At 72.9% G+C, this 57,538-nt stretch carries 47 protein-coding genes, 1 tRNA gene, 1 other RNA gene and 1 pseudogene (2 of these 50 running past the window's edge); 23 read left to right on the forward strand and 27 right to left on the reverse strand.

The window, feature by feature from the left end; translation table 11 throughout:
• From CP973_RS38405 to CP973_RS38415, 3 genes are all read right to left on the reverse strand, one after another.
• Positions 1–1,032, reverse strand: the 5' portion of a protein-coding gene (locus tag CP973_RS38405; RefSeq protein WP_150249376.1) for a thiamine pyrophosphate-binding protein. 687 nt of this gene lie to the left of the window's left edge; only the first 1,032 of its 1,719 coding nucleotides appear in the window; it begins with the start codon at positions 1,030–1,032; its stop codon lies beyond the left edge, outside the window.
• Positions 1,029–2,270, reverse strand: a complete 1,242-nt coding sequence (locus tag CP973_RS38410; protein WP_150249379.1) for an aldehyde dehydrogenase family protein — start codon at positions 2,268–2,270, stop codon at positions 1,029–1,031. Before CP973_RS38410 ends, CP973_RS38405 begins: the two co-directional genes overlap by 4 nt.
• Before the next feature lie 120 nt (positions 2,271–2,390).
• On the reverse strand, positions 2,391–3,617 hold the full coding sequence (locus CP973_RS38415; RefSeq protein ID WP_167538597.1) for an MFS transporter: 1,227 nt from the start codon (positions 3,615–3,617) through the stop codon (positions 2,391–2,393).
• Between the two features lie 245 nt (positions 3,618–3,862).
• Between CP973_RS38415 and CP973_RS38420 the strand changes: the two genes are divergently transcribed.
• The gene (locus CP973_RS38420; protein WP_150249387.1) at positions 3,863–5,134 is read left to right on the forward strand and encodes a helix-turn-helix domain-containing protein; all 1,272 of its coding nucleotides are present in this window, start codon (positions 3,863–3,865) and stop codon (positions 5,132–5,134) included.
• Positions 5,135–5,205: 71 nt separating this feature from the next.
• Here the strand turns inward: CP973_RS38420 and CP973_RS38425 are convergent, their stop codons facing one another.
• Complete coding sequence (locus CP973_RS38425; RefSeq protein WP_150249390.1) at positions 5,206–5,703, reverse strand: hypothetical protein; 498 nt, start codon at positions 5,701–5,703, stop codon at positions 5,206–5,208.
• A gap of 964 nt (positions 5,704–6,667) precedes the next feature.
• On the opposite strand from CP973_RS38425, the gene CP973_RS38430 reads away from it, so the two are divergent.
• Positions 6,668–7,093: an XRE family transcriptional regulator gene (locus tag CP973_RS38430; RefSeq protein ID WP_150249393.1), complete on the forward strand. Its 426-nt coding sequence runs from the start codon at positions 6,668–6,670 to the stop codon at positions 7,091–7,093.
• 24 nt (positions 7,094–7,117) lie between these two features.
• Here CP973_RS38430 and CP973_RS38435 read toward each other — a convergent pair whose 3' ends face one another.
• The 3 genes from CP973_RS38435 to CP973_RS38445 all read right to left on the reverse strand — a co-directional run bounded on the left by CP973_RS38435 (position 7,118) and on the right by CP973_RS38445 (position 10,581).
• Positions 7,118–7,498 carry a hypothetical protein gene (locus CP973_RS38435; protein ID WP_150249396.1) on the reverse strand — a complete coding sequence of 127 codons (381 nt, stop codon included), beginning with the start codon at positions 7,496–7,498 and terminating at the stop codon, positions 7,118–7,120.
• 47 nt (positions 7,499–7,545) lie between these two features.
• Positions 7,546–9,237 carry an aa3-type cytochrome oxidase subunit I gene (gene ctaD, locus CP973_RS38440; protein WP_425282084.1) on the reverse strand — a complete coding sequence of 564 codons (1,692 nt, stop codon included), beginning with the start codon at positions 9,235–9,237 and terminating at the stop codon, positions 7,546–7,548.
• A 603-nt stretch (positions 9,238–9,840) separates the two neighbouring features.
• On the reverse strand, positions 9,841–10,581 hold the full coding sequence (locus tag CP973_RS38445) for a response regulator (protein ID WP_150249403.1): 741 nt from the start codon (positions 10,579–10,581) through the stop codon (positions 9,841–9,843).
• A 315-nt stretch (positions 10,582–10,896) separates the two neighbouring features.
• On the opposite strand from CP973_RS38445, the gene CP973_RS38450 reads away from it, so the two are divergent.
• The 6 genes and pseudogenes from CP973_RS38450 (at position 10,897) to CP973_RS38480 (ending at position 18,171) form a co-directional block, all read left to right on the forward strand.
• Complete coding sequence (locus CP973_RS38450) at positions 10,897–12,354, forward strand: globin domain-containing protein (RefSeq protein ID WP_150249407.1); 1,458 nt, start codon at positions 10,897–10,899, stop codon at positions 12,352–12,354.
• Positions 12,351–13,988: a protoporphyrinogen/coproporphyrinogen oxidase gene (locus CP973_RS38455; RefSeq protein ID WP_150249410.1), complete on the forward strand. Its 1,638-nt coding sequence runs from the start codon at positions 12,351–12,353 to the stop codon at positions 13,986–13,988. The genes CP973_RS38450 and CP973_RS38455 overlap by 4 nt, the downstream gene beginning before the upstream one ends.
• Positions 13,989–14,396: 408 nt before the next feature.
• The gene (locus tag CP973_RS38460; protein WP_150249414.1) at positions 14,397–14,771 is read left to right on the forward strand and encodes a hypothetical protein; all 375 of its coding nucleotides are present in this window, start codon (positions 14,397–14,399) and stop codon (positions 14,769–14,771) included.
• A 162-nt stretch (positions 14,772–14,933) separates the two neighbouring features.
• A pseudogene (locus tag CP973_RS38465) lies at positions 14,934–15,284 on the forward strand (hypothetical protein); the annotation flags it as partial.
• A 243-nt stretch (positions 15,285–15,527) separates the two neighbouring features.
• Positions 15,528–16,934: a cryptochrome/photolyase family protein gene (locus CP973_RS38475; protein WP_150249417.1), complete on the forward strand. Its 1,407-nt coding sequence runs from the start codon at positions 15,528–15,530 to the stop codon at positions 16,932–16,934.
• 211 nt (positions 16,935–17,145) lie between these two features.
• Positions 17,146–18,171, forward strand: a complete 1,026-nt coding sequence (locus CP973_RS38480; protein ID WP_150249419.1) for a PLL family lectin — start codon at positions 17,146–17,148, stop codon at positions 18,169–18,171.
• A 142-nt stretch (positions 18,172–18,313) separates the two neighbouring features.
• Here CP973_RS38480 and CP973_RS38485 read toward each other — a convergent pair whose 3' ends face one another.
• The gene (locus CP973_RS38485) at positions 18,314–19,159 is read right to left on the reverse strand and encodes a class I SAM-dependent methyltransferase (RefSeq protein WP_150249422.1); all 846 of its coding nucleotides are present in this window, start codon (positions 19,157–19,159) and stop codon (positions 18,314–18,316) included.
• Positions 19,160–19,309: 150 nt separating this feature from the next.
• Here CP973_RS38485 and CP973_RS38490 point away from each other — a divergent pair, with 150 nt between their 5' ends.
• Both CP973_RS38490 and CP973_RS38495 read left to right on the forward strand, forming a co-directional pair.
• Positions 19,310–21,100 carry a S9 family peptidase gene (locus CP973_RS38490; RefSeq protein WP_208853444.1) on the forward strand — a complete coding sequence of 597 codons (1,791 nt, stop codon included), beginning with the start codon at positions 19,310–19,312 and terminating at the stop codon, positions 21,098–21,100.
• Between the two features lie 370 nt (positions 21,101–21,470).
• The gene (locus CP973_RS38495; protein ID WP_150249428.1) at positions 21,471–22,307 is read left to right on the forward strand and encodes a pentapeptide repeat-containing protein; all 837 of its coding nucleotides are present in this window, start codon (positions 21,471–21,473) and stop codon (positions 22,305–22,307) included.
• 18 nt (positions 22,308–22,325) lie between these two features.
• Here the strand turns inward: CP973_RS38495 and CP973_RS38500 are convergent, their stop codons facing one another.
• The 11 genes from CP973_RS38500 to ffs all read right to left on the reverse strand — a co-directional run bounded on the left by CP973_RS38500 (position 22,326) and on the right by ffs (position 34,980).
• A complete protein-coding gene (locus CP973_RS38500) occupies positions 22,326–23,258 on the reverse strand; it encodes an SURF1 family protein (RefSeq protein ID WP_150249431.1) in 933 nt (310 codons plus the stop codon).
• Between the two features lie 256 nt (positions 23,259–23,514).
• Positions 23,515–24,993, reverse strand: coding sequence for a DUF4232 domain-containing protein (locus CP973_RS38505; RefSeq protein ID WP_150249434.1), 1,479 nt, complete (start codon positions 24,991–24,993; stop codon positions 23,515–23,517).
• Entirely contained in the window at positions 24,990–25,661 is a 672-nt protein-coding gene (locus CP973_RS38510) for a SigE family RNA polymerase sigma factor (protein ID WP_425282065.1), read from the reverse strand. The genes CP973_RS38505 and CP973_RS38510 overlap by 4 nt, the downstream gene beginning before the upstream one ends.
• 416 nt (positions 25,662–26,077) lie before the next feature.
• Positions 26,078–27,295: an aspartate-semialdehyde dehydrogenase gene (locus CP973_RS38515; RefSeq protein ID WP_244410231.1), complete on the reverse strand. Its 1,218-nt coding sequence runs from the start codon at positions 27,293–27,295 to the stop codon at positions 26,078–26,080.
• Positions 27,292–28,563, reverse strand: coding sequence for an aspartate kinase (locus CP973_RS38525; RefSeq protein ID WP_003984653.1), 1,272 nt, complete (start codon positions 28,561–28,563; stop codon positions 27,292–27,294). Before CP973_RS38525 ends, CP973_RS38515 begins: the two co-directional genes overlap by 4 nt.
• Before the next feature lie 489 nt (positions 28,564–29,052).
• Complete coding sequence (locus CP973_RS38530) at positions 29,053–29,718, reverse strand: DUF5063 domain-containing protein (protein ID WP_150249436.1); 666 nt, start codon at positions 29,716–29,718, stop codon at positions 29,053–29,055.
• Complete coding sequence (recR, locus tag CP973_RS38535; protein WP_003984655.1) at positions 29,711–30,310, reverse strand: recombination mediator RecR; 600 nt, start codon at positions 30,308–30,310, stop codon at positions 29,711–29,713. The genes CP973_RS38530 and recR overlap by 8 nt, the downstream gene beginning before the upstream one ends.
• Before the next feature lie 194 nt (positions 30,311–30,504).
• Complete coding sequence (locus tag CP973_RS38540) at positions 30,505–30,861, reverse strand: YbaB/EbfC family nucleoid-associated protein (protein WP_150249440.1); 357 nt, start codon at positions 30,859–30,861, stop codon at positions 30,505–30,507.
• A gap of 216 nt (positions 30,862–31,077) precedes the next feature.
• Positions 31,078–31,920: an IS5 family transposase gene (locus tag CP973_RS38545; protein ID WP_150249444.1), complete on the reverse strand. Its 843-nt coding sequence runs from the start codon at positions 31,918–31,920 to the stop codon at positions 31,078–31,080.
• Between the two features lie 224 nt (positions 31,921–32,144).
• Positions 32,145–34,829, reverse strand: a complete 2,685-nt coding sequence (locus tag CP973_RS38550; RefSeq protein ID WP_150249447.1) for a DNA polymerase III subunit gamma and tau — start codon at positions 34,827–34,829, stop codon at positions 32,145–32,147.
• Positions 34,830–34,881: 52 nt separating this feature from the next.
• An RNA gene (ffs, locus tag CP973_RS38555) (signal recognition particle sRNA small type) lies at positions 34,882–34,980 on the reverse strand.
• 120 nt (positions 34,981–35,100) lie between these two features.
• Here ffs and CP973_RS38560 point away from each other — a divergent pair.
• From CP973_RS38560 to CP973_RS38575, 4 genes are all read left to right on the forward strand, one after another.
• Positions 35,101–35,188, forward strand: a tRNA-Ser gene (locus tag CP973_RS38560).
• Positions 35,189–35,396: 208 nt separating this feature from the next.
• Positions 35,397–36,161 carry a DUF4232 domain-containing protein gene (locus CP973_RS38565; RefSeq protein ID WP_150249450.1) on the forward strand — a complete coding sequence of 255 codons (765 nt, stop codon included), beginning with the start codon at positions 35,397–35,399 and terminating at the stop codon, positions 36,159–36,161.
• 488 nt (positions 36,162–36,649) lie between these two features.
• The gene (locus CP973_RS38570) at positions 36,650–37,528 is read left to right on the forward strand and encodes a DUF72 domain-containing protein (protein ID WP_150249453.1); all 879 of its coding nucleotides are present in this window, start codon (positions 36,650–36,652) and stop codon (positions 37,526–37,528) included.
• A 248-nt stretch (positions 37,529–37,776) separates the two neighbouring features.
• Positions 37,777–38,337: a glycoside hydrolase family 25 protein gene (locus CP973_RS38575; RefSeq protein WP_150249456.1), complete on the forward strand. Its 561-nt coding sequence runs from the start codon at positions 37,777–37,779 to the stop codon at positions 38,335–38,337.
• 54 nt (positions 38,338–38,391) lie between these two features.
• Here the strand turns inward: CP973_RS38575 and guaD are convergent, their stop codons facing one another.
• Positions 38,392–39,741, reverse strand: a complete 1,350-nt coding sequence (gene guaD / locus CP973_RS38580) for a guanine deaminase (protein WP_150249460.1) — start codon at positions 39,739–39,741, stop codon at positions 38,392–38,394.
• A gap of 473 nt (positions 39,742–40,214) precedes the next feature.
• Between guaD and CP973_RS38590 the strand changes: the two genes are divergently transcribed.
• Positions 40,215–40,814 carry a CAP domain-containing protein gene (locus CP973_RS38590; RefSeq protein ID WP_167538598.1) on the forward strand — a complete coding sequence of 200 codons (600 nt, stop codon included), beginning with the start codon at positions 40,215–40,217 and terminating at the stop codon, positions 40,812–40,814.
• A 128-nt stretch (positions 40,815–40,942) separates the two neighbouring features.
• Here CP973_RS38590 and CP973_RS38595 read toward each other — a convergent pair whose 3' ends face one another.
• Both CP973_RS38595 and CP973_RS38600 read right to left on the reverse strand, forming a co-directional pair.
• The gene (locus tag CP973_RS38595) at positions 40,943–41,704 is read right to left on the reverse strand and encodes a CbtA family protein (RefSeq protein WP_150249469.1); all 762 of its coding nucleotides are present in this window, start codon (positions 41,702–41,704) and stop codon (positions 40,943–40,945) included.
• 14 nt (positions 41,705–41,718) lie between these two features.
• Complete coding sequence (locus CP973_RS38600) at positions 41,719–41,937, reverse strand: CbtB domain-containing protein (protein WP_150249472.1); 219 nt, start codon at positions 41,935–41,937, stop codon at positions 41,719–41,721.
• 326 nt (positions 41,938–42,263) lie between these two features.
• Here CP973_RS38600 and CP973_RS38605 point away from each other — a divergent pair, with 326 nt between their 5' ends.
• The 3 genes from CP973_RS38605 to alaS all read left to right on the forward strand — a co-directional run bounded on the left by CP973_RS38605 (position 42,264) and on the right by alaS (position 46,824).
• Positions 42,264–42,860, forward strand: a complete 597-nt coding sequence (locus CP973_RS38605; protein WP_208853382.1) for a histidine phosphatase family protein — start codon at positions 42,264–42,266, stop codon at positions 42,858–42,860.
• Between the two features lie 203 nt (positions 42,861–43,063).
• Positions 43,064–44,116 (forward strand): tRNA (adenosine(37)-N6)-threonylcarbamoyltransferase complex transferase subunit TsaD, encoded by a 1,053-nt coding sequence (tsaD, locus tag CP973_RS38610; protein ID WP_208853445.1) that lies wholly within the window; start codon positions 43,064–43,066, stop codon positions 44,114–44,116.
• 50 nt (positions 44,117–44,166) lie between these two features.
• Positions 44,167–46,824, forward strand: a complete 2,658-nt coding sequence (gene alaS / locus CP973_RS38615; RefSeq protein ID WP_150249481.1) for an alanine--tRNA ligase — start codon at positions 44,167–44,169, stop codon at positions 46,822–46,824.
• A gap of 6 nt (positions 46,825–46,830) precedes the next feature.
• Here alaS and CP973_RS38620 read toward each other — a convergent pair whose 3' ends face one another.
• Positions 46,831–47,790 carry a carbon-nitrogen hydrolase gene (locus CP973_RS38620; RefSeq protein WP_150249483.1) on the reverse strand — a complete coding sequence of 320 codons (960 nt, stop codon included), beginning with the start codon at positions 47,788–47,790 and terminating at the stop codon, positions 46,831–46,833.
• A 269-nt stretch (positions 47,791–48,059) separates the two neighbouring features.
• Here CP973_RS38620 and CP973_RS38625 point away from each other — a divergent pair, with 269 nt between their 5' ends.
• The gene (locus CP973_RS38625) at positions 48,060–49,145 is read left to right on the forward strand and encodes a LacI family DNA-binding transcriptional regulator (RefSeq protein ID WP_244410232.1); all 1,086 of its coding nucleotides are present in this window, start codon (positions 48,060–48,062) and stop codon (positions 49,143–49,145) included.
• A 37-nt stretch (positions 49,146–49,182) separates the two neighbouring features.
• Here CP973_RS38625 and CP973_RS38630 read toward each other — a convergent pair whose 3' ends face one another.
• The gene (locus tag CP973_RS38630) at positions 49,183–49,770 is read right to left on the reverse strand and encodes a TetR/AcrR family transcriptional regulator (RefSeq protein ID WP_150249486.1); all 588 of its coding nucleotides are present in this window, start codon (positions 49,768–49,770) and stop codon (positions 49,183–49,185) included.
• A 188-nt stretch (positions 49,771–49,958) separates the two neighbouring features.
• Between CP973_RS38630 and CP973_RS38635 the strand changes: the two genes are divergently transcribed.
• The gene (locus tag CP973_RS38635; RefSeq protein ID WP_150249489.1) at positions 49,959–50,612 is read left to right on the forward strand and encodes a peroxiredoxin-like family protein; all 654 of its coding nucleotides are present in this window, start codon (positions 49,959–49,961) and stop codon (positions 50,610–50,612) included.
• Positions 50,613–50,694: 82 nt separating this feature from the next.
• Complete coding sequence (locus CP973_RS38640; RefSeq protein ID WP_150249492.1) at positions 50,695–51,459, forward strand: class I SAM-dependent methyltransferase; 765 nt, start codon at positions 50,695–50,697, stop codon at positions 51,457–51,459.
• A 38-nt stretch (positions 51,460–51,497) separates the two neighbouring features.
• Here the strand turns inward: CP973_RS38640 and CP973_RS38645 are convergent, their stop codons facing one another.
• The 3 genes from CP973_RS38645 to CP973_RS38655 all read right to left on the reverse strand — a co-directional run bounded on the left by CP973_RS38645 (position 51,498) and on the right by CP973_RS38655 (position 54,412).
• Positions 51,498–53,099, reverse strand: coding sequence for an ABC-F family ATP-binding cassette domain-containing protein (locus tag CP973_RS38645; RefSeq protein ID WP_208853383.1), 1,602 nt, complete (start codon positions 53,097–53,099; stop codon positions 51,498–51,500).
• 171 nt (positions 53,100–53,270) lie between these two features.
• Positions 53,271–53,924 carry a hypothetical protein gene (locus tag CP973_RS38650; protein ID WP_150249498.1) on the reverse strand — a complete coding sequence of 218 codons (654 nt, stop codon included), beginning with the start codon at positions 53,922–53,924 and terminating at the stop codon, positions 53,271–53,273.
• 176 nt (positions 53,925–54,100) lie between these two features.
• Positions 54,101–54,412: a hypothetical protein gene (locus CP973_RS38655; RefSeq protein WP_150249500.1), complete on the reverse strand. Its 312-nt coding sequence runs from the start codon at positions 54,410–54,412 to the stop codon at positions 54,101–54,103.
• A gap of 579 nt (positions 54,413–54,991) precedes the next feature.
• On the opposite strand from CP973_RS38655, the gene CP973_RS38660 reads away from it, so the two are divergent.
• Both CP973_RS38660 and CP973_RS38665 read left to right on the forward strand, forming a co-directional pair.
• Complete coding sequence (locus CP973_RS38660; RefSeq protein ID WP_150249502.1) at positions 54,992–56,245, forward strand: GNAT family N-acetyltransferase; 1,254 nt, start codon at positions 54,992–54,994, stop codon at positions 56,243–56,245.
• Positions 56,246–56,411: 166 nt separating this feature from the next.
• A protein-coding gene (locus tag CP973_RS38665) for a DegT/DnrJ/EryC1/StrS family aminotransferase (protein WP_150249505.1) crosses the window boundary here: on the forward strand, positions 56,412–57,538 show its 5' portion. Its footprint extends 109 nt past the window's final position; only the first 1,127 of its 1,236 coding nucleotides appear in the window; it begins with the start codon at positions 56,412–56,414; its stop codon lies beyond the right edge, outside the window.

A 57,538-nucleotide genomic window follows, 5' to 3' on the forward strand; every position in this document is an offset into this window, starting at 1 on the left:
TATCCGGGCGGTCCAGGCGGCGTCCGGGGTGTGCCCGGCCAGCAGACCGGTCCAGGCGTGCACGGTGCGCTGTACGTCGCCCAGGACGCCGGCGCCGGGCCGGGCGGTCACCAGGCCGTCCTCACCGGTGACGACCTGGATCACCGGCAGCCGGTCCGCGTCCGGCCAGCCGAAGGTGGCGGTCTCCTCCAGGCGGCTGCCGAGCGCGATCACCAGGTCCGCCTCCTGCCACAGCCGGTCGGCCGGCGCGACGGTGTAGAGGCCGGAGACGCCGCAGAACAGCGGGTGGTCCTCGGCGACCGTGCCGCGCCCGGAGGCGGTGGTGAACAGGCCCGCGCCGAGGAGTTCGGCGAACGCCTCCAGCGAGCGGTCCACGTTGCGGTGCCGGGCGCCGCCGCCGACGAGCAGGAGCGGGCGCCGGGCGGCGGCGATGCGGGCGGCGGCGTCGGTCAGGACGTCGGGGTCGGGGGTGAGGCGCTGGGCCGCGGCCGGGCGCCAGGGGGCGGTGCGGGTGACCGGCTCGCCCGCGAGGTCCTCGGGTATCTCGACGTAGACCGGTCCCGGGGTGCCGTTGACGGCGATGGCCACGGCCTGGTCGAGGGCCGCGGGGAGCCGGTCGGCGCGGTCCACCCGTACCGCCCACTTGACCAGCGGGCGGACGGCGGCCAGTTGGTCCAGCTCCTGGAACGCGCCGGTGCCCAGCCGGTCCAGCGGGGTGCCCCCGGCGATCAGGACGACCGGCGCGGCGGCGGACCGGGCCTCCAGCACGCCGGTGAGGGTGTTGGTCAGGGCCGGGCCCTTGCCCACCGCGCAGATGCCGGGGCGCCCGGCGGCCAGCGCGTAACCGGTCGCCATGAACACGGCGTTGCGCTGGTCGCGGCAGATGACGAAGCGGGTGTCGGTCTCCTCCAGCGCGCCCAGCAGGTCCATGTCGTCGCCGGGCAGGCCGAAGACGGCCGTGGTGCCCAGGTGCCGCAGGTGGTCGGCGACCGCGTGCCAGGCCGTCGGGTAGGTGTGTGCGCGTTCGTTCACCGGGGGGCCTTCGGGTAGTGCTCGGCGACGGCCTTGGAGATCAGGACGGGCTCCGCCCACAGCTCCTCGCCGTCGGTGATGTAGTTGGCCATCCGGCCGAAGCCGCCGAAGGGCGCGTTGCCGTCGTCGATGGACAGCAGGGTGGTGTCGAGGGTGACGGTGGTACGGCGGCGCAGCGCGGCGACCAGGTCCGGCGCTTCGCCGTACACGCTGGAGCCCAGGGCCCGTTCGGTGAACTGGCCGGTGGTCAGTGTGGCGGCGAGGGCCTGCTCGTCGCGGTAGCCGACGACGTTGAAGACCGGCGCGAAGAACTCCGGGACCTGGGTGCGCGGGGTCACCTCGTCGCCGACGACGACGGTGGGCTCCATCCGCCGGGTGCGGAAGTCGACATGGCCGCCGTAGGCGATCCGCTCGCGGTTGCGGGCCAGGAACTGGACCGCCTCCTCCAGCGCGCCGTCGTAGAAGACCGGCCCGAAGTCGGCGTCGGGGTCGGTGTACGGGCCGTAGCGCAGGCCCTTGAGTTCGCGGACGAGACCGTCGAGGAAGGCGTCGCGCAGGTCCTCGTGCACGCAGAACAGGTCCGGGCCCAGGCAGTCCTGGCCGGCGTTGTGGACGCGGATCTCCACGGCGTCGCGCACGGCGCGCTCCACGTCGGCGCCGGGGGCGACGACGAACGGGTTGACGCCGGAGCCGAGGAACAGGAAGAGCTGCCCCGGCCCGAGCTGGGCGCGGATCTGCTCGGCGTTGTGGTACGCCCCCGTGAACACCACCACGTCGGACGGCAGGACGTGGTCGCGGACGAACTCCCGCTGGCTGGCGACGGTCAGCTCGATGGGCAGCCGGTGGTGCTCGGCCAGCAGCCGGTGCAGGCGCGCCATCTGGTCCTTGACCTGGCTGGAGGGCCGGAAGACCAGGTGGTCGGCGTAGAGCGCGGGGACGAGCAGGTACAGCGCGTACGAGTAGAGGATCACGTTGGAGGGCATGAAGACGGCCAGCCGCGGGACCCGGCCCGGCCGGTAGGCGTCCACCTCGGCGAGCGCGCCGTCGAGCGTGGCGATGGTCGCCTCGATCTCGTATCCGGCGGCGCGGTGGGTGGATATCTCACACAGCAGGTCGTGCACGTCGCCGGGGTTGTCGGCCAGCAGGTCCCGCACCGCGCGCAGCGCCGCGAGACGCCGGGCGTCCGGGGTGCCCTCGGGCACGGTGGCCGTGGCGGGCAGGACGGGAGCGGAGGTCATGCGCGGACCTCGTTTCGCTCGCCGGACCCACGCTGCCTCGGCTCGCGCCGCATGGTGCTGCGCTCACTCATGTGTCCCTCCTCGGGGCGTCGACCATAGAGGGCCAGCGTCAGCCAGCTGTCATTGTTTGTCAAGTTCAGTCATGGCCGGTGATGGAGGGGCGTGGGCGCGGTCACCGGCGGCGTCCCGGTCGATCTCGCGCAGCGCCGGGGCGGCCCAGCAGCAGACCACCACCAGCAGGTACACCCCGGCGATCAGACCGATCGCCGGGCGCAGACCGAGGGCGCCGACGGCGGCGACGGTCAGCGAGGCGCCGAGCGGCACCGCCGCGAGGCCGACCGTGTCGACCGCAGCCGTCACCCGCCCGTACTGCTCGCGCGGCACACTGCGCTGGAGCACCCCCGTACGCAGCGGGCCCACCGGCGCCGCCACCGCGCCGAGCACGGCGAGCAGCGCCGCGCCGACCGGCAGCGGGGGCAGCGAGACCAACGCCAAGATCAGGAGGCCCGCGGCGAGGCCGGTGCCGATGTAGAGGAACCGCCCGCCGACCCGGTGGCCGAAGACGGCGTAGCCGACCGTGCCCGCCACCGCGCCCAGGCCGAAGGAGGTGAGCAGGACGCCCAGGCTCGCCGCGCTGCCCAGGTGCTGGTACGCGTACGTCACCAGGACCACCCCCGCCAGACCGCTGTCCAGGGCGTTGAAGGCGGTGCCGGAGACGGCGACGGCCCGCAGCAGGCGGTGGCGGCGCAGTGTGCGCAGCCCGGAGCGCAGGTCGGCGAGGTAGGCGCCGGCCGGGCGCCGCTCGGTCGCCCGCCGGCCGGCCCGGATGCAGACGAGGATCAAGAGCGCCGCGAGGCCGCAGGCGACGGCGTCCAGGAGCAGCACACTCTGGGTGCCGAGCAACGCGACCCCCGCGCCGCCCAGCGGGGGCCCGCACAGCTGGGCGACCTGGTGGATGCCGGTGAGCAGCGCGTTGCCGCGCTCCAGCGGCATGCCCGCGGCCTCGCTCAGCTCCGGCACCAGGCCGGTGACGGCCGCGCCGCCGGGGACGTCGAGGGCGTTGGCGGCCACCACCAGGAGGGCGAGGGTGGGGAAGTCGAGTGCGTCCAGGGCGTACAGCAGCGGAATGCAGGCCGCGCCGAGGCCGCCGACCAGGTAGGCGACCACCGCCATCGTCCGGAAGCCCCAGCGGTCGACCAGGGGACCCGCCGCGAAACCGACCACCCCGGAGGTGACGGCCCCGATCGCGACCACGATCCCGGTCTGGGCCACGCTGCCGGTCGTCCTCATCACGAACCAGGGGACGGCGACGACCATCATGGCCTCGCCGAGCGAGCTGACCGCCACGGCGCCCAGCAGGGCATGGATTCCCCACCGGCGGCGTCGTGGAAATCCCAGGCTTGTCATATGAATTGACACTAGCATGACTGGGTATTGACCAGATGGGTTCTTCAAGAGCCCGTAAAGAGCCGGATACGAGCCGATGACAACGGCCCCCGCCTGGCGTCCGGACGAGTAGAGTCGCGGGTCACAGCCCGTAAGCTTGTCCATGCATCCCTTACTCAACAGCGAGCTGAACGCCGAGGAACAGCTTGACGATCGAACAGCCAGCGTTCGGAGAACGCGTCCGGGAGATCCGTCGCGCCCAGGGCCTGTCCCAGGGGGACCTCGCCGGCGACGGCGTCTCCCCCAGCTACGTCTCGTTGGTGGAGAGCGGCCGCCGCAGCCCCAGCACCAAAGCGGCCAAGGCCATCGCCGAGCGCCTCGGCATGTCCCTCGAAGAGCTGTCCGCGCCCCGGCCCGCGGACCGCGAGCGCACCCACCGCCTGGAGCTCGTCGGGCAGCTCGTCGCCGCGCGCGCGAGCCAGGCCGCCGGTGACTGGCCCGCCGCCCGGCGGCAGCTGGAGGCCGTCGCCGAGCGGGCCGCCGACAACGACCTCGACGAGGTGCGCTGGGAGGCCCGCTGGGAGCTGGCCACCGTCCTCGACCACCTCGGCGCCGCCGCCGACCGCGAGCGCGTCCTGCGCACCCTGCTCGACGACCCGCTCACCGCCGCCGCGCCGCTGCTGCGCTCCCAGGTCGCCGCCGAACTCTCCCAGCTGCACCGGCGGCAGGGCCGCCTGGCCGAGGCGGTGCGCCGCGCCGAGGACGCCCAGAGCGCCGCGGCGGACGTCGAGGCCGCCCGCCCCGCCCGGGTGCAGGCACAGGTGGCGCTGCTCTCGGCGTACGTGGAAAGCGGCGAGTGGCACCGCGCGCAGGGGCTCGCCGACACCCTGCTGGACGAGGCACCGCCCGCCGGTGCCCCGCGCCTTCGCGCGACCGCCCTGTGGGCCGCCGCGGGCGCGCGCTACCTGGACGGCCGGGCGGACGCCGCCCACGAGCTGCTGACCGAGGCCGACGAACTGCTCACGGCCACCGACGACGTACGGCAGCGCACCCGGCTGGCCCGCGCCCGTACGCTGCTGGCCCTCGCCTGCGACACCCCCGGCGCCGACGCCCTGCTGGAGCGCGTCCGCCAGGCCGCGGCGCTGCTCGCCACACCGGAGACGCTGAGCTGGCTCGCGGCGCTGGAGGCCTTGGACGCGCTGCGCACCTCCGACCGGGAGCGCGCCCGGGAGCGGGCCGGGACCATTCCCGTGGACTCCCCGGCGCTGCCCGCCCTGGACCAGGCCCGCTGCGTCCTCGTCCGGGCCCGCGCCCAGCGTGCCGCCGGGCGCGAGGAGGCCGCCGAGGCGGACTTCCGCACCGCGGCCTCCGGCTACGAGGCCGCCGGTGCGTACCGGCTGGCGATGGCGACCTGGCGCGAGCTGAGCGACCCCGGCCACCTCACCGGACCCGACCCGCACCTGGTCCTGATGCCGTAGGGGCGCGTGCGCCGTCCGGGCGCCGGCCGGTGCGTCCGGCCCGGCACCCGGACGGCGCGCGTGCCCGGCCGTCACGGCGCCACCGGCACCGGACACCGCACCCGCCACACGACGGCCTCGCTCACGGGATACGAGGCCGCGACGGAAGCGGCGGTCTCCGGATCGGTGGGCAGGTCCTGTACGTACGCGACGCCACCGGTGCCCGGGATGCCGGTCTCGGGCACCGGTATCGCGCCCTCCGGCCCCGCGCCCAGGGCGTCCACCTCGGCGGCGAGCGCCAGCCCGCCGCGGCCGGTGAGCCGCAGCGCCGCTTCCTTGCGCGTCCACCACTGGGTCAGCAGCGCCGCGCGGTGGGCGGCCGGGGCCGCTTCGGCACGGGCCCGCTCGGCGGCGCTGAAGGGCAGCCAGGCCCAGGCGTCCAGGGACGACGGCACGCTGGACACGCTCAGCGCCACCGAGGCCCCGCGGGCGCAGGCGATCAGCAGTCTTCCTTCGTCACGGCAGACCGTCAGGTCCAGCGGCCCGGCCGACAGCCGCGACCTGCCGAAGCCGTCACGAGTCGTGCGCACTTCGCACGGTGAGCAGTCCAGCAGCCAGGCCACCAGGGCGTGCAGACGCCCCGGCCACAGTCCGCACGGACAGGAGCCGGCCGCGTCGGTGAACCCGTCGTCGCCCGGCCGTGCGCACCCTCGCGCGCAGTCCGCCGCCTCGTCCAGGACCGAGAAGACATGTATCTGTCCCTCGGATATGGCGGAGGCGCTTCCCGGTTCCCAGCGCGCGCCGCGCAGCCCCGGTCCCCAGGGGGCTTCCGGACCACCCTCCGGACACAGCAGACCGGACCCGGAAACGCTCCCCCGAAATGTTGCTTGCAATGTTCCCCCGATTTTTGGATTTCGTCACGCCGCGAATACGGGGAACCGCTTCGACAAATGCGCGACGAACGGGAGGAACGCCTGGCCGCCTGGTCAGTTTGCGGCCGTCCCCCGAAACACCGCGCGGAGAGCCGAAGAGCGGACCCCGGGCGTACAAAACCGTTGGCGATTCACCTCCGTCCGCCACCTTCCGCACTGCGCGGCAGAGCAGGTCCACCGCGGGCCGCTGCGCCGGGTCAGTGGCGCCGCACCCGCTGTCACCTGCCCCAACACCCCGATGCGGAACGGTCGGCAGACTCTGCGGACCCCAAGGTAGCCAGCTCGTTCACGCGAGTCAACAGCGCTGAAAGGCACCTGACAGGACCTGACTGCACATCACAGAAAAAGCCCGCCACCGCACTTGCCGGGGTGGCCGAGACGCTGCGTTCCGGAACCGGTGGGACTGACTCCGGTCACCGCCGCGCACTAGGATGACCCACCCTCCGACCCGCCTGTACCGGGTCGCCCACGCTCCGCGACCGGAGCGGGCCGAAGGCCGTCGGAGGGGGCCGCGAGGAAGCGGCGGACGGCGGCGTTCAATTATTCCCGCATTTCTCGGCGAGCAACAGGAGGGGGTGGGTCCGGCATCGTGCAGCACGCTCAGGAGGGCGGAGCCGGCAGCTTGGCCGCCAAACTCAATTACCTATTCGAGCGCACCACGACGCCGGACGGGACCCCGCCGTCCAACCGGCAGGTGGCCGCCTCGATCAACGCGGCGGCCGGCGAGCGGATCATCTCCCACTCGTACATCTCCCTGCTGCGCAACGGGCACCGTGACAATCCCACGTTCCGGCAGCTGGCGGTCCTGGGAGAGTACTTCGACGTCAGCCCGGCCTTCTTCTTCGACCGCGACGAGATCACCGCGCGGGTCGCGGAGGGGCTGCGGTTCCTGACCTCGCTGCACACCGGCGACGTGACCGCCCCGTCGCCGCGCGCCGACGGGCTCCCCGCCGAGCTGCTCGACCACGTCACCGAGGCCATGGGGCAGATCGAGCGGAGCCGGCCGCCCGCGTCCGTACCGCCCGCCGAGCCGTCGGCTCCCTGCTAGATCATCCGTTCCCGGGACGCGCCTCTAGATCATCCGTCCCCGGAACACACCCCGGAAGCGCCCGGGGTGCCGGGCCGGCGGGTGGCCCAGATGGAGCGCCGTCCAGCGCTCGTCCTCCTCCCGCTGTTCCCGCGAGCGCCGGCAGGCGGCGGCGATACGGACGGCGGCCGAGGCCGCGAGGCCGGTGGCCGCCGTGGTGGCCAGCGCGGGCCAGGGGACGGCCAGCAGGAGGAGCACGGCGAGCGCGGCCGGGGTGGACCACAGGATCAGGCAGGAGACGGCGGCGACACGCAGGGACAGCGGGCGGTCGGGGCCCGCACGCAGGTCGAGCAGGGCGGGCAGGTACCAGACGCTGCCCGCGGCGGTCAGGACGGCGGCGCCCAGCGCCAGGACATCGTGGGACATGAGTTCCTGATTCCGGGGGACTGCGGGTGGGGACGGGGTGCGGCGGGTCAGTGACGGGACGCTTCGAGCGCCGCCACCTCGGGGTGGTGGAGGTCGAAGGCGGGGGATTCGCTGCGGATGCGGGGCAGCGAGGTGAAGTTGTGCCGGGGCGGCGGGCAGGAGGTCGCCCACTCCAGGGACCGGCTGTAGCCCCAGGGGTCGTCGGTCTCGACCTTCTTGCCGTACTTGGCGGTCTTCCACACGTTGTAGAAGAAGGGCAGGAAGGACAGGCCGAGCATGAAGGAGCCGATGGAGGACAGGGTGTTGAGGGTGGTGAAGCCGTCGGCGGCGAGGTAGTCGGCGTACCGGCGGGGCATGCCCGCGGCGCCGAGCCAGTGCTGCACGAGGAAGGTGAGGTTGAAGCCGACGGTGAGCGTCCAGAAGGTGATCTTCCCGAGGCGCTCGTCCAGCATCTTGCCGGTGAACTTGGGCCACCAGAAGTGGAACCCGGCGAACATCGCGTACACGACCGTGCCGAACAGCGTGTAGTGGAAGTGCGCGACGACGAAGTAGGTGTCGGAGACGTGGAAGTCCATCGGCGGGGAGGCCAGGATGACGCCGGTCAGGCCGCCGAAGACGAAGGTGATCAGGAAGCCGGTGGCCCAGAGCATCGGGGCCTCGAAGGACAGTGAGCCCTTCCACATGGTGCCGATCCAGTTGAAGAACTTCACCCCGGTCGGCACCGCGATCAGGAACGTCATGAAGGCGAAGAAGGGCAGCAGCACACCGCCGGTCACATACATGTGGTGCGCCCACACGGTGATGGACAGGCCCGCGATGGAGATGGTCGCCGCGATCAGGCCGATGTAGCCGAACATGGGCTTGCGGGAGAAGACCGGGATGACCTCGGAGATGATGCCGAAGAACGGCAGCGCGAGGACGTAGACCTCGGGGTGGCCGAAGAACCAGAAGAGGTGCTGCCACAGCAGCGCGCCGCCGTTGGCCGCGTCGAAGATGTGCGAACCGAACTTGCGGTCCATCTCCAGGGCGAACAGCGCGGCGGCCAGCACCGGGAAGACCATCAGGATCAGCAGCGCGGTCAGCAGCACGTTCCAGGTGAAGATCGGCATCCGGAACATCGTCATGCCGGGGGCGCGCATGCAGATGATGGTGGTGATGAAGTTGACCGCGCCCAGGATGGAGCCGAAGCCGGAGAGCGCCACGCCCATGATCCACATATCGGCGCCGACGCCGGGCGAGTGCACCGCGTCCGACAGCGGCGCGTAGGCGAACCAGCCGAAGTCGGCGGCGCCCTGCGGGGTGAGGAAGCCGGCCGCCGCGATCAGCGAGCCGAACAGGAACAGCCAGTAGGCGAGCATGTTCAGCCGCGGGAAGGCGACGTCGGGGGCGCCGATCTGGAGCGGCATCAGCCAGTTCGCGAAGCCGGTGAACAGCGGCATGGCGAACAGCAGCAGCATCACCGAGCCGTGCATCGTGAACGCCTGGTTGAACTGCTCGTTGGACATGATCTGCGTGCCGGGCCGGGCGAGCTCGGCGCGCATCAGGAGGGCCATCAGGCCGCCCACGAGGAAGAACACGAAGGCGGTGACGAGGTACAGCGTCCCGATCTTCTTGTGGTCGGTGGTGGTCAGCCACTCCACCGGGATGCGGCGGCGTACGGGGTAGGAGCCCGGGGAGGCGTGCGGGACGTCGGTGGCGGGGCCGGTGGTCGCCCCGGCCCCGCCGTCGTGCCCGTCCACCGTCCGGTGACCGCCCGGCTCGGTGACGGGCCGGTCCGGGGCGCCGGAGCCGCCGTGCGTCCCGGAGTCTTTCTCTGTGCGTGTATCCGATCCGTCCACCGGGCTGTGTCCTTCAATTCTGGCGCATGAACTCAACGGGCCGGGAAGAGCCTTCAGCACGGGGGAGAGACCCGGCTCTTCCCGGCCACATCAGCATCGGACGCGGCACGGGTGGTGCCATAGGGCCGTGCGGGCCGGGACGGCGGCCGACGGTCCCCGGCGCGGACGGCCGGCCGGGGGGCCGAACGGGGCGGGGAGCGGGGGCCTTTGACCGGCGGGAGCGGCTCTTGGCCGGAGGGGCGGGCCTTGGCCGGAGGGGCGGATCGTTGCCGGAGGGGCGGGCCGTTGCCGGAGGGGCGGGCCGTTGCCGTACGGCGATGCGGTGGTGCGGCTGTGCGACTGTGCGGCTGTGCGACTGTGCGGCTGTGCGGTGGTACGGCTGCACGGCTCTGCGGTGGTACGGCTGCACGGCTCTGCGGTGGTACGGCTGCACGGCTGAACGGCTGTACGGAAACGGCGCGGAACGGACCCGTGTCCGCCCCGCGCCGTCGGCGCGCTCGGCCCCTACCGGCCGCCGCGCTGGAGCTCCTGCTGTCCCCGGATGCGCCCGGCGATCACCGCGGCCTGCACGCGCCGCCCGACACCCAGCTTGGAGAGGATCGTGGAGATGCGGTTCTTCACCGTCTTCTCCGCAAGGAACAGCCGGTCGGCGATCTCACGGTTGGTCAGGCCCTCGCCGATCAGCTCCAGGATCTCGCGCTCGCGGGGCGCCAGCCGGTCCAGCTCGGACTGCGGTGAGGTGTCGGCCTGTTGCGGGGCGCGCAGGCGCGCCATCACGCGGGACGCCGTGCGCGGGTCCAGCATCGACTTGCCGGCCGCCACCGTCCGTACCGCGTTCACCAGGTCGGAGCCGTTGATCTGCTTGAGGACGTAACCGGCCGCGCCCGCCATGATGGCGTCGAACAGCGCCTCGTCGTCGTCGAAGGACGTGAGCATCAGGCAGGCCAGGTCGGGCATCCGGGCGCGCAGTTCGCGGCAGACCTCGATGCCCTCGTGGTCGCCGTTCGCCGACTCGCCGCGCTCCCCCAGCCGTACGTCGAGCACCGCGACCTGCGGCCGTACGGCGGGCACCCGGGCCAGGGCCTCGGCCCCGCTGGACGCCTCCCCCACGACTTCGATGCCGTCCTCGGCGTCGAGGAGGTCGCGCACGCCCCGGCGGACCACCTCGTGGTCGTCGAGGATGAACACGCGCAGGGGCGGCGCGTCGGGTCCGGTGGGCCCGATGGGCCCGGGATGCTGGTTCATTCGGCTCTCGTTCTGTCGGCCGGGGTCGCGTACGAGGGGGTGCGCACGGCATCACACACCCGCGGGACGATCTTCCGCGAGGGCCGGAAGTCCTGGGGGAATAGGGCCGTTCGGTCACCTTTGCCCAGTGCCATACTGACGCGCCCCATCCCCTTCAGGAGGTCCGTTCATGCCACGCCTCGCGTCGTATGCCCGCAACCCCCGACCGCACAGCGCCATCCCGGTCCTCCCGGCCTCCCCCGCCGCCCCCGCTTCCCGCGCCGCTTCCCGCACCGCTTCCGCCCCCGCTTCCCTCACCGGTCAGGCCGTACGCTCATGAGCACCGTCAACGACGATTACCACGCCCTGCTCGCCCGCCACGAGGCCATGCGGCTGCGGCGGCGCATCCTGTCCCCGGGGTCCGAGCCGGCCGCTCCGCAGGGGTTCGCGGCCGGCCGGGCGGGCGGTGCTCCCCGCGCCATCGGCCGGTCCTCGGACGCCGCCGGCCCCGGCCCGTCGCCCCACGGCGCGGCGGACTTCGACCCCGCGACCTACGACGGCACCGCCGACCAGCGGGTCATCACCGAGTACCTGGAACTCGTGACCCCCTTCGGCGAGCTGATCACCCATCTCTACGACACGATGTTCCGGCGCTGGCCCTATCTGCGGTCGCTGTTCCCGGAGTCGATGGAATTCCAGCGCGCCCATCTGGCGCGTGCCTTCTGGTACTTGATCGAGAATCTCCACCGCCCGGACGACATCGCGGAGGTCTTCGGGCGGCTGGGCCGCGACCACCGCAAGCTCGGGGTGCGGCCGGTGCACTTCCAGGCGTTCGAGGCCGCGCTGTGCGAGGCGCTCCGCCGTACGGCGGGCCCGCGCTGGGCCGACGCCGTCGAGCAGGCCTGGGTGCGGATGCTGCGGTTCGCCGTCGCGGCCATGGTCAGCGGCGCCGAGGCGGCCCTCGCCGAACCGCCGTACTGGCAGGCCGAGGTGACCGCGCACGAGCTGCGCCGCCCGGACCTGGCGGTGCTGCGCGTGCGCACGAACGAGCCGTACCCGTACCGCGCGGGCCAGTTCGCGGCCCTGGAGTCGCCGCTGCTGCCGCAGGCGTGGCGGCAGTACTCGATCGCCTGCGCGCCCCGGCCCGACGGCGAGCTGGAGTTCCACGTGCGGCAGTCGTGCGCGGGCGGCGTCAGCGAAGCCCTGGTGGCGCACACGCGGGCCGGTGACACGCTGCGCGTCGGCCCGGCGCGCGGGTCGATGACGCTGGACGACGAGCTGGCGAGCGACCTGGTCCTGGTGGCGGCCGACACCGGCTGGGCGCCGGTGAAGGCGCTGCTGGAGGACCTGTCCGCGCGGCGCCGGCACCGGAGCGTACGGCTGTTCCTCGGCGCGCACAGCTTCGCCGACCTGTACGACGCGGGCCCGCCGTCCGAGCTGGAGCGGCGGCGGCCCTGGCTGCGGGTGACGCCCGTGATCGGGCGGCGGCCCGGCACCGGCGCCGCCTTCGGCCGGGGGGAGGACGGCTACGACGCGCTGGCCGATGCCGTGGCCGAGGCCGTGGCGCGGCACGGCGACTGGTCCGGGCACCAGGCGTACGTCAGCGGTCCGACCGCGGTGGTCGAGGCGACCGTGACCCGGCTGACCGCCGCGGGAATGCCGCCCGGCAGCATCCGGCACGACCCGCTTTCGGACATCCTGCGTCCGTCGTCGCGCGGCATGGCGGGCGGCGCGGCGGGCGGCACGGGGGCGCCGACGGCAGCGAGCACGGCGTTCGAAGGAGTCGAGTCATGAACGTGCCGACGACCGCGTCCGCGGTAGGGGACGGTTCGGCGTACCGGGCAGCCGATATCACCGGTACCGCTCGAACCACCCGAACCACCCGAATCGCCCGAACCAACGGAACCGCCAGGCCCGCCACGGCGCCCGGGGCCCAGGACTCCGCCGGGTCCACAGGCACCGGGCGGGCGCTCGCGCGGCATGTCGTCGTCATCGGCGGCGGCATCGCGGGCCTCGCCGCCGCCCACCGGCTCACCGGCGCGGGTCTGCGCGTGACGCTGCTGGAGTCCACCGGCCGGCTCGGCGGCAAGCTGCGTTCGGGCGAGATCGCCGGGACGCCGGTCGACCTGGGCGCCGAGGCGCTGCGGGTGCCCCGGCCGGAAGCGGTGGACCTGGCGCGGGAGGTGGGCCTCGGCGACCGGCTGCGGGTCCCGGCCGCGACGGACGCCGCGCTGTGGACGCGGGGCGGGCTGCGGCCGATCCCGAGCTGCCGCGGGCGGGACGTCCTCGGCCGGGCCCGGACGGCCGACACGTACGAGGTGTCGCTGCGGGCCGCCGTGCCGCAGTTGTTCGAGGCGGCGCGGCACGACGGCGCGCTGCTGACCGGCGTACGGCGGGTACGCCGGCGGACGGCCGAACAGCAGCGGCGCCTGGCCGAACAGCGCAACGCGGAGGAGCGGCGCCGCGCCGCGGCTCGGGAGATCGCCGAGGAGCGGCGGCTCGCGGAGCAGCGGCGGATCGCCGACCGGCCGCGCTCGGGGCCGTTCATCCCGCGCCCCCGCCCCGAGTTCGCCCGCACGGGCCCGGCGACGGGCAGGCCCCCGGGGAACGCCTCGGGTAGCGCCTCGGGCACCGCCCACACCATCCCCGACCTGTCCCGCGGCGGCCCCGACTACCTGGGCCTGGACGGCGGCGCGGGCACTCTGGCGGGCGCCGTGGCCGATGCCGTACGCGCCGCCGGCGGGGCGATCCTGCGCAACACCCCGGCCCTCGCGCTGACCCGTACCGCGTACGGCTGGGAGGTGCGGACCGCGGCCCGCACCCTGCTGTGCGACGGCATCGTGCTGGCGACGCCGGCGTGGTCGGCGGCCACCCTGCTCGCCGCCGAGGCGCCGCTGGCGGCGGCCGAACTGTCCGAGGTCGCGTACGCGTCGATGGCGCTGGTCACGATGGCGTTCCGGCGCTCGGACCTGGCGGGGCTGACCGCGTTCGACGGCCGGTGCGGCTTCCTCGTACCGCCGGGGGACGGGCACACCATCAAGGCGTCCACGTTCCTGACGCGCAAGTGGGACTGGCTGTCGGAGCGGGCCAAGGACCTCTTCGTCCTGCGCACCTCGATCGGCCGGTACGGCCAGGAGGAGGTCCTGTACTTGGACGACGCCGACCTGGTGGCCGCCGCGCTGCGCGACCTGGGCGAGGCCACCGGGCTGGCCGCGCGGCCGGTGGCGACGGACGTGACGCGCTGGATCGGCGGCCTGCCGCACTACGCGGTCGGGCACCCGGCCCGCGTGACGCGGGTCCGCAACGGCCTGTCCCGGCTGCCGGGCCTGCGACTGTGCGGCGCCGCGTACGACGGGGTGGGCGTCGCCGACTGCGTGGCGAGCGGCCAGCGCGCGGCGGACGAACTCATCGCCACGACAGCAGCCTGAAGGCGACGGGCGCGCCCGCGCCGCGCCCGCGCTGCGCCCGCGCTGCGCTCGCGCGCGGCCGGAACGCGCCCTCATCCGCACCACCCGCCGCCTCACCCCCACGCGTCACCTCACCCATCACCTCGCCCCCACGCGTCACCTCGCCTCCACCCGTCATCTCATCCACACACGTCACCTCTCCCCCGCCCGTCACCACACCCCTGCGCGCCTCCTCGCCCCCACCCATCACCTCGCCCCCGCCCGCCCCCCTCTCATCACCCAGCACATCCGCTGATCCGACGTCACTTTCCGGCCAGCCGTGCCAAAATAATGTCAGGGGCCACCACGCCGCGCTCCTGTTGTACGGAGCGGTTTCGTCGGCGGCCGGTCCGACGTACGAGCGGGCCCAGGCGTCCGGGGCGGGTGGCCATGGCAGGCATCGATGAGACGCTGCAGGATCTGGTACAGCTCAAGGGCGTACTCGGTGCTTCGGTGGTCGACTACTTCAGCCGGCTCACCCTCGGCGCGGTCGGCGACCCGGCCGGGCCGGACCTCGAAACGGCCGCCCGCGGTGACACCGACGTGGTGCGGGCGAAGCTGTTCACACTGGAACTCCTCGGCTACCGCCCCGAGCGGGTCCAGGACATCCTGATCACGCTCGACGACGAGCTGCACCTCATCCGCCCGCTCACCCGCCGCAGCCGCCAGGGCATCTTCGTCTACCTCGTCCTGGACCGGGCCAGCGGCGACCTGGACACCGCGCGGGACCGCCTGCGGCAGATCGAATCGGAACTGGACGTCTGAGCCCTTCGCCCCTCCGGGCGCGGTGCGCCGCGCGCCGGCCGTCGCCGGGCGCGTTGTGCCGCCGGAATGCCACAAAAGGGGAAGAGTGGGTACGCACCGGTAGAGGCGGCGGTGGTGCGCGGTGACGTACACGCCTCCGGAGCCCGACGAAGGAGGCGGACGATGCACGTGGGACTGCTGCGCACGGTGGGTGCGTCAACGGCGGTGTACGGCCTGGTGGTCACCGCCTGGCCCGCCCTGCTGGCCAAGCCCTCCGGCCTGGCGGAGGCGGACGGGCGGGTGGCGGCGGCGACCCGTACGGCACTGCGCCCGCTGGCCTGGCGCGACACGGCCGGTGGTCTGGCCCTGGCCCTGGCGCCGGCCGGCCCGGCCCTGCGGATCGCCGCCTGCGCACGGATCGCGGCGGACTTCGGTGACGCGGCCCTCCTGGGCGTGACGCTGCCGGGCCGGGCCCGGCGTCGTGCGGCGGTGGCCGTCTCGGTGGGCTGGGGCGCGTTGTCGGTCGCGGGCCTCCTGTGGCCGACGGCCGGGCGGGTACGCGGGGCCGGAGGAGCCGGAGGAGCCGGAGGAGCCGGAGGAGCCGGAGGAGCCGGAGGGGCCGGAGGAGCCGGAGGGATCGGAGGGGCCGGGCGGGGCGACCGGAGCGACCGAACCAACCGGACCGACCGGACCGACCGGACCGACCGGGGCGCATGACCCACGGCCCCCACCCCCACACCGCAGCGCACCCGCCCCTCCTCTCCCCGGAGCACCCCCATGACCGCCTCCCCCTCCATCGCCCTGTTCACCTCCAACCTGCGGGTCCACGACAACCCCGTGCTGAACGCCGCCTCGAAGGGCGACGGCGGCGTCGTGCCGCTGTTCGTCGTGGACGACGGCGTACGGGCCGCGGGGTTCGACGTGCCCAACCGCCGTGCGTTCCTGGCCGATTGCCTGGCCGATCTGGACGACGCGCTGCGGTCGCGCGGGGGCCGGCTCGTCATGCGTACGGGAGACGTCGTCGAGCAGGCGGCGGAGGTGGCCGCGGCGGCAGGCGCCCGTGACGTGCACATCGCGGGCGGCGTCAGCGCGTACGCGCACCGCCGGGAGGAACGGCTGCGGCGTGCGCTGGAGGCCGACGGGCGGCGGCTGCACGTGCACGACGCGGTGATCACCGCCCTCGCGCCGGGCACCGTCACCCCGGCCGGCCGCGACCACTTCGCGGTCTTCACGCCGTACTTCCGCCGCTGGCAGGCCGAGCGCCACCGCGACGTGCTGCGGGCGCCGCGACGGCTGCGGGTCCCCGACGGGGTCGGCTCGCGGCCCGTGCCGCGGCGCCGCGACGTACCCGGGGTGTCGCCGGGGCTCGCGGCGGGCGGCGAGGCCGAGGGCCGCCGCCGGATGACGGCGTGGCTGCGCGGCCCGCTCGACCGCTACGCACAGCGGCAGGACGACCTCGCCGGGGACGCGACCTCCCGCCTCTCGCCGCATCTGCACTTCGGAACACTGTCCGCCGTCGAACTGGTCCGGCGCGCCCGCGAGGCCGGCGGGGAGGGGGCCGGCGGCGACGCCTTCGTACGGCAGCTGGCCTGGCGGGACTTCCACCATCAGGTGCTCGCGGCGCGCCCCGCCGCGGCACACGCCGACTACCGGACGCGGCACGACCGCTGGCGCCGCGACGAGCAGGAGGCCGAGGCGTGGCGTACGGGGCGTACGGGCTTCCCGATCGTGGACGCGGCGATGCGGCAGCTCGCCCACGAGGGGTGGATGCACAACCGCGCGCGGCTGCTGACCGCGAGCTTCCTGACGAAGACGCTCTATCTGGACTGGCGGCTCGGCGCGGCGCACTTCCTGTCGCTCCTGGTGGACGGCGACCTGGCCAACAACCAGCTGAACTGGCAGTGGGCGGCGGGCACCGGCACCGACACGCGCCCCAACCGGGTCCTCAACCCGCTGGCCCAGGCGAAGCGCTTTGACGCCGACGGCGCGTACGTACGGCGCTGGGTGCCGGAGCTGGCGGACGTGCCGGGCCTGGAGGGCGGGGCGGTCCACCAGCCGTGGAAGCTGGCACCCGCGGCGGCGCGGGCGGGGCTGGACTATCCGGAACCGGTGGTCGATCTGGCCGACGGTTCGGCGCGGTTCAAGCGGGCGCGGGGGGTGATTGAGGAAGGAGGGGTTGATTGAGAGGGAGGGGTTGGTTGAGGTGGCGAGGGGGTGATGGGGGGGCAGGGCTCGGCTCTCCGGGCGGGTGCGGCCGAGGGCCGCCGAATACCGCTCATGGCCGGGTATTGCGGATGGTTCCGGTCAATCGACCGCGCCGCGTTCTCGGCCCGGGTTCCCGTGGCTAGCCTGTGCGCCGACCTGCTCCACTCGTAACGCACGAAGGAGAGCGATCATGGTCGACATCCCCACCACGCCCGGCTTGGCCTGGGACGAGGTCACGTCCCTGCACGGGCAGATCGTGGGCAACCCCTCCGTGGCCCCCAACGCCGACGGCCGGCTCCAGGTGTTCGCCCGCGGCAAGAACGAGCAGGCCCTGTGGACGATCTGGCAGACGCGCGACGGCGGCTGGAGCGACTGGGAGCACATGGGCGGTTCGCTGGGCAGCGAACCCAACGCCATCCGCGGCGTGGACGGCCGGATCTCCGTCTTCTACAAGGGCTCCGACGGGCACCTGCACCACGTACGGCAGAGCGCCATCAACGTCGGCTTCAACCCGGACGACATCATCGTGCGCAACATCGGCGGCGACCCGGTCCCCGCCATGAACGCCGACGGGCGCCTGGATGTCTTCTTCCGGGGCACGGACTCCCAGCTGTGGCACGTGTACCAGCAGAACGTCGACTACGAGAACTGGGTGGCGCCCGCCAGCCTGGCCGGCGGCGTCCAGGGCAACCCGGCGGTCGCGCGGGCCGGTGACGGCAAGGTGGAGGTCTTCCACCACAGCACCAACGGCAACCTCTACGACAACCAGCAGAAGGTCCCCGACTCCAGCGACTCCTGGAGCGGGCACTTCGAGCTGGTCCGCAACATCGGCGGCGGCGTCGAGGCCGGTCTCGACTCCGACCAGCGCATCCAGGTCTTCTTCCGCGGCACGGACACCCAGCTGTGGCACATCCAGCAGAAGGCCGGATACGACTCGTGGTCCTCCGCGTCCAGCCTGGCCGGCGGCGTCCAGGGCACCCCGGCGCTGGCGCGCGCCGCCGACGGGCGGCTGGTGGTCTTCCACCACAGCACCAACGGCCACATGTACGTGGCCGAGGAATCGCGGATCAACGGCGTGGACTGGAGCGGCCACTTCGAGGTCGTACGCAACGTCGGCGGCGACCCGGTGGTCGGCACCAACCGCGACGGGCGGCTGGAGCTGTTCTTCCGCGGCACGGACGAGGCGCTGTGGCACCGGCCGCAGAAGTTCGTGTGAGGCGGCCGGGGCAGCGGGCGGAGAACGTGTGAGGCGGCCGGGCGTGGTGCGCCCGGCGGGCGCGACGTGGACCGTACGGGTGCGACGTGAACCCTACGGGCGCGGCGTGATCCCTAAGGGATCGACGTGAACCGTACGGGCGTTACGGGCGCGTCGCCTTGAGCGAGTACATGAGCGGGACGCGGGGGCGGTCGGCGGGCAGGCGGTAGAAGCCGTCGTCCCCGCGTTCCAGCGAGCCGAAGCGCTGGAACATCGTCATGTCGTGCTCGTGCAGGAACTCCAGACGCAGGCCCGCCGCGGCCAGCGCGGAGACCACGTCGCCGAGGGTGTGCTGCCACTCGACGCGGCGGTTGTGCACCGTGGGGGCCGAGAAGTCCGTGTACGTACCGGGGCTCTCGTCGACCCAGGCGTCCCGGCTGAAGTAGTCGTGCGCGACGCGGGAGGCGCTCTCGTCGTCCAGGGCGTCGGTGATCGGGTGGAACTCGGCGAGGTAGAGGAAGCCGCCGGGGGCGACGAGCGAGGCGGCCGTATCGGCCCAGCGGCGGACGTCCGGGAGCCAGCACAGCGAGCCGATGCCGGTGTAGACGATGTCGTACGTGTCCGGGGCGGCCGGGGAGGCGGCGACGGCCTCGGCCGCGTCGTACACGTCGGCCGCGAGGAACGTGGCGCGCTCCGGGCCGATGCCCAGCTCGGCGGCCGTCGCCCGGGCGGCCTCGACGGCGGGCTCGGAGAAGTCCAGGCCGACGACGTGGGCGGCGCCGCGGTGGGCCCAGGACAGGGTGTCCTGGCCGATGTGGCACTGAAGGTGCAGCAGCGTCCTGCCGGTGACGTCGCCGACCTCCGCCACCTCGAAGTCACGGATCACATCGCGGCGCCGGCGGAAGCCGTCCTGGTCGTAGTAGTCGCTGGCGAGGTGCAGCGGAACGCGCTCGTCCCACATGGCCCGGTTGGCCGCACGCCAGTCCTCGGGTCCCTTGTGTGTCAGCATCCGCCGAAGTTATCCACAGGCTGGGGGCCGCGCCAGCGGATTTTTCCCGGGCCTGCGCAGAATGGGGCCATGACTGACGAGACCACCACTGCCAACACCGACCGTTCCGGGGCGGCGGACGCCTCGCGGGCGGCCGGGTCCCCCGGGGCCATGCCGGACTGGGAGAAGCGCTTCCGGGCACCGCGGGTCAGCCTGCCCGAGTGGGCCGAGGACGCCCCGGACCGTTCCCTGTTCGTCTCGAACGCGACAGGCACCTACGAGCTGTACGCCTGGGACCGGGCGACCGGCGAGCAGCGGCAGGTCACGGACCGGCCGAACGGCACCACGGACGGCACGCTGACGCCGGACGGCGAGTGGATCTGGTGGTTCTCGGACACCGACGGAGACGAGTTCGGCGTCTGGCAGCGGCAGCCGTTCGGCGGCGGCGCGGACGAGCCGGCCGCCCCGGGCCTGGAGCCCTCGTATCCGGCGGGCCTGGCGCTCGGCCGGGACGGCACGGCGGTGATCGGCCGGTCCACGGACGAGGACGGCACCACCATCCATGTCGTAAGGCCGGGACAGCCGCCCGTGGAGATCTACCGGCACCGCGAGTCGGCGGGCGTGGGCGCCCTGTCGCACGACGGCTCCCTGATCGCGATCGAGCACACCGAGCACGGTGACGCGATGCACTCCGCGATCCGGGTCGTGCGGCCGGACGGCACCACCGTCGCCGAACTGGACGACACCAAGGGCGGCACCGAGGAGCTGGGCCTGTCGGTGATGGGCTTCGCGCCGGTGGACGGCGACTCCCGGCTGCTGGTGGGCCACCAGCGGCGCGGGCGCTGGGAGCCGATGATCTGGGACCCGCTGTCGGGCGAGGAGAGCGCCCTGGCGATCGACCTGCCGGGCGACGTGGGCGCCGACTGGTATCCGGACGGCGCGGCCCTGCTGGTGGAGCACGAGTTCCGGGCCCGCGCCGAACTGTGGCGCTACGAGCCGCTGACGCGGACGCTGACCCGCGTCGAGACGCCCACCGGCACGATCTCCGGGGCGACGGCGCGGCCGGACGGTGCGGTGGAGTTCCTCTGGTCGTCGGCCGCTCAGCCGCCGGAGGTGCGCTCGACCAGCGGGGCGGTCGTCCTGGACCCGCCCGGCGCGAAGGCGCCGGGGTCGGTGCCGGTGACGGACGCGTGGGTGGAGGGCCCCGGCGGCACCGTCCACGCGCTGGTGCAGCGGCCGGCGGGCGATGGCCCGTTCCCGACCGTTTTCGAGGTGCACGGCGGTCCGACATGGCACGACAGCGATGCTTTCGCGTCCGGGCCCGCGGCATGGGTGGACCACGGCTTCGCCGTGGTGCGGGTGAACTACCGCGGCTCGACGGGCTACGGCCGTGAGTGGACGGACGCGCTCAAGCACCGCGTCGGACTGATCGAGCTGGAGGACATCGCGGCGGTGCGGGAGTGGGCCGTCTCCTCCGGGCTGGCCGACCCGGAACGGCTGGTGCTGTCCGGCGGCTCGTGGGGCGGCTATCTGACGCTGCTCGGGCTGGGCACCCAGCCGGAGGCGTGGGCGCTGGGCCTGGCGGCGGTCCCGGTGGCGGACTACGTCACGGCGTACCACGACGAGATGGAGGCCCTGAAGGCGATGGACCGCACGCTGCTCGGCGGGACGCCGGAGGAGGTCCCGGAGCGCTTCGAGGCGTCCTCGCCGCTGACGTACGTGGACGCGGTACGCGCGCCGGTCTACATCTCCGCCGGGGTCAACGACCCGCGCTGCCCCATCCGCCAGGTGGAGAACTACGTCGACCGCCTGAAGGCGCGCAACCACCCCCACGAGGTCTACCGCTATGACGCCGGCCACGGCTCACTGGTCGTCGAGGAGCGCATCAAGCAGGTCCGGCTGGAGCTGGACTTCACGCGGCGGTATCTGGGGCTGGGCGGGGGTGGAAAGCTTCGGGAGTAGGGGCTGAAGGGGGCGGGGGTGGGGGCGCGGGGTGGGGGTGGGCCGGGGGGGAGGGGGAAGGACTCGGAAGCCCGCAGAGCACCGGCCCAAGCCCTCCGCCCTCCCCCCCCGCCCCGTGATCCCCCACACCCCCGCCCCGCCTCCCCTCCCCGTCCGGGACAATGGAGGTTTGTACGGAGCACGGCGGTCGCGGAAGCGGTGCCATAACCGTCCCGGAAGCGGTGCCACGGCTGCCGCGGAGGCGATGCCATGGCGGTCGCGGAGGCGATGCCATGGCGGTCGCGGGGGCGGGGCCACGGCGGCCGCGGGCCGTGCTCAACATGTGGCAGGAGCGTGCTCCTGCTCGTTTTGTGGCAGGAGATCACGCGCGGTGTCCCAGAAGCAGGAAGCCCCCTCGGCCGGTGACGGCCGTCTCGACCTGCAGGCCGACTGCGGCAGCTGCTTCGGGCTGTGCTGTGTGGCACTGCCCTTCGCCGCCTCGGCCGACTTCGCGGTCGACAAGCCCGCGGGCAAGCCCTGCGGCAACCTCCAGGCGGACTTCAGCTGCGGCATCCACGCCCGCCTGCGCGACAAGGGCTTCTCCGGCTGTACGGTCTTCGACTGCTTCGGCGCGGGCCAGAAGGTCTCCCAGGTGACCTTCGGCGGTACGGACTGGCGCAGCGCGCCGGACACGGCGCGGCCGATGTTCGACGTGTTCCCGGTCATGCGCCAGCTCCACGAACTGCTCTGGTATCTCACCGAGGCCCTGTCGCTGCCGTCCGCCCGCCCCGCCCACAAGGACCTCCGCCGCGCCCTCAAGGAGACCGACCGGCTCACCCGGGGCAGCGCCGAGGCGCTCGCGGAGGTGGATGTCGCGGCCGTACGGCAGGAGGTCAACGCGCTGCTGCTGCGTACCAGCGAACTGGTGCGGGCCACCGTTCCCGGCCGCAAGAAGAACCACCGGGGGGCCGACCTGATCGGCGCCCGCCTCACGGGGGCCGACCTGCGGGGCGCCAACCTGCGCGGTGCCTACCTCATCGCCGCCGACCTCAGGGGCGCCGATCTGCGCACCGCCGACCTGATCGGCGTGGACTTCCGCGACGCGAACCTGAGCAGGGCCGACCTCACCGGCGCCATCTTCGTCACCCAGTCCCAGCTCAACGCGGCCAAGGGCGACGCGACGACCAAGCTGCCGACGGGTCTGAGCCGCCCGGCCCACTGGAAGTAGGGGTATCCCGCAGAGCGGTCAGGGCCGCGGCGCCTTGGCCGCCTGCTCTGCCTGCTCTGCCTGCTCCACCTTGGCCGCCTGCTCCGCCTGTTTCACCCGCTCCGCCCGCTCCGCCCGCTCCGCCTGCTTCGTCTGCTCCCCGGACGCGCCGTCGTCCGCCCCGTCCGGCCCCTCCTCCGGAACCAGCCCCAGCGCCACGTCCCTGGCCGCCTCCGCCTCCCGGCGGAAGAGCCGGAACCACATGAAGACGACGAACCCGGCGAACACGAACCATTCACCGGTGTAGCCCAGGTTCTGGAACGCCTTCAGGTCCAGGCCGCTGCCCTCCGCCGCCGTCGGCGGTACGGCCCGCAGCGGGGCCTGCGCGTCGGTCACGGTGATCCAGGCGTCGTACACGTCGTACGGCACGATGTTGACCAGCGACGCCGCGCTGATCATGCCGAGCTGCCCGGCCGGCAGCCCGCCGCCCGCGTGCACCCCGTCGGTGCCCTGGTTCTCCGACGCCTGTAGCGCGCCGGTGACCTTCACCGCACCGCTCGGCGGCGCGGGCACCTTCGCCCGGTCCTCCGGCGCGTCGGCGTCACCGGGCAGCCAGCCCCGTACGACCGGGAGGGCCTTGCCGCCGTCCGTACGCAGCAGCGTCAGCACATAGAAGCCGCGCCGCTGGTCGAGCTCACGGTCCGGTACGAGCAGCTGGTGCGCGGTGTCGTAGCGGCCGGTCGCGGTGGCCTGGCGCCCGGAGGTGACCTTGTCCACCGGCAGCAGCTCGGCCAGCGGCCGGGCGGCCGCGGTCTTCGCCTCGGCGGACCGGTCCTTCTGCTGGTGGTGCGTATCGACGCGGTCCTCGAAGCGGCTCAGCTGCCAGCTGCCCATGAAGATGCAGAAAGGGATCGCCAGTACGGCGAAGACGTTGATTCCCCACCACCGCGGGGTCAGCAGGAACCGGTACACATGGCCAACGGTACGGGGAGCGCCGCCCGGACCGGACGGCGGGGCCGAACCGCCCCGCCACCACCCACCCGGCAGGGCCCACCGGCCCCTTCACGGGCAGAACCTCAGCAGAGACCATCGGTTACCGCACCGGCGGAACCTCGACGGAGACCGCCGACTCCCCAACCGGCAGAACCTCGGCCCCCACCAGCTACTTCACCGGCAAAGCCTCGGCCCCCACCAGCTACTTCACCAGCAAAGCCTCGGCCCCCACCAGCTACTTCACCAGCAAAGCCTCGGTCCGGTAGACCGTGCCCGCGCAGGCGTCCGGGATCTTGGCGTCCGCCGCCGCGGGCTCCCCGGCCTCCGGTGTGTGATTGAGCACGACGCCGCTCGGCGGCTTGGAGCCACCGCCGCCCGGCGTGCCGTCGTCGCCGCCGGCCTGGCCGCCACCGCCCGTGGTTCCTCCGCCGCCCCCGCCGCTGCCGCTGTCCGTGGTGGAGGCCGAGGCGCCGGGCGTCGTCTCACCGGGTGCCTTGGACGGGGCCGGGGACGGCGTGGGCGGGGGCGCGGCACAGCCGGTGGCGCCGCCGCCCTCGGCCGGCACCCACGCGAACTTGACCTCGTACGCCTGGCCCGGCTTGAGCACCAGCTGGTCCGGCGTCGTGATCGGGTCGGGCAGGCCGGGGGCCGCGTCGCCCGCCGTGTGGTCCACGACGCTGATGCGCGAACTGTTCGTACTGCCCTGGGCGAGCACGCCGACCTGGCCGCCGCCCTCAACCGAACATGTGGTGTCGGAGGTGTTCACCACCCGGAACGAGCCGTAGATGCGGCCCGCCGAGTCGGCCGGGCCGACCGTGCTGACACCGTTGCCAAGCTGCGCGCGCGAGCAGGCGGGCGAGGTGACGTCCATCGTCGCGGACGGGTCGGGGGTGGTGCCGCCACCGGTGCCGGGCTGCTTGCCGTTCTTGTCCGGGCCCTTGCCCGGCTCGGTGGGCTTGGCTCCCTCTTCCGTCTTCCTGCCGTCGTGGCCGGCCGGCGGCTTGCCGGTGTGCTCCGTGCCCTCGCCGTGCGAGCCCGAGGCGCCGCCCGGGGTGCGCTGCGTACTGGCCGCGTTGGCGGGGCGGTCCTCGGGGCCGTCGGTGAAGCTGGCCACATGCACCATCGCGGGGATGGACGTACCGCCGAGCAGGAGGGCCGCGGCCGCGCCGACCACGGCATGGCGGCGCCGGCGGCGCCGGGCCGGGACCGCGCGGCGCAGCTGGTCGAGCGCGTCGGGAGCGGGCTCCAGATCGTCGACGGCGGAGCGCAGCAGCCGCCGCAGCTCGTCCTCGCCGACGCCGAAGCCATCGCCGGATCCGATGGCGGGACCGTCACCGGAGCCATCGCCGGATCCGATGGCGGGACCGTCACCGGAGCCATCGCCGGACCCGATGGCGGGACCGTCACCGGAGCCATCGCCGAAGCCGCCACCGGAACCATCGCCGCCCGACCTCAACGGATCACGGGCATCATGCGGATCACGGGCATTACGCGAGTCACGGGCACCACGCCCGTCACGGGCACCACCCGAGCCGTGCAGTTCATCCGGTTCTCGCGAAACGTCCTGGTCCTGCCGCTCCTGCCGGTCCTGCCGCTCCTCCCGGTTGTGCGGTTCTTGCCGGTGGTGCGGATCCTGCCGGTGGTGCGGATCCTGCCGGTGGTGCGGGTCTTGCGGATCATGCGGGTCGTACGGGCCGAACAGCTTGCCACTCATGCGGGAGCCTCCATGGCGACGCGCAGCGCCGCGATACCCCGTGAGCCGTACGCCTTCACCGAACCGAGCGATATCCCCAACGTCTCGGCGACCTGCGCCTCGGTCATGTCCGCGAAGTACCGCAGGACCAGGACCTCGCGCTGGCGACGCTGCAGTCCGCGCATCGCCTTGATCAATTGGTCGCGTTCCAGGAGGTCGTACGCGCCTTCCTCCGCGCTGGCCATGTCGGGCATCGGCTTGGAGAGCAGCTTCAGTCCGATGATGCGGCGGCGCAGCGCGGAGCGGGAGAGATTGACGACGGTCTGGCGCAGATAGGCGAGGGTCTTCTCGGGGTCACGCACCCGGCCCCGGGCGGAGTGCACCCGGATGAAGGCTTCCTGGACGACGTCCTCGCACGAAGCGGTGTCGTCCAGCAGCAGCGCGGCCAGCCCCAGCAGCGAACGGTAGTGCGCGCGGTAGGTCTCGGTGAGATGGTCGACAGTCGTGCCCGCAGCCATCGCGTCGTCAGTGTCCCCACGCTGGGGGGAGAGCTGCGCGGGTTGCGCGGGCTGCGCGGCAGGCCATGGGGCGATCACCGGCATGCCCCCGGGCAGACGGCGCCGCAACGGCCGCACCGCCGTGCCGCCGGAGCCCCCTGGGGCGATCGTGATGCCGAGTACCTCTGCCACGCCTGTTGGACACGTTTCCCCCCATCAGGGTTGTACGCGCAAGACACCGTTTTTGACGGTGGGTCGAATGCCCTCATGCGTACCAGCTCTTCCCCAAATACCCCATTTGTCCCGCAGGTCCGTGGCCGCCCGTGAGGGGCGGCGACAAAGACGCTCCCCTCCCAACTACCGGTTGCAGCAAGGGGGGAAGCGAATGGTCGAACACGCCGTCGGACCAGTTCAAGTGGTTTGGACCAACGACTCGCTCACAGGACCTTCACACGACTCACAAGGTATCTCCTGAGCGGATCAGCGACAGCACCAATCGGGTCAGAGCCCGGCCCGAAGCGGCCCACCGGGGCCGCCGACGGCGGTTCCCGGCCATGGAGCACCGTTTACCGGACACCGGCTCTCACCGACGTCCGGCCTCCGGCGTCCTACGCCGCCAGCTCCGCCGCGACCACCTCGGCGATCTGTGCCGCGTTCAGCGCCGCGCCCTTACGAAGATTGTCCCCGCACACGAACAGCTCCAGCGCGCGGGGGTCGTCCAGCGCCCGCCGTACCCGCCCGACCCAGGTCGGATCCGTGCCCACCACGTCGGCGGGCGTGGGGAACTCGCCCCGCGCCGGATCGTCACAGACCACGACACCCGGCGCCGAGGCCAGGATCTCGTGCGCCCCGGCGACCGTGACCTCGTTCTCGAACCGGGCGTGCACGGTCAGCGAGTGCGTCGTGATCACCGGGACCCGTACGCAGGTGGCGGAGACCCGCAGCCCCGGCAGTCCCAGGATCTTCCGCGACTCGTCGCGGACCTTCAGCTCCTCCGAGGACCAGCCGTCCTCCTTCAGGGACCCGGCCCACGGGACGACGTTCAGCGCGACCGGCGCCGGGAACGGCCCGAGCGTGTCGCCCATCGCCCGCCGTACGTCGCCGGGCGTGGTGCCCAGTTCCGTGCCCGAGACGGCGGCGAGCTGGGAGCGCAGCGTGTCCACGCCGTCCCTGCCCGCGCCCGAGACGGCCTGGTACGAGGAGACGATCAGCTCGCTGAGCCCGTACTCGGCGTGCAGCGCGCCCACCGCGACGATCATCGAGAGCGTGGTGCAGTTCGGGTTGGCGACGATGCCGCGCGGGCGTACCCGGGCCGCGTGCGCGTTGACCTCGGGGACCACCAGCGGCACGTCCGGGTCCAGCCGGAACGCGGCGGAGTTGTCCACGACCACCACGCCCTTGGCGGCGACGATCGGCGCCCACTGCGCGGCGACCTCGTCCGGTACGTCGAACACCGCGACGTCGATACCGTCGAAGACCTCCTCGTCCAGCGCGAGGACCTCGACCTCCTCGCCCCGCACGGTCAGCTTGCGGCCGACCGAGCTCGGGTGGGGGTCCCTGCTCGAACGCAGCCGAGAGCTCGGGTGGGGGTCCCCCCTGCTCGAACGCAGCTGAGAGCTCGGGTGGGGGTCCCCCCTGCTCGAACGCAGCTGAGAGCTCGGGGGAGACACCAGCCGGATCTCGCCCCAGATGTCGGCCCGCTCGGAGAGGATGCCGAGCAGTACCGAGCCGACCGCGCCGGTGGCGCCGACGACGGCCAGATGCGGCTTACGGGCCGCGCGGTCACCCGCGCGGCCCGTAGCCGTACCCGAGAAGGGGGTCGTCATCGACCGGTGCCGCCGTACACCACGGCCTCGTCGCTCTCGCTGTCGAGACCGAAGGCGCTGTGCACGGCCTGCACGGCTTCCTTGACGTCGTCGGCACGGGTGACCACCGAGATACGGATCTCGGAGGTCGAGATCAGCTCGATGTTCACGCCCGCGTTGGACAGCGCCTCGAAGAAGGTCGCCGTCACCCCGGGGTTGGTCTTCATACCGGCGCCGACCAGCGAGATCTTGGCGATCTGGTCGTCGTAGCGCAGCGAGTCGAAGCCGACCGAGGCCTTGGTCTTCTCCAGCGCCGCGACGGCCTTGCGGCCCTCGTCCTTCGGCAGGGTGAAGGAGATGTCGGTCAGACCCGTCGAGGCGGCCGACACGTTCTGTACGACCATGTCGATGTTGACCTCGGAGTCCGCGATGGCGCGGAAGATCGTCGCGGCCTCACCCGGCTTGTCCGGCACGCCGACGACCGTGACCTTCGCCTCGGAGGTGTCGTGCGCGACGCCCGAGATGATCGCCTGCTCCATGGGCTGGTCCCCTTGCGGTTCGTTGCTGACCCAGGTGCCGCGCAGTCCGGAGAAGGACGAGCGGACGTGGATCGGGATGTTGTAACGGCGGGCGTACTCGACGCAGCGGTGCAGCAGCACCTTGGAACCGGAGCTGGCCAGCTCCAGCATGTCCTCGAACGAGATCCAGTCGATCTTCCGGGCCTTCTTCACGACCCGGGGGTCGGCGGTGAAGACGCCGTCCACATCGGTGTAGATCTCGCAGACATCCGCGTCCAGCGCCGCGGCCAGCGCGACGGCGGTGGTGTCCGAGCCGCCCCGCCCCAGCGTGGTGATGTCCTTCTTGTCCTGGGAGACGCCCTGGAAGCCGGCGACGATGGCGATGTTGCCCTCGTCCACGGACGTCTTGATGCGGCCCGGGGTGACATCGATGATCCGCGCCTTGTTGTGCACGGAGTCGGTGATCACACCGGCCTGGCTCCCGGTGAAGGACTGCGCCTCGTGACCGAGGTTTTTGATCGCCATCGCCAGCAAGGCCATGGAGATCCGCTCTCCGGCGGTCAGCAGCATGTCGAACTCGCGCCCCGACGGCATCGGGGACACTTCCTGCGCGAGATCGATCAGCTCGTCCGTCGTGTCGCCCATCGCGGAGACCACCACAACCACCTGGTTGCCGTTCTTCTTGGCCTCGACGATTCGCTTGGCGACGCGCTTGATGCCCTCGGCATCCGCAACGGATGAGCCGCCGTACTTCTGCACGACAAGGCCCACGTGCGCTCCTCGCAACTGTCTCTTCGGGAGTTTCCTCCCGGACCCCCTGACACGGGGGTACTGCGGTCGGCTCAGTCTAACGAGCAGGCGGAATCCGCCTCGCCAATACCACATGGTGAGACATCTGGCTCACGTCACGCGTTGTCGTGGACCGGCGTGGGCGCACCGTTGCACCCGCTCGGCCAGCACATGCCCGCTTCTCCCGGGGGCACACGGAAAGGTAAGCCAGGTCACACCGGGGTGCGGCCGTACGGAACCGGGGCGCGACCGTACGAGACCGTGGCGGCGGCCGAACGGAATCGAGGCGCGACCGTACGGGGCCGTGGCGGCGGCCATACGGAATCGAGGCGCGACCGTACGAGACCGTGGCGGCGGCCGTCGTACGGGTGGGCCGCGTCAAAGGATCGCGTACCCGCCCACCGGGCCGTCTCACACCTCGCGCGACTCCCACCGGGCCGTCTCACACCTCGCGCGACTCCCACCGGCCGTCTACACCCGGCGCAGCCCCAGCGGCCCGGCGATCTCCGCCGCCATGACCTTGCCGGCCTCCTCGGCCAGCCGTTCCTCGTCGCCGTCCACCGCGCCGCTGTCCGTGTCCAGGCCGTCCAGCGCGTCCAGCGGCTGGTCGAGGCGGACGTGGGCCACCAGCGACTGCAACGCGCGCAGGGCCGCGCTCGCCGTCGGCCCCCAGTTCGACAGGTACGAGAACTGCCACCACCACAGCGCCTCGCTGATCCGGCCCGCGCGGTAGTGCGCCAGTCCGTGCCGCAGGTCCGTGATGATGTCCGCGAGGTCGTCCGAGATCCGGGAGGCGACGGGCTCGCTGCGCGGTACGTACGGGTCGAAGACCTCGGAGTACACGTCGACCGGGTCCAGCAGCCGGGCGAAGCGCTCCCGCAGCTCGTCCACGTCCGGTTCCGGGCCGACGTCGGGCTCGTACCGCTCGTCCGGCACGATGTCCTCGTGCGCCCCCAGCCGGCCGCCGGTCAGCAGCAGCTGGGAGATCTCCAGCAGCAGAAACGGCACAGCGCTGTCCGGCTCGTCCCCCTTGGCCACCTCGGTGACCGCGACGATGAAGCTTTCGATCGAGTCGGAGATCTGTACGGCGAAATCGTCCGGGTTCTGCGTCGCGTCGTGCAGCGTGGCATCAGACATCGAGAAGTCTCCTCCCTTCGAAGGCCCGCCCGAGCGTGACCTCGTCGGCATACTCCAGATCGCCCCCGACGGGCAGTCCGCTGGCCAGCCGCGTCACCCGAAGGCCCATCGGCTTGACCATGCGCGCGAGGTACGTGGCCGTCGCCTCGCCCTCCAGATTCGGGTCGGTGGCCAGGATCAGCTCGGTGATCGTGCCGTCCGCGAGCCTGGCCAGGAGTTCCCGTATCCGCAGATCGTCGGGGCCCACGCCCTCGATCGGGCTGATCGCCCCGCCGAGCACGTGGTAACGGCCGCGGAACTCGCGGGTCCGCTCGATCGCCACGACGTCCTTGGGCTCCTCCACGACGCAGATGACCGCCGGGTCGCGGCGGGGGTCCAGGCAGACCCGGCACTGCTCGTCCTGCGCGACGTTGCCGCACACACTGCAGAACCGCACCTTCGCCTTGACCTCCATCAACGCGTTCGCGAGCCGGCGGACGTCGGTCGGCTCGGCCTGAAGAATGTGGAAGGCGATCCGCTGCGCGCTCTTGGGACCGACGCCGGGCAGCCTGCCCAGCTCGTCGATCAGGTCCTGGACCACGCCTTCATACACGGAACGTCTTCTCTCTCTTCTGCCGTGCTGCGTACGCTAGTTGGCTGCTCCCCGGAAAGGGAGCCCTGTGGGGCCCCGTCCGCGGAACCTTTTCGTCTGGCCCGTCCCGGTGTCGGGACGGGCCAGGGGGCCGCGGCCGAGGCCGATGTCGGGACGGGCCAGGGAGCCGCGGCCGAGGCCGGCGGCCGGACGGCTCAGAAGGGGAGGCCGGGAATGCCGCCGCCGCCCAGGCCCTGGGCGAGCGGGCCGAGCTTCTGCTGCTGGAGCTGCTGGGCGCTGGCATTGGCGTCCCGTACGGCGGCCAGCACGAGGTCCGCGAGGGTCTCGGCGTTCTCCTCCGCGCTGCCCGCCTCGGGGTCCACCGCCTTGGGGTCGATGACCAGGCCCTGGAGCTCGCCGGAGCCGTTCACGGTCGCCTTGACCAGACCGCCTCCCGCCGAGCCCTCGACGGGGGTTTCGGCCAGCTCCTGCTGGGCCGCCGCGAGATCCTGCTGCATCTTCTGGGCCTGCTGGAGCAGCTGCTGCATGTTGGGCTGACCACCGGGGATCACTACGTGACTCCTGCCGTACGACAACGATTGGTGCGGTAGCCCGAGCCTACGTGCTCGAACGGCGCTACGCCCTACGCCGTACGGAGGAGCACGGCGGCACGGGCGGCCCGCGCGCCACCGGGGGCCGGCACGTCCCGGTAGCCGCCCTCCGCCCGCCCGCGGTCAGAGGGCGTTTTCTCCCAACGTTTCGTCTCGATGTGCCGCGTTGGCGAGGTTTCATAGTCCTCGCCAGGTTGGTGTGGTTTCTCTGGTGAGGCGTCGCGTCATGAGGGCGATCATCGCGATGTAGATCATGGCCGTGGAGCGGGCCGGGAGGGCTTCGTAGTCGCGGGCCAGGCGGCGGTTCAGCATCAGCCATCCCAGGGTGCGCTCCACGCACCACCTGCGCGGTTGCACGGTGAAGCCGCGGGCTGCGCCGGGGGTGCGGCGGACGATTTCGAGGTCGATGCCGAGGCGGGCGGCGCGGTCGACAAGGTATTCGCGGTAGCCGCGGTCGGCCCAGCCCTTGCGGATGGTGGGGTGGGCGGCGGCGATCCGGTTGAGCAGGGTCTCGCCGGCGGTGGAGTCCTGGATGCTCGCGGCGGTGACCAGGACGGCCAGCAGCAGGCCGGTCGTGTCGATCACGACGCTCCGCTTGCGGCCCACGATCTTCTTGCCGACGTCGGCGCCCTGGCCGGCCGCGGGGACGTTGGCGGAGGTCTTGATGCTCTGGGCGTCGATCACCATCGCGGTCGGCTCCGGCGTGCGGCCTTCGTCCTCGCGGACGCGGCGCCGCAGCAGGGCGTTGAGCTGCTCGAAGACGCCGGCCTGCTCCCAGCGGGCAAAGTACTGGTAGACCGTGTTCCAATGTGGATAGTCGTGCGGCAGGTAGCGCCAGGGGATGCCGGTGCGGGCCACGTAGAGCACCGCGTCCAGGAGATCGCGCAGGTCATGGCGGGGCGGGTGGCCGATGTTGAGGCCCCGGCGGACGATTTCCTCCCGCCAGTTGGTCAGCAGCGGTTCGACCAGGGCCCAGCGGGCATCTGACAGGTCACTGGGATAGCGGCGACGCGCGCTCATGCCTCCGGAGTAGCCGAGGACCGGGGCGCCGGTCAGGGTGTGGGCCGGACGGGCAGGGGCATTCGAACCCAACCGGCGCACTTTGCGACGAAACAGGAGCAGGCGGCGCGCAACAACCGGATCTCCGCCTCATTTGCCACGCGAGTGACACACGCCGCACTCACCTCCCCTATCACTCATCAGAATTCATCGTAGAAACCTGCAAAAGGCGGCAAAACGCCCTCTCAGTACTCGTTGTTGAACTCCTCGACCACCGTCGCGCCCAGCTCGCGGACGATCAGGTCGTGTCCGCTCAGTGCGGAGTCGACGAGGTCGGGGTCGTCCTCGGCCGGCATGTCGTCCTCTATCGACACCGGCGCGGGCTCCGGCTCGCGATACCCGGCCTCCGGACCGGCACCGCCCGCAGCACCGCCGCCGGACCCGTACGACCCGCCGGAACCGCCGTTGCCGCCGCCACCAGCCGTGCCGACGCCGCCGGACCCGTAACCGCCGCCTCCGGCCGGGGCCCCCGCCGGCGCGACCGCCTGCCGCGCCATCTGCGCGCCCTGGCCGCCGCCCGTTGCACCACCCGCGTCGTACCCGGAACCGCCGTCGTATCCGCCGGACGGGCCACCCGACCCGCCCTGGCCGCCGCCCTGCGCGGGCGCGCCCGAGGGGCCACCGCCGAAGCCGCCGCCCTGCGGCGCGCCTCCGCCGTAACCCCCTCCGCCACCGCCACCGCCGGGCGGGTTGGTGCCCCCGGAGGGATCGACGATCGCCTCTACCCTCCACTGCACGTTGAACTTCTCGGCCAGCGCCTGCCGCAGCACGTCCTCGCTGCCGCCGTTGGCGAAGCTGTCGCGGGCACCGGCGTTCGGGAAGCCGATCTGCAACGTCGTGCCGTCGAACCCGGCGACCTGCGCGTTCTGGCTGAGCAGAATCCAGGTGAAGCGGCGCCGCCCCTTCACGGCCTCCAGAATCTCCGGCCACAGCTGCCGCACCTGCGCGGCCCCCTGCGCCATGCTGCCGCCGCCCTGCGGGGCCTGCTGTCCGTACGGGGACGGCTGACCGTGCTGTACGGGTACGGACTGGCCCGGCGCGGCCGGAGCGCCGCCCCCACCCGGACCGCCCTGCCCCGGCGCGGCAGCCGTGGGCCACCCACCAGGCTGCCGCCCAGCGGACGCGCCACCGGCCGCCTGCTGCCCAGGCCAGGCACCAGGCTGTCGCTGCCCACCACCAGCGCCACCACCGGCACCGGCACCAGCACCACCGCCGACGCCGGCACTCTGCCCAGCCCCCTGGCCACCTCCAGCCACAGGCCAAGCCCCGGGCGCGGCTCCGGGCGCGGCCCCGGGCGCAGCCCCGGGCGCGGCCCCGGGCGCGGCCCCACCACCAGGCGCACCAGCAGCCGCAGCCCCTCCCCCAGAGGCAGCCTGTTCACCGGGCACACCGGTCCCACCGGGCGCCACCGGTCCCGCTCCCGCAGGCTGAACATCTGCCGGGGGCTCCGAAGCCCCCACGGATGTCGGCGCGGGCGCTGGGGCGGGAGGGGACGCGGGGGCGGAAGCAGGAGGAGCGGAAGCGGACGCGGGGGCACTCCCGCCACCCATCCCCCGCACCGCGGCCCGTGCCGCGGCCGGACCGGACGGCCCTGCGGGCGGGCCCGCGGGAGGCGGGGCGACGGCATGGCCGCCGGGCCCTGGTGCGTACTCGACCGCGGGGCCGCCGACGCCCGTCGACACCGCGCCACCGAGGTTCAGCCCGGCCGTGCTCGCCCCGCGCTCCAGGCGGTCGAGGCGTGCCTGGACCGAGCGCTCGTCGTCGTACGCGGCGGGCAGCAGCACGCGCGCGCAGATCAGCTCCAGCTGCAGCCGCGGCGAGGTCGCCCCACGCATCTCCGTCAATCCGACATTGACCAGGTCCGCGGCCCGCGCCAGCTCCGCGCCCCCGAACACCGACGCCTGGGCCTGCATCCGCTCGACCACATCGGCGGGCGAGTCGATCAGACCCTTCTCCGCCGCGTCCGGCACCGCCGCCAGGATCACCAGGTCACGCAGCCGCTCCAGCAGGTCGGCCACGAACCGCCGGGGGTCGTTGCCGCCCTCGATGACGCGGTCCACGACCTCGAAGGCCGCCGCCCCGTCGCCCGCGGCGAACGCCTCCACGATCGAGTCCAGCAGCGACCCGTCGGTGTACCCGAGCAGGGCCGCGGCCATGGCATATGTCACACCGGCATCGCCCGCGCCGGCGAGCAGCTGGTCCATCACCGACATCGAGTCACGCACGGACCCGGCCCCGGCCCGTACGACGAGCGGCAGCACGCCCTCCTCCACGGGGATGTCCTCCTGCGCGCACACCTCACCCAGGTAGTCACGCAGCGTCCCCGGCGGCACCAGCCGGAACGGATAGTGGTGCGTACGCGACCGGATCGTCCCGATGACCTTCTCGGGCTCGGTCGTCGCGAAAATGAACTTCAGATGCTCCGGCGGCTCCTCGACCACCTTCAGCAGCGCGTTGAAGCCCGCCGACGTGACCATGTGGGCCTCGTCGATGATGTAGATCTTGTACCGGCTGCTGGCCGGCCCGAAGAACGCCTTCTCCCGCAGCTCACGCGCGTCGTCGACACCACCGTGCGAAGCGGCGTCGATCTCGATGACGTCGATGCTCCCCCGCCCGTTCCTGGCGAGGTCCACACACGACTGGCACTCCCCGCACGGATCGGGAGTGGGACCTTTCTCACAGTTCAGACAGCGCGCCAGGATGCGCGCACTGGTCGTCTTGCCGCAGCCACGCGGCCCACTGAACAGATACGCGTGGTTGACCCTGTTGTTGCGCAGGGCCTGCTGCAGCGGATCGGTCACGTGCTCTTGCCCGATGACCTGAGCAAAGGTCTCGGGGCGGTAGCGGCGGTACAGCGCGAGGGACGACACGCATACGACGATATCGGCCCCCACCGACAACCGGGCCGCCCCCGACCTCCGGAACGCAAACGCCCCCCACGCACCCGCCAGAGCTCACTTACCCTTGCTGCCTTCCGGCCCTGGGGGAGTTCGGTGAGATAGCGCCACGTGAGGGGCTGCGCCCAACCCTAGCGGATCCCACCCCCAACCCACGACCCCGCCCCACCCCAAGATCCACCCGCACCCCCTCCCCCGGGTCCATGTTCGCGAGCACCCCTCAACGTCTTGTATTGTTTGCGGCGGAGGATTCGCCTAGTGGCCTAGGGCGCACGCTTGGAAAGCGTGTTGGGGGCAACCCCTCACGAGTTCGAATCTCGTATCCTCCGCCAGTGCCTCACCGGGCACTACGTCGAAGGCCCCTACCGTCCGCGGTGGGGGCCTTCGTCGCGTTGTGGATCGGGCTTCCCCCGGAGCGTGTCCCCTCTCACACCCGTGTTAGCTGAGCGTTAGTGGCGCGGCAGTCTGGTGGTAGTGGCTCTGGTCAGGGTGGGTGTCGTACGGAGGAGAGACCGACACCGACTTCCCGGGGGCCCCGAAATGAGCGCCAGCACCTCTGCCCACACCACTCGTCGCCGCACCCTGCGCGTTGCCGCCGCTGCCCTGACCGCGGCCGCCGCGCTGTCCCTGACCGCCTGCTCCGGCTCGGACGCAGCCGCCTCCAAGCCGGGGAGCCAGCCGGGGGCGGGCGCGAGTACGGCTGCCGAGGCCGGTGGTGCGGGCTCCGCCGAGGCCGGTGGCGCGGACACTGCCGGCGGAGCGCAGGGCGGCGGTGCCCAGGCCGGCAAGGCCAAGCCGGGCTCCGAGGGCGAGGGCACCTCGTCCCGCGGCGGCTCCGGGGGCAGTGCCTCCTCGCGTGCCGGTTCCGGGAGCGGCGCGGCGAAGGGCGGGGGGAAGGGGAAGTTCTGCCGTACGAGCGAGCTGACCATGGAGGCTGTGGACAGCTCGCCCGACCAGAAGGTGGGCGACGTGACCGTTCAGATGACGAACAAGAGCGGGCGAACCTGCTCGGTGACGGGCTTCGCGGGTGTCGACCTGAAGGACGCCGACGGCACCTCCGCCCCTGTCCACCGTGGCGGTGAGCAGCCGCGCATCACCGACCTGAAGCCCGGTGGCACCGCTACCTTCAGCATCTCGTACCCGGTCGACTCCAGCGGCGACAGCCTCGTCTCCCCGACCAACATCATCGTGACGCCGCCGAACGAGACCCACAGCGTGTCTTTGAAGTGGCCCTCGGACGCGCTGAAGCCGGCCGGCCCGTACGACGAGAAGATCAAGGTCCACCCGGTGGGCATCGCCAACTGAACTCCGGTAAGGCCGCGGCACGGTCTCTTCTGGCTTGACTGCCGCAGGTGGACGGCGTGTTGGGGCCGTCCCGCATGAGTAAGGAAAATCGCGCACCGATTCAGGGCTGTTGTTTCGTGGCCTCAGGGCCACTGCATCACGACCACTGGATGAGGTGATTTTCCCCTGCTGTCGTAGAAATGCCGCATGCGGGTGGGCAGGAACCTTTGGAAGCCGACAGGCGGGATGAATTGGTGCGGAGAGGGGGTGATGGCGAATGTGCGAGGTCGCGATCCGAGGTTGGGGGCTGGTTCGGGAAGGCCGGTTGACCGGCTGCCGTGTCGCGACGTTCTGTGCGTCGGTCTCCAAGTGAGCGCGCACCGGCGGGCGTCATCTCGCTCACGCCTGGCGCCCGCCCACTGCCCCAGCCAAGCGGGGTAGCCCTCGGCGAGCGCGTCGACTTCGGAGTCGTCCCCGTGCCGTCCCCTTCTCCGGGTACACGCCTCACCATGGGTGAAATCTTGGTCGGGACGTGTTCATGGACGGATCGGGCGTTGGTGGGCAGTGGGTGGTATCCGGCGGGGCGGCGGGATGCCGAGGGGCGGTTGCGGCATTATGCGGATCGGTTTCCCGTGGTGGAGGTCGATGCCACGTATTACGGGATGCCCAGTGAGCGCAACAGCCGGCTGTGGGCCGAGCGGACGCCGGACGGGTTCCGGTTCGATGTGAAGGCGTTTTCCTTGCTGACCGGTCACCCGACGCGGCCCGCTGCGCTGCCGGATGATTTGCGGTCCGCTTTCGTACGGCGCAGGGGAGCCGAAGGCGGCCCTGACAGCGGGTTGTTGGATGAGGTCTGGCGGCGGTTCAGTGCGGCGGTGGAGCCGTTGCGGGCGGCCGGGCGGCTCGGATCCTTGTTGTTCCAGTTTCCGCCGTGGTTCGCGCCGGGCGCGCGTGCCGAGGCGTTTCTCGCGCGGTGCGGGGAGCGCACGGAAGGGTGGCCGGTCGCCGTGGAATTCCGGCACCCGGAGTGGTGGCGGGGTGAGCGGCGGCAGGCCGATACGGAGGCGCTGCTGGCGGAATTGGGGATGGCCGCCGTGGCCGTGGACATGGTGCAGACGTTGCCGGTTTCGATACCGCCGGTCGCTCCCGTCACGGATCGCCGGCTGGCGGTGGTGCGGCTTCATGGACGTAATCCCGCGTGGGGGTCCGGGAGCAAGGAGGAGCGGTTTCGGCACCGGTATGGAGAAGAGGAGTTGAGGGAGTGGGTGCCACGGGTGCGGGGGATGGCGGAGCGGGCTGATGTGGTGCATGTGCTGTTCAACAACTGCTGTGGTGACGCAGCCGTAAGGGCTGCGGAGGCGATGCAGCGATTGCTCGGTCAGGTGTAGGTGCAGAGAGAGGAACGGGGGGCGGAGCGGGGGGAGGGGGCGCGCGCGAATGCCCCGGGTGGGTGGCCGGTGGGGGTGAAGGGCGGGGATCGTGGGGAATGTAAGGGAGAGAACGTATTGAGGAAATCGCGGTGACGGAGACGGGTGGGGCTTCGACTCCGTCACCGGGTGGTCTCCCCGTCCCTCCCTTGAGCCATGTCGCATTTCCTCGTGCGCACCTTTCTTCGCACTCCATCGGAAGGCACGTCATGCTGCACGGAATCGACATCTCCGCCCATCAGTCCTCTTTCGATGCCGACGGGCAGGACTTCGTGTTCATTAAGGCCACCGAGGGGCGGTCGTACGCCAGTCCGCACCGGGCCGACCAGGCCGCCAAAGCCCGGGACGCGGGGTGCGTGGTCGGGTTCTACCACTTCCTCTGGCCCGGAAACATCGCCGCCCAGGCCGAGTACTTCATCGAGAAGTGCGGGGCGAAGGCCGGTGAACTGCTCGCCGTGGACTGGGAGACGACAAGTGCCGGCACGCATGCGAGCAGTGCGCAGAAGGACCAGTTCCTGCGCGAGGTGAAGAAGCTGCGGCCGCATCACCGCGTGCTTCTCTACACCAATGTGTCGTTCTGGAAGGGCCACGACGCGTCGTCGTACGCCGGGGACGGGCTCTGGATCGCCGACTACGTCTCGCCCGGGAAGCCGCGCATCAAGGGGAAATGGCTGGTTCATCAGCACACCAACCGCCCGGTGGACAAGAACGTCGCGCGGTTCGAGAACCGGGATGCGCTGAAGAAGTGGGCCACCGGCGGGAAGGTGTGAGGGACGTGGCCTTCTGAGGGCCGCACAGCTGTATTCGTGATGGGGTCTTGGGCGTTACGTCGCGTTCCGGTCGTACGCGAGCCTGCCCGCCGTGTACGTGGCCCGTACGGCACGGTCGTCGCCGAGGACGGTGAGGGCGAAGAGGAGGTCCTCGATGCTCTCGGCCTGGGCGGTACGGTCGGCGAGGAGAGGTGTGGCCCGCGGGTCCAGGACGGTGAAGTCGGCTTCCTGGCCCGGTGCCAGGGAGCCGATCGTGTCGGCCAGGCCCAGGGCCTCCGCGCCGCCGCGGGTGGCGAGGTAGAAGGACTTGACCGCGTCAAGGGCGTATTCGCGCAGCTTGGCGACCTGGTGGGCGTCGCGCATGGTCTGGAGCAGGGCGAAGCTGGTGCCGGCTCCGATGTCAGTGCCGAGGGCTACGGTGAGTGGGTGGTCGCCCTCCTTGGCCTCACGGAGGGGGAAGAGGCCGCTGCCCAGGTAGAGGTTGGAGGACGGACAGTGTGCGACGGCCGTGCCGGTGCGGGCACAGTGGTCGCGTTCGGAGGGGGTGAGGTGGATGCCGTGCGCCAGGACGGTACGGGGGCCGAGCAGACCGTAGTGGTCGTAGACGTCGAGGTAGCCGTCGCGGTCGGGGAAGAGGGAGCGGACCCAGGGGATCTCGTCGCGGTGCTCCGCGATGTGGGTGTGCACGAGGGTGGTGGGGTGGGCCGCGCGCAGGGCACCCGCCGCTTCGAGCTGGTCCGGGGTGCTGGTGGGGGCGAAGCGCGGGGTGATGGCGTAGAGGTTGCGGCCGTTGCCGTGCCAGCGCTGGACGAGTGACGCGGACTCGTCGTAAGCGCGCTGGGCGGTGTCGAGCAGGGTGCCGGGCGCGTTGCGGTCCATCCACACCTTGCCGGCCGCGATGCGCATGCCGCGCCGGGTCGCCTCCTCGAACAGCGCGTCGGCCGAGCCGGCGTGCACGGACGCGAAGACCAGGGCCGTGGTGGTGCCGTTACGCAGCAGTTCGTCACAGAAGGAGGAGGCGACGCGGCGGGCGTGGGCGCCGTCGGCGAAACGCTCCTCGGCGACGTAGGTGCGGTCGAGCCAGTCGGGCAGTTGGGCGCCGAAGGCCGCGATGGCCTCCTTCTGCACGTAGTGGGTGTGGGCGTCGATGAAGCCGGGGGTGATCAGGTGGCCCGGGTAGTGCACCGGTTCGGTGCCGTGCGGCAGCCGGTCGCGCAGGGACGCGTACGGGCCGACGGCGGTGATCCGGCCGTCCTCGCAGATCAGCAGCCCGTCGGGCTCATGGATGAGGGCATCCGCGTTTCCGGTGCGGAAGGGGTCGGCGCGGAAGCGGATGAGGGGGCCGCGGACGGCGGTGGGAACCGGGGTGGGTACGGGAGCGGTGGCGGGCGTGCTGGTGGTCATGTGCGGGCGCGTACCCGTTCCGGGCGGAAATCGACGGGTGTACGTCGGCTGTGACGGCTGCATCGTCTGCGTCGGCTGTGTCGGTCGCATCGGCTGCGTCGGCTGCGTCGGCTGCGTCGGCTGCGTCGGCTGCGTCAGCAAGGCGGACCCCACGTACAGCCGATCGGGTCGGGTATCGGCCGCGGGCGACAGAGGTGGGGGCGGGGACGGCAACACTGTGAGCGGGTGACCAGGCCGCCGGGCCGTGCCGGACCGTATGACGGGGACGGCAGCAGGAACGGCGGCAGCCGGACGACGGGAACGGCGGCAGCCGGATGACGGGAACGGCGGCAGCCGGACGACCGGTCACCGCAGCCGATGGCAGGCGAGGAACAGGGGCCGAATTGGGCGGGATGGCGGGCCGGGGCACGGCGGCGAGCGGGCCGCGGGGGCGCGCGGCGGGACGACGGGCGGGCTGGTACGCGGTACGGGCCGTGGTGGCTCTGCTGATCCTGGCGGGGCTCACGGTGGGCGGGCGCGCCTTGGCGACTCCTCCGGACGGCCGGGCCCTGGCGGCTCCTCCGGACGGCCGCGCCCTGGCGACCGCTCCGGGCGGGCGCGCCCTCGCCGCCCCTCCGGGCGCGACGCTCGCCGCCCATGGCGTACGGGCAGCGCACGCCGCCGCCCGCATTCCCCGTAACGTCGAAGCGACCCGGCAGACGGTCATCCGGCTGGTCAACCGCGAGCGGGCGAGAGCCGGATGCCGGCCCGTGCGGTCGCACCGTACGGTCACCAAGGCCGCCCAGCGGCACAGCGGCCACATGGCCCGCGACGACTCGCTCTCCCACCGGGAGCGCGGTGGGTCCGGGCCCGGCAACCGGCTCTCGGCCGTCGGTTACGACTGGCGCCGCGCGGGCGAGGACATCGCGCGCGGCCAGCGCGGGGCCGCCGAGGTGGTGCGGGACTGGGTCCGCAGTCCGGAGCACCGGGTGGTGCTGACCGACTGCGCGTTCCGGCACGCGGGCGTGGGGATCGACAGCGGCACTGGCGGGCGCGGGCCGTGGTGGACGCTGCTGCTGGCCGTCCCGGCCTGATCAGGGTCCGCAGGTACGGCGGCTCCGCACGTACGACGGCTCCGGATGTACGGCGATACGGCGGCTCCGGGCGCGACCACAGCCGCGCTCCGGAGCCCTCGTGACGGGCTGTCTCAGTGCGCCCTGCCTCAGTGCGCCGACGGCACCGCGCCCCCGTCCACCGCCCGCGGGGCTCCCGCCTGCCGTGCCCGTACGGCCCGTTCGGCCAGTTCGCCGAAGAGCAGGCCGAAGGCGGCCCACAGGGCCAGTTGGACGGCGAGTGCGGAGACGCGGAACTTCCACAGCAGCAGGGCGGGGAAGTCGTGCGGCAGTTCGTTGACGGCCGGGAGGAACGCGTAGGCGAGGCCGGTCACCACGGCGAAGGCGGCCAGCGCGACGACCGTGGCGTACCAGTTGCCGAGGCGGGGTGCGAGCCGCTTGCCGAGGATGACCGCGGCGATGGTCAGCAGCACGCTGAGGGCGATCATCAGGAAGTACAGCGCGGTGCGTTTGCCGATGGAGTCGGGGTCGCCGACGGACGGCGGGTTGGCCGGGTACTTCAGGAACGGTACGAGGCAGACCGCGGCGAAGGCGGCACCGGCGAGCAGCAGGGCCGTGGCGCGGGGGCCGAAGCGGCCGACGCGGCCCAGCGCGAAGCAGTAGGCCAGGGCGGCGATCCCGCCCAGGGCCACGCCGTACACCAGGACGCCGGTGGCCAGGCCCAGGGTGGACTGCACGCCGCGGCTGACGACTTCCGTCTCGTGTTCGTGGGCGTGGGCGTCCTCGAACGCGATGGCGGCGTCGACCTGGGGCTCGCCCAGCAGATAGGCGACGAGCAGGGCGAGCAGGCCGGCGGCGAGGCCGGCCAGCATGCCGCGCACCAGGAGGGATCTGACGGTGGCGGAGTTCATGTGCGCGCCCCCGGTCAGTGGCAGGGGAAGCCGAGCAGGTGGCGTCCGTCGTGGACCCACTCGTGCACGTCGGTGCCGGAGAGCAGCGAGGTGGCGCCCTGTTCGGCGCCGACGAAGTAGAGCAGGACGAGCATCAGCACGCCGCCGAAGATCGCCCACGGCAGGATCGTCCTGACCGGCAGGGTGGCGGGTGCGGCGGAGCCGGTGGTCGGCGGCGCGACGGACTGGGCCATGGCGGAACCTCCTGGGAAAACACGCGTCCCGGACAGTGGATCGTCACGACAGGACGGGTCTGGCTCGTCCGGCGGCCCCGTACGGGACCGGTCCGGGCTCACAGTGGCGCGACCGCGCCGGAATTCCACCGGCTTCCGTCATGTCATCGTCAATATCATCGGGAACGTACCGCGTGGCGGCGGCCGGGCCAAGGGGCCCCGGGCCCCGGACGGGCGCACGGCGGCGGACGGGCGCGCCCCTCTCTGCCGAAAGCGCCGCCCGGATTCCCGGTGCGCCGCCGGGTTTCCGCGTCTCCGTGACCCGGACGCGACGAGGAGAGGTGCGCATGACAACTCGGGTGATGTTGGTCTCACCGGCCTTCGACGACGCGGCGCGCGCGGTGCGCTTCCCGGCCGACGAAGCGCTGACACCCGCCGGACTGCACCGCGCCCGCGCCGCCCGCCCGGCCGCTGCCGCACTGCCCGCCGACCGGGCCCTGACCTCGCCGTCCGCACGCTGCCAAGAGACCGCCGAAGCCCTCGGCCTGCGGGCGGTGCCGGACCCCGGCGCGGCGGGGTGCGCGATGGGCCGCTGGCGGGGGCTGGCCCTGGAGGACGTACTGGCCGCCGAGCCGGAGGGTGTCGCGGCCTGGCTCACCGACCCGGACAGCGCGGTGCACGGCGGCGAGCCGCTGACGCGGTTCCTCGGCCGGGTGACGGACTGGCTGACCGGCCTCATGGCGGAGGGCGGCCGGGTGGTGGCCGTGGTGGAACCGGACGTCGTACGTGCGGCGGTCGTGTGCGCCCTGGGGGCACCGCCGTCGTCCTTCTGGCGGGTGGACGTACCGCCGCTGACCGTGACGGCGCTGAGCGGTCGGGACGGGCGGTGGAACGTGCGGGTGACGGCGGAACTCGGGCAGGGGGCGAGGGAGGGAGCCGGGTAGAGAGCCGGGCGGGGGACGGCGCCCCGGGCGCCGTAGCCGCGGGTGCGGACCGCCGTATCCTGGACGGAACGGTTATTGCACATAGCTCGCAATAACGAATCCGGCGGGTACGCGGATGCACCGGTACACCGGTACACCGATACACCGGTATCTGAGTACAAGGAACACGAAGGAGCAGCGCAGTGGCATCTCCAGGCTCTCCAGTGGTGCTGGGGATCGAGTCCTCCTGCGACGAGACCGGGGCAGGCCTGGTCCGGGACGGGCGGCTGCTCGGGCACGCGGTGGCGTCCAGCATGGACGAGCACGCGCGCTACGGCGGCGTCGTGCCGGAGATCGCGGCCCGCGCCCACGTGCACTCCCTCACACCCGTCGTGCGCCGCGCCCTCGACGAGGCGGGCCTGACCATGGCCGACATCGGCGCGGTGGCCGTGACCACCGGGCCCGGCCTGTCGGGCGCCCTCCAGGTGGGTCTGGCCGGTGCGAAGGGCCTGGCGTACGGGCTGGGCGTGCCGCTGTACGGGGTGCACCACCTCGCCGGGCACGTCGCCGCCGACACCCTGGAGCACGGGCCGCTGCCGAACCCCTGCATGGTGCTGATCGTCTCGGGCGGGCACACCTCCCTCCTCCTCGTACGGGACCTGGCGCGCGATCCGATCGTGCACCTCGGCGACACCCTCGACGACGCCGCCGGGGAGTGCTTCGACAAGGTCGCGCGGGTCTTCGGCCTGCCGTACCCGGGCGGCCCGGCGATCGACCGGGCCGCGCGCGAGGGCGATCCGGCGGCCGTCGCGTTCCCGCGCCCGCTGACCGGGCCGCGCGACGACCCGTACGGCTTCTCCTTCTCCGGCCTGAAGACGGCCGCCGCGCGCTGGGCCGAACGGCACGCCGGCGGCGAGCTGCCCGTCGCGGACGGCGCGGCCTCCCTCCAGGAGGCGGTCGCCGACGTGCTGACCCGCAAGGCCGTGGCGGCCTGCACGGAGCACGGCGTGGGCACGCTGGTGGTGGTGGGCGGCGTGGCCGCCAACTCGCGCGTAAGGTCCCTCGCCGAGGAGCGCTGCCAGGCCGCGGGGATTACGTTGCGGGTACCGCCCCTACGGCTGTGCACGGACAACGGCGCGATGATCGCCGCCGTCGGCGACCTGCTCGTCCGGGCGGGTGCCGAACCGGCTCCGCTGGACCTCTCGATCGACCCGTCGGCGCCGCTGGAGTACGCGGCCCTGCACCCGGTCGCCCGGGCGGCGCGGGCCGCCGCGTAACGGCCGCCCCGCCCTCCCCGCCCCTCTCCCCCGACCGCCCGGAGCCCCCTTTGCGTACCGCCGAGATCCGCACCCGCTTCCTCGACTTCTTCGCCGAGCGCGGCCACACCGTCGTCCCCAGCGCGCCGCTGCCGACGCCGGACCCGACGCTGCTGTTCGTCAACGCGGGCATGGTGCCCTTCAAGCCGTATCTGACCGGTGAGGTGGCGGCGCCCTGGCCGCGCGCGACCAGTGTGCAGAAATGCGTGCGGACCCTGGACATCGAAGAGGTCGGCAAGACCACCCGGCACGCCTCGTTCTTCCAGATGAACGGCAACTTCTCGCTCGGCGACTACTTCAAGGAAGACGCCGTCCGCTTCGCCTGGGAGCTGTCCACCACGCCCGTCGCCGACGGCGGCTACGGCCTGGACCCGGACCGTATCTGGGTCTCCGTGCACCACACCGACGACGAGGCGCGCGCCCTGTGGCGGGAGATCGCCGGCCTGCCCGAGGAGCGCGTCGTCCCGCGCGGGGACGAGGACAACTTCTGGTCGATGGGCGTGCCGGGTCCGTGCGGGCCCAGCTCGGAGCTGTTCTACGACCGGGGGCCGAAGTTCGGCCGGGCGGGCGGTCCGGAGGTCGACGAGGACCGGTACATGGAGTTCTGGAACCTCGTCTTCATGCAGTACGAGCGCGGTGAGGGCACCGGCAAGTCCGGCTATCCGATCCTCGGCGAACTCCCCCACCGCAACATCGACACCGGCATGGGCCTGGAGCGGATGGCCACCCTCCTCCAGGGCGTCGACAACCTCTACGAGATCGACGAGACCCGTCCGGTCCTGGACCGTGCCGCCGCGCTCGCCGGGGTCCGCTACGGCGACGACGAGCGCGACGACGTACGGCTGCGGGTGGTGGCCGACCACGTCCGTACGGCCCTGATGCTGCTCGCCGACGGCACCGTCCCCGGCAACGAGGGCCGCGGCTACGTGCTGCGCCGCATCCTGCGCCGCGCCGTGCGCTCGATGCGCCAGCTCGGCCACGAGGACCGGGCGCTGCCGGAGCTGCTGCCGGTCGCCCGCGACTGCATGGCGCCCAGCTACCCGGAGGTCGCCGAGTCCTACGACCGGATCGCCGACCAGGCGGCCGGCGAGGAGGACGCCTTCCGCGCGACACTGCGCCAGGGCACCGCCGTCCTGGACACGGCCGTGACCAAGGTCAAGGAGGAAGGCGGCCGGTCGCTCCCCGGCAAGCAGGCCTTCCTCCTGCACGACACCTACGGCTTCCCCATCGACCTCACCCTGGAGATGGCCGCCGAGCAGGGCGTCGAGGTGGACCGCGAGGGCTTCGCGACGCTGATGCGCGAGCAGCGCGAGCGGGCCCGCGCCGACGCCCGGGCGCGCAAGTCCGGCGGCGCGGTGGACACGTCGGCCCTCCGTACGGTCCTGGACGAGCACGGGCCGACCGACTGGCGCGCCTGGGACACGCTGGAGACGGATTCCAAGGTGCTGGCCGTCCTCGGCGCCCAGGGGCCCGTACCGGTGGCCCGCGAAGGCGACATCGTCACCGTCGTCCTCGACCGCACCCCGTTCTACGCCGAGTCCGGCGGCCAGGACAGCGACGCCGGCCACCTCTCCGGCACCTCGGCCGAGGCCGAGGTCCTGGACGTGCAGCGCCCGCTGCCCGGCCTGGTCGCCCACCAGATCCGGGTCACCGCCGGCGAACTCGGCCAGGGCGACGCCCTGCACGCTGCCGTCGATCCCGAGTGGCGGCTCGGCGCGCGCCAGGCCCATTCCGGCACCCACGTACTCCACGCCGCCCTGCGCGAGATCCTCGGCCCGACGGCCCTCCAGTCCGGCTCGTACAACCGGCCCGGCTACCTGCGCCTGGACTTCCCGTGGCGCGGCGGCCTGTCCGCCACCGTGCGCAGCGAGATCGAGGAGGCCGCCAACCGCGCGCTCCGCCGCGACCTGCCGGTGGGGGTGAAGTGGATGACGCTCCCGGAGGCCAAGGAACTGGGCGCGCTCGCGCTCTTCGACGAGACGTACGGCGAGAAGGTGCGGGTCGTGGAGATCGGCGGCGCCTGGTCGCGTGAACTGTGCGGCGGTACGCATGTCGCGCACGCCTCGCAGATCGGCGTCGTCGCCCTGACCGCCGAGTCGTCCGTCGGCGCGGGCATGCGCCGTCTGGAGGCGTCGGTCGGCATCGAGGGCTTCGGCTACCTCGCCCGCGAACGCGACCTGGTCGCCCGGATCGCCGAACAGATCCAGGCTCCGCGCGCCGAACTGGCCGACCGGGTGGCCGGGTTGCTGGAGCGCCTGAAGGCGTCCGACCGGGAGAACCAGCGGCTGCGGCAGCAGGCCACCGTGGCGCGCGCCGCCGGGCTGGCCGACTCCGCCGTACAGGCGGGCCGCTTCCGGGTGGTGACCGCCACCGCCGACGGCGGCGCCGAAGAGGCCCGCGCGCTGGCCATGGCCGTACGGGACCGGCTGCCCGCCGGACAGCCCGCCGCCGTGGCCGTCGGCTCGGCCACGGACGGCAAGGCGGCCTTGGTGGTCGCCCTGAACAAGGCCGGGAAGGAAGCGGGCGGCTCGGCGTCCGACCTGGTCAAGCGACTGCTGAACGGGCGTGGTGGCGGCTCGCCCGAACTCGCCCAGGGCGGCGGCCTGCCCGCCGACGAGCTGCCGGAGACGCTGGCGGCGCTGCCGAAGCTGGTCGCGGAGGAGAAGTAGCGCCGGTCAGTCCGTCGCCGTCAGCGGCCCGTACGCGTCCGGCCGCCGCGTGGCCGGGAACGGGAACAGCTCCAGCCAGTCGCGGCGGGCGTCCAGGTCCAGGTCGGCGACCAGGACGGCGGGTTCGTCGCGGGGCGCCTGGGCGAGGACGCGGCCGTACGGGTCGGCGATGAAGGAGCTGCCGTAGAAGGTGAGCGGGCCCTCGGTGCCGATGCGGTTCGGCACGATCATGAAGGTGGCGTTGGCGATGGCGTTTCCGACGATCACCTTCTGCCACAGCGGCTGGGTGTCGAAGCCCGGGTGGCCCGGCTCGGAGCCGATCGCGGTCGGGTAGACCAGAACGTCGGCACCGGCCAGCGAGTAGGCGCGGGCGAGCTCGGGGAACCACTGGTCCCAGCAGGTCGGCAGGCCGAAGGCGGCGTTCTCGACGGTGTGGACGGGGAAGGCGTCGGGGCCCGCGGGGCCGGGGCGGAACCAGTGGTCCTCGTAATAGCCCTCGGTCACGGGGATGTGGGTCTTGCGCGTACGGCCCGCGAGGGTGCCGTCCGGGGCGACCAGAACGGCGGTGTTGTAGCCGAGCCCGTCGGGCGTCACGGCGCCGTCCGGGCCCGGTTCGGGGTCGGCGCGCTCGTAGAGCGAGGCGTGTACGTGGACGCCGTACTCACGCGCGGCCTCGGCGGCGAAGGAGACGGTGGGACCGGTGCGGAGGTCCTCCGGCTCGGCGGGCTCGGGGTGGTCGTCCTTGCGGAGCACGGCGAAGTACGGCGAGAGGGTCAGCTCCTGGAGGCAGACGACGCGGGCGCCTTCCGCGGCGGCCAGGCGGATGCCCTCCTTGAGGGCGGCGCGGTGCTCTTCCGGGTCCCGGTGCCAGCGCTGCTGTACGAGGGCGACGCGCAGCGGGGTGCGCTCGGCGGGACGGGTGCGGGCCGGTGAGGCGGGTGGGGTGAGGGCGGTGATCACTCGCATGGGGGCTCCGGGGCGGCAGGGCAGGGGCTGGGCGGCAGAACAGGGGGGCGGCAGGGCAGGAGGGCAGGCGCGCGGTGCTGCGCGGTAGGGCCCGATGCCTGCCGGAACGTTCCGGCAGGCATCAATGTACGAGTGCCGGAACGTTCCGGCAAGGGGGACGCCGACGTCGCCGCCCTCCCCGCCGCCCCGGATGGAAGGAAGGAGCGGCGGAGGAGAGGGAGCGGCAAAGGAGAAGGAGCGGCGAGGTGATCCCTCTAGACTTGCACCCCGTGACCAGCCGCCGCACCGTGACCCTGCTCGATGTCGCACGGGCCGCCGGAGTCTCCAAGAGCACCGTCTCCGACGCGCTCCAGGGGTCCGGCCGGGTGGCGGAGGAGACCCGCCGCCGGGTCCGCGACGCCGCCGACCGGCTCGGCTACCGGCCCAACAGCGCCGCCCGGAGCCTCCGCCGGGCCAGCACCGGCGCGCTCGGCCTGTACCTGCCGCGCACCGCGACCCGGCTGGACTACTACATGACGCTCGCCTTCGGAGCCGTGGCCCGCGCCCAGGAGGACGGCCTGGACGTGGTGCTGCTGGCCCCCGACGGCGGGGCCGCCGGGCGGCTCGCCTCGCGCGTGGACGGCCTGCTGGTGATCGACCCCGAGGCCGGCGACGACGCGGTGACCGGGCTGCTCGACGCGGGCGTGCCGGTGGTCACCGGCGAGCGCTACCCCGGCCCGGCGCCCGCCCCGGCCGGGGCGGTGGTCTGCGACAACGCCGCCTCGCTGACCGCGCTGCTGGACCATGTACGCGCGGCCGGGGCCCGGCGCCCGGCCCTGCTCGCGCCCGCCGGCTCCTCCGCGTGGGTCACCGCGCTGCGCGAGACGGCGGAGACGTGGGGCCGTACGCACGGGTGCGATGTCGCCGTACGGACCGTGCCGTTCGCCGCGACCCCCGACGAGGCGGCGCGCGCCACCGTGGACCTGTTGGCGGACGATCCGGCCGTGGACGCGGTGCTGTGCGCGCCCGACGGGGCCGCCGCCGGCGTGCTGCGGGCCGCCGCCGGGACCGGCCGCACGGCCGGGCGGGACCTGCTCGTCGCGTCCTGCGTGGACGGGGCGGCCCTGCGCGGCAGCGCGCCGCCCGTGACGGCGATCGACCTGCGCCCGGACGCGTACGGGCGGGCCTGCGCCGCCCTGCTCTGCGACATCCTGGCCGGGCGGGCCGCACCGGAGACGGTCCGCCCTCACGAGTGGGAGTTGCGGGTACGGGCGTCCACCCGCCCGGAGGGCACGGCGGGCGGAACGGCAGAGGGCGCAGCGGACGGAACGGCAGAGGCCGCGGCGGGCGGGACAACAGAGGAACAGCCGGCCTGACAGGGGCCGATCGGCCGATCCGCCCCGTCGCCACCCGCTACTTCGCGTACGGTGCCAGCGCCGCCTTCACCGTCGCTTCCAGCGCGGCGGGGTCGGCCCCCGTACGGGACCGCAGGTTGACCCCGTAGGCGAGCAGGGCCAGCAGCCCGGCAGTGGCCTCCGGGTCCACGCCCGGGGCGAGTTGGCCGCGCGCGGCGGCGGCGCTGAGCACCGACCGCATGGCGTCGACCAGCGACTCGTGGTGTTCGTCGAGCAGTCGGCGTACGGCGGGCTCGGCGCTGGACGGCCCGGTGTGCGCGTTGGCGATCATGCAGCCCCAGCGGGCGTACGGGCCGCTGCAGCGCAGCCGGATCAGCTCGGTGAAGAACTCGGTGACGGCGGGCAGGCCGCGCGGGTCCGCCGCCAGTCGCGCGAACGCGGGCCGTGACCACTGCTCGACGTACCGGCGCAGGGCGGCGAGGTAGAGGTCCTGCTTGCCGCCGAAGGTGGCGTAGAGACTGGAGCGGCTGACGCCGGTGCGGTCGACCACCTCCTGGATGCCGGTCGCGGCGACGCCCCGCTCCCAGAACAGCCGGACCACGGCCTCCAGGGCCGCGTCCGGGTCGAAGTGCTTGATGTCGGGCATGCCCGGGGCCCGCCGCCTTCCTCGTCACGATCACTACCGGCGGCTGCCGCGCGCGCCGGCTTCTTGAATCAGCCGTTCCAAGATAACCCCGCGCAGCCCTTGGCAAGAGGGAGCCGCACCCGTAACTTGAAACGACCGTTCCAAGTTCCGTGCGCCCCGCACGCCTCCCCGGACAGGTGGGTCAACCCATGAGCCTCGACGCCGAGTTGCACGCCTTCTTCACGTCCCGCTACCCGCAGATCCCGGCCGCCGCGCGGGCGGTCATGGAGCGGGCCGGTCGCGAACTGGCCGAGTCCGGGCAGGCCGCCGCGGCGCCCGGACCCGGCACAGCGGCCCCCGACTTCACGCTGCCCGCGGCGGACGGACGGAAGGTCACCCTGAGCGCCCTCCTCGCCGACGGGCCGGTCGTGCTCACCTTCTACCGCGGCGCGTGGTGCCCGTACTGCAACCTCGCGCTGCGCGCCCTCCAGGAGCACCACGCCGCCATCACCGCGCGCGGCGCCCGGCTGGTGGCCGTCTCGCCGCAGATACCCGACGAGTCCCTGACCCTCGCCGAAAAGCACGGGCTGGCCTTCGACGTGCTCAGCGACGTGGGCTCCGAGGTCGCCGAGCGGTACGGCATCGCCTTCGACCTGCCCGAGGACCTGGCCGCCGTGTACGACTCCTTCGGCTTCGAGATGCAGCGCGTCAACGGCGGACATCCGCGCACCCTGCCGCTGCCCGCCACCTTCGTCATCGACCGCACGGGCACGGTCCGCTGGGCCTTCGCCGACCCCGACTACGTCAAGCGCGCCGAACCGGCGGACATCCTGGCCGCCCTGGACGCCCTCACCTCCTCCTGACGCCCCGCCCCTTACCCGCCAAAAACGGCAAAACCTAAAAAACAGGTGGAAAACCATGCTTCCCGCCTGAAACGATCCCCGCATGACCACACGTTCCTTCGACGACCTGGTGGCCGAGGCGGAGTCCGTGTCCGTCGCCGGCTGGGACTTCTCCTGGCTGGACGGCCGGGCCACCGAGCAGCGCCCCTCGTGGGGATACCAGCGCTCCCTGGGCGCACGGCTGGCGGGTGCCACCGCCGCGCTGGACATCCAGACCGGCGGCGGTGAAGTCCTCGCGGGCGCCGGGCCGTTGCCGCCGGTGATGGCGGCGACGGAGTCCTGGCCGCCGAACGTCGCGAAGGCGACCGCGCTGCTGCACCCGCTCGGCGCGGTCGTCGTCGCCGACCCGGACGAGCCGCCGCTGCCGTTCGCCGACGGCGCCTTCGACCTCGTCACCAGCCGCCACCCGGCCACCGTCTGGTGGTCGGAGATCGCCCGCGTGCTGCGCCCCGGCGGCACGTACTTCGCCCAGCACGTCGGCCCGGCCAGCGTCTTCGAGCTGGTCGAGTACTTCCTCGGCCCGCAGCCCGGGGAAGTGCGGCGCAAGCGCCACCCCGACGACGAGAGCCGGGACGCCGAGGCCGCGGGCCTGGAGATCGCCGAGCTGCACTCCGAGTCCCTGCGCATGGAGTTCTTCGACATCGGCGCGGTGATCTACTTCCTGCGCAAGGTGATCTGGATGGTGCCGGGCTTCACGGTGGACGGCCACCGCGACCGGCTGCGCGAGCTGGACGCGAAGATCCGGGCGGAGGGGCCGTTCGTGGCCCACTCCACCCGCTTCCTCATCGAGGCCCGCAAACCGGCCTGACAGCCGGGGGTAGGGGCGGCCATGGCCGCCCCTACCCCTCACGCCAACTCCACCAATTCCGCGTACTCCCGCCCCCACAGGTCCTCCGCGCCGTCCGGCAGCACCAGCACCCGGTCGGGGCGGAGGGCCTCGACGGCCCCCGGGTCGTGGCTGACCAGCACGATCGCGCCGGGGTAGGTGCCGACGGCGGCCAGCACCTCGTCCCGGGAAGCCGGGTCGAGGTGGTTGGTCGGCTCGTCCAGCAGCAGCACGTTGGCGCGCGAGTGGACCAGACCGGCCAGCGCCAGCCGGGTCCTCTCGCCGCCGGACAGCACCCGTACCGGCTTGTCCGCGTCGTCCCCGGAGAAGAGGAACGCGCCGAGGACGTGCCGGGCCTCGCCGTCGGTCAGGTGCGGCGCGGCGGCGGCCAGGTTCTCGCGGACCGTACGGGACGGGTCGAGCGTGTCGTGCTCCTGCGCGAAGTAGCCCAGCCGCAGGCCGTGCCCGGCCACCACGCGCCCCGCGTCGGGGGTCTCCCGCCCGGCCAGCAGCCGCAACAGCGTCGTCTTGCCCGCCCCGTTGAGCCCCAGCACGACCAGCCGGCTCCCCCGGTCCACGGCCAGGTCGACACCGTCGAGCACCTGGTGGTCCCCGTACGCCTTGGCCAGGCTGACGGCGCCCAGCGGCACCCGGCCGCACGGTGCGGGCTCGGGCAGCCGGATGCGCACGGTCTTCTCGGTGCGCCGGACCGGCTCCAGCTCCGCGAGCATGCGGTCGGCGCGGCGGGCCATGTTCTTCGCCGAGACGGCCGTCGCGACGTTGGCGCGCATCCTGTCGGCCTGGCTGTGCAGCGCCGCCGCCTTCCGCTCCGCGCTGGCGCGCTCCCGCGCCCGGCGCCGGTCGTCCGCCGCGCGCTGGGCGAGGTAGGTGTGCCAGCCGGTGTTGTGCACGTCGAGCGCGGCGCGCGCCGGTTCCACGTGAAACACCCGGTTGACGGTGTCGGCGAGCAGCCCGGTGTCATGGCTGATCATCACCAGCCCGCCCCGGTACGCGGCCAGGAAGCCGCGCAGCCAGGCGACCGAGTCGGCGTCGAGGTGGTTGGTCGGCTCGTCCAGCAGCAGCGTGCCGTGCCCGGCGAACAGGATGCGGGCCAGCTCGACCCGCCGCCGCTGCCCGCCCGACAGCCCGCCCACGGGCCGGTGCAGCACCCGCTCGGGCAGCCCCACCCCGGCCGCGACCCGCGCCGCCTCGGCCTCGGCCGCGTACCCGCCACGTGCCTGGAAGGCGTCCTCGGCCCGCGCGTAAGCCGCCATCGCCTTCTCCTGCTCGGCCGCGCCCACGGCCTCGGCCAGCGCCTCCGAGGCGCGCCGCAGTTCGCGTACGGTCCGGTCCAGACCACGCGCGGAAAGAATCCGGCCGGTGACGGTGACGGCCGGGTCGGCCGTACGGGAGTCCTGCGGCAGATGGCCGACGCTCCCCGTACGGACGATGTCCCCGGCGGCGGGCCGCACCCGCCCCGCCAGGGTGTCGAGCAACGTCGTCTTCCCCGCCCCGTTGCGGCCCACCAGGCCGATTCGGTCACCGGGGGCGACATGAAAGGAAACGCCGGACAGCAGAAGCCGGGCGCCGACGCGCACGTCGACACCACGAACGGTAATCATGGAAAAACACTCCGGAACAGCTCAAGGACACACGGGTGGCGTGAAAGCGGGTGTCCGAGCTAAGAAATCCGGGGGGTCGACATGGGGGCGAGGGTAGACGGCGGCACACGGGGATGCACACGGTTTTCCGTACGGGCCTTTTCGCGGCGGCGAAGCGAGCCCGGGGCCCGGTTACGCCGGAGGCACGTGCGGCGGCCCGCCGGAGGGGGCGCCGTGACCGGGGAGCAGCCTTCCCGGCGGCAGGTACCGGAGCCGCCCGGTGGCATCGGTCACCGACGAGAACCCGGCTGCCTCCAGTACGGCGACCTGCTTGGCCTTGTAGCGCCGGTTGACGACGATCCCGACCGGCAGGGAGGCCATCAGCGCGGCCCAGATGACGGCGACGGTGACGAGGACCGTGGTGCTCGCGCTGAACCTGTACGCGGCGGCTCCGGCCACCGCCGTGAAGCCGATGCCCGCGAACACCACCATCTGCTTCTCGGTGAGCCTGGTGGCGAGGTCGAAGGCGATACGGGCCCTGACGAGCTCCACCGCACCGGGCGCGACCGGCGGCAGTTCACCCCCGGCCGCGGCCCCGGGGTACCGAGCGCAGTTCCGCGCGGCCCGCTCCCGGGCCTGTGGCGTGAGGTCGGGCACGATCGTCATGACCAGCCCGCGGTTCTGCGGGCCGCCGCCCTGCCGCACGCGGGCGTAGTCGTACCCGAACTCCTGCGCGAGGGCGCCGAGTCGCGCGAGCTGCCTCATGGAGGCCATGGCGCTGGTGACCTCAACGGCCTGCCCGCTCGCCATCCCCCTGAGCATCCCCCGCACCTGCCGCTTGCTCACCGGTACTCCCCCCGTCAGTCATACCCGGCGAGTTTCGCACGTCGGTATGACCACGCGGGGCCCCGCTCGTCCCGGGCCCGCCCGGCCGCCTCGCATTTCCCCGCCGGCACACGACGCCGGCCTCCGCGGAGTTTCCACGAAGACCGGCGGGGCGGGGACCCCGTGGGGGCCGGAGGTCAGACCTCGGCGGCGATCCAGGCGATGTGCCAGCCGTTCTTGGCGGCGTATGCGGGGTCGATGGGCTGGCGGTCGACGCGGCGTACGTAGACGCGGAAGCCGGTGGGGGTGGCGTTGTACACGGTGTTTCCGCCGGTGGTCATCCACATGCGGTCGTCGCCGGTGAGGGCCGCGATATACGCGGGGGTGTCGGTGAAACCGCCCTCGCTCGTGTCGACGTCGATGTAAACGCCGTCACCATTGCGGTCGGGATAGTTCTGCCAGCCTTCGCCGGGGGCGGTCCTGCCGGAAAGGAACTTGCCGTTCTGCATTGCTTGCTCCTGTCGCGTCCTCGTAGGAATGCGGACCGGCGATCCACTGATCGGCGGCCCTGGCAGTTTGTGCCCGAAAGTCAGGCATTAGCAAGGCCGTTCGACAGAGTTGGCCTGATGTGGGGAGTGCGGACGGGTGGTGGCCCGGTGGCCGGTTCGGAGGGTTGACCGGGGGGCCGTACGGGCCTAGTCGGGGGGCCGACGGGCTTCATGATTCTTTCCCGGGTGGGCTTGACAGCCCCCGGCCGTCTTACAAACCTTGGACGCAGCCATTGCTTGGCGGCCCCGGCACCATCGACGCATGAGGAATTCGCGATCCGGGCCTCGCGACATGGATCTCTCCGGTACCACGGCGCATATGCCGCACCGGAGCAGCCGATACGGCCTCTGTGTCGAACGCCGACGACGTCCCGTGCCGCTCGCCGCACCGCTTCCCCGGCACGAGGCCGATGACGGGCTTTGGAGAGGGTTGTGGCAGCGCCGAAAGAGTCGAGGACAGGTGCGGGGGACGCAACGACGGAGAACCCCTGGATCATTTCGCGGGCGGGCGTACCCGTTACCGCCGGGAACGGCGTACCGGTGCCCACCGGGAACGGACCGGCCGCGCGGTATGAATTCCGGGCCGCGGCGGAATGGGCGGAATTCGGCGCGGTGATCGATATGGCCTACGGCGGCCATCCGCACTCCCCCGCGCACAGCGCCGTGGTCGGCGCGCTATTCGAATCCAAACGTTCCCTGGTCGCGTGTTACGGCGGCCGCCCGTGCGCCACCTTCGCCGGATACGCGCTGGAGATGACGCTGCCCGGCGGCCCGGCCCCGGTGGCCGGCATCGGATACGTCGCGGTGGCACCGCCCCACCGGCGGCGCGGCCTGATGCGCGAGCTCCTGCGGCAGGCGCTCACCGCGCTGCACGAGGAGCGGGGCGAGCCGGTCGCGGTGCTGCACTCGACCGAGCCGGGCATCTACGGGCGCTTCGGGTTCGGCCTGGCATCCCAGGCCGTCGAACTGTCCGTACCGCCCGAGGCCCGTGCGTTCACCCAGGAATCGGACGGTGACGGCCTGACGCCGGACGTCCTCGCACCCGAGGACGGGCGCGCCGCCGTCGCCGCCGTCTACGACGCCTGTGTGCCCGAACGCCCGGGCATGCTGCGGCGGGACGCCGCCTGGCAGCGCCGCGCCGTCGAGGACGAACCGGCGTCCCGCAACGGCGCGGGACGGCTGCTGTGCCTGCTGGCGTCCGGCCCCGGCGGCGAGCCCCGCGGGTACGCGCTGTACCGGCTGCGGCCCGCCTGGCAGCGGTCCCGGCCGCGCTACGAACTGACCGTACGAGAACTCTTCGCGCGCGACCCGGCCGCGTACGCCTTCCTGTGGCGCGCGCTGCTGGACACCGATCTCGCCGGGACCGTCAGGGCGCAGACCCGCCCCGTCGACGACCCGTTGCTGGCGCTGCTCGACGACCCGCGCAGCGCCGCGCCCACCCTGCGCGACCAGCTCTACGCCCGTGCCGTCGACCTGGACCGGGCCCTGACCGCGCGCACGTACAGCGCGCCGGTCGATGTGGTGCTGGAGGTGAGCGACGCCATGTGCCCCTGGAACGCCGGGCGTTGGCAGCTCACCGCGGACGCCGACGGATTCGCCGAGTGCACGCGGACGGGTGCGTCGGCCGACCTGGCCCTGACCGCCCGCGAGATCGGCGCGGTCCTGCTCGGCGGCGGCTCACTGGTCCAGCTGGCGCACGCGGGCCGGGTCGCCGAGCTGCGGCCGGGCGCGCTCCGCGCCGCCTCGGCCGCCTTCCGCCACGATCCGGCGCCGTTCTGTCCGATGGCGTTCTGAGGCCGGAAGCAGGCCGCGAGCAAGCCGGGAGGCCGGAGAGGCCAGAGAGGCCGGAGAGGCCGGAGAGGCCGGAAGACGGTCACCCCCCCCCGGACCGCCCGCCCCGGCGCCCCGACGGCCTGACGACCCCGGACGCGTCCCCATCCACCCTTCCCTAGGAGCCCCCATGCCCGGACCCGGCTACGCCTTCTTCGGTGACGAGGAGCGCGACAACGTCGAGCAGGTGCTGGAAGCCTGGTCGCGGACGACCGCCGCGCACTCCTACCCGCTGGGCGACCTCACCCAGACCCGGCTGTTCGAGCAGGCCGCGGCGCACCGGCTGGGCAGCCCGTACTGCCTGTCCGTCAACAGCGGCACGTCCGCTCTGCTGACCGCCCTCGCCGCGCTCGGCATCGGCCCCGGCGACGAGGTCATCGTGCCCGGCTACCTCTACACCGCCTGCCTGGCCGCCATCGTCTACAGCGGCGCCACCCCGGTGCTCGCCGAGGTGGACGCCTCGCTCACCCTCGACCCCGGCGACGTACGGCAGCGGATCACCGGGCGCACCAAGGCGCTGATGCCGGTGCACATGCTCGGCGCGGCCTGCGACCTGGCCGCCCTGCGGCGGATCGCCGGCGAGCACGGGCTGCTGATGCTGGAGGACGCGGCGCAGGCGTGCGGCGGCACGTACCGGGGGCGGCCGCTGGGCACGTTCGGGCAGGCGGGCGCCTTCTCGCTCAACATGTTCAAGGTCATCACCGGTGGGGACGGCGGTTTCCTGCTCACCTCCGACGAGCGGGTCTTCCAGCGGGCGTACGGCTTCCACGACCACGGCTGGTTCCCGTACCGCCGCGAGGAGGGCCCCGGCGACCGGCTGTGGGGCCTGAACCTGCGGATGACGGAGCTGACGGCGGCCGTGGCGCGCGCCCAGCTCGGCCGCCTGGACGCCGTGCTGGCGCGTACCCGGGGGCTGCGGGACGAGCTGCTGGAGCAGCTGCCCGAGCGGGACGGCATGGTGCGCCGGTTCCTGCACGACGCGGACGGGGACTGCGCGTCCGTGATCGTGTACGTCTTCGACGAGCGGGCCGACGCCGAGGCCGTCGCCAAGCGGCTCGGCACCAAGACGCTGCTGCACTCGCCCAAGCACTACTACGGCGGCCTGCCCGAACTGCCCTCGCTGGCGGCCCCGGACGGCTCCTCCTGCCCCTTCCGCCCGCCCGCCGAGGCCTGGCGGCGGGACGGCTGGCGGGCGGGCGCGCTGCCCCGTACCGACGATGTGCTGAGCCGTTCGCTGGCGCTGACCGTCGGGCTGTC

The sequence above is a fragment of the Streptomyces albofaciens JCM 4342 genome (assembly GCF_008634025.1).
Lineage (GTDB): Bacteria > Actinomycetota > Actinomycetes > Streptomycetales > Streptomycetaceae > Streptomyces > Streptomyces albofaciens.

What these genes read in the sequence shown, in the direction of transcription:
- CP973_RS38410 (WP_150249379.1), bottom strand. Translation starts at nt 2,270, where the DNA reads ATGACCTCCGCTCCCGTCCTGCCCGCCACGGCCACCGTGCCCGAGGGC.
- CP973_RS38435 (WP_150249396.1), bottom strand. Translation starts at nt 7,498, where the DNA reads ATGTCCCACGATGTCCTGGCGCTGGGCGCCGCCGTCCTGACCGCCGCG.
- CP973_RS38445 (WP_150249403.1), bottom strand. Translation starts at nt 10,581, where the DNA reads ATGAACCAGCATCCCGGGCCCATCGGGCCCACCGGACCCGACGCGCCG.
- CP973_RS38450 (WP_150249407.1), top strand. Translation starts at nt 10,897, where the DNA reads ATGAGCACCGTCAACGACGATTACCACGCCCTGCTCGCCCGCCACGAG.
- CP973_RS38455 (WP_150249410.1), top strand. Translation starts at nt 12,351, where the DNA reads ATGAACGTGCCGACGACCGCGTCCGCGGTAGGGGACGGTTCGGCGTAC.
- CP973_RS38460 (WP_150249414.1), top strand. Translation starts at nt 14,397, where the DNA reads ATGGCAGGCATCGATGAGACGCTGCAGGATCTGGTACAGCTCAAGGGC.
- CP973_RS38475 (WP_150249417.1), top strand. Translation starts at nt 15,528, where the DNA reads ATGACCGCCTCCCCCTCCATCGCCCTGTTCACCTCCAACCTGCGGGTC.
- CP973_RS38480 (WP_150249419.1), top strand. Translation starts at nt 17,146, where the DNA reads ATGGTCGACATCCCCACCACGCCCGGCTTGGCCTGGGACGAGGTCACG.
- CP973_RS38485 (WP_150249422.1), bottom strand. Translation starts at nt 19,159, where the DNA reads ATGCTGACACACAAGGGACCCGAGGACTGGCGTGCGGCCAACCGGGCC.
- CP973_RS38490 (WP_208853444.1), top strand. Translation starts at nt 19,310, where the DNA reads ATGCCGGACTGGGAGAAGCGCTTCCGGGCACCGCGGGTCAGCCTGCCC.
- CP973_RS38505 (WP_150249434.1), bottom strand. Translation starts at nt 24,993, where the DNA reads ATGAGTGGCAAGCTGTTCGGCCCGTACGACCCGCATGATCCGCAAGAC.
- CP973_RS38515 (WP_244410231.1), bottom strand. Translation starts at nt 27,295, where the DNA reads ATGACGACCCCCTTCTCGGGTACGGCTACGGGCCGCGCGGGTGACCGC.
- CP973_RS38530 (WP_150249436.1), bottom strand. Translation starts at nt 29,718, where the DNA reads ATGTCTGATGCCACGCTGCACGACGCGACGCAGAACCCGGACGATTTC.
- CP973_RS38545 (WP_150249444.1), bottom strand. Translation starts at nt 31,920, where the DNA reads ATGAGCGCGCGTCGCCGCTATCCCAGTGACCTGTCAGATGCCCGCTGG.
- CP973_RS38565 (WP_150249450.1), top strand. Translation starts at nt 35,397, where the DNA reads ATGAGCGCCAGCACCTCTGCCCACACCACTCGTCGCCGCACCCTGCGC.
- CP973_RS38570 (WP_150249453.1), top strand. Translation starts at nt 36,650, where the DNA reads ATGGGTGAAATCTTGGTCGGGACGTGTTCATGGACGGATCGGGCGTTG.
- CP973_RS38575 (WP_150249456.1), top strand. Translation starts at nt 37,777, where the DNA reads ATGCTGCACGGAATCGACATCTCCGCCCATCAGTCCTCTTTCGATGCC.
- guaD (WP_150249460.1), bottom strand. Translation starts at nt 39,741, where the DNA reads ATGACCACCAGCACGCCCGCCACCGCTCCCGTACCCACCCCGGTTCCC.
- CP973_RS38595 (WP_150249469.1), bottom strand. Translation starts at nt 41,704, where the DNA reads ATGAACTCCGCCACCGTCAGATCCCTCCTGGTGCGCGGCATGCTGGCC.
- CP973_RS38600 (WP_150249472.1), bottom strand. Translation starts at nt 41,937, where the DNA reads ATGGCCCAGTCCGTCGCGCCGCCGACCACCGGCTCCGCCGCACCCGCC.
- CP973_RS38605 (WP_208853382.1), top strand. Translation starts at nt 42,264, where the DNA reads ATGACAACTCGGGTGATGTTGGTCTCACCGGCCTTCGACGACGCGGCG.
- CP973_RS38620 (WP_150249483.1), bottom strand. Translation starts at nt 47,790, where the DNA reads ATGCGAGTGATCACCGCCCTCACCCCACCCGCCTCACCGGCCCGCACC.
- CP973_RS38630 (WP_150249486.1), bottom strand. Translation starts at nt 49,770, where the DNA reads ATGCCCGACATCAAGCACTTCGACCCGGACGCGGCCCTGGAGGCCGTG.
- CP973_RS38635 (WP_150249489.1), top strand. Translation starts at nt 49,959, where the DNA reads ATGAGCCTCGACGCCGAGTTGCACGCCTTCTTCACGTCCCGCTACCCG.
- CP973_RS38640 (WP_150249492.1), top strand. Translation starts at nt 50,695, where the DNA reads ATGACCACACGTTCCTTCGACGACCTGGTGGCCGAGGCGGAGTCCGTG.
- CP973_RS38645 (WP_208853383.1), bottom strand. Translation starts at nt 53,099, where the DNA reads ATGATTACCGTTCGTGGTGTCGACGTGCGCGTCGGCGCCCGGCTTCTG.
- CP973_RS38655 (WP_150249500.1), bottom strand. Translation starts at nt 54,412, where the DNA reads ATGCAGAACGGCAAGTTCCTTTCCGGCAGGACCGCCCCCGGCGAAGGC.